Below are 56,158 nucleotides of genomic sequence, written 5' to 3' on the forward strand. Positions count from 1 at the left end.
GGCAGGATGATCGCGACCTTGGAGCCGGTCACCGCGCAGACCAGGCGACCGGAGGCGCTGCCCTGGGTGTTCACGTCGCTGTAGAGCAGCTCCGCGTTGGCGAGGCCGCCCGGACGCAGCGTCACCGGGGTCGCCGGGAAGCCCTGGTGGCGCACCGCGTCGAGCGGGGCGGACTTGCCCTGGTCGTCCGCCGGCTGCACGCCGGGGAAGCCGGCCAGGGTGCAGGTGTGGGCGGAGGTGTTGACCACGTGGATGTCAGCGAAGGCCGGCTCCTGCTCGGAGGCCCGGGCCGCGGGGCCCTGCACGGTGATCCTCAGGTCGGCGACCGTGCAGCGCGCCGCGCCGGTGGAGGTGCCCGAGCCGCCCGTGCCGACGCCCGACGAGCCCGTGGTCCCGGTGGACCCGGTGCCCGTCCCCGGCGCGGCTGTCGTGCCCGTCGAGCCCGAGGCGGCCGGGGCCGGGGAGCCGGCCGCCGAGGAGGAGCTGCCCGCACCCCCGCAGGCGGTCAGCGTGAGACCGGCGATCAGGGCGGCGCCAGCCGTGGCGAACAGACGAGAGGTGATGTGCATGTGATTCCCCCACAGGACAGGGCTGCTGCCCTGCCGTTTCCGCGTCGTCGTAGACCCTGCTCACCAGTTCTGTCCCGCGAAGATCCACGACTTCGTACGCCGACTGTCACGAGCCCGTCACAGGCGTCGGCCACCCCGCGTGTCAGTCGGGCTTCCTAGACTCCTGCGCAGGCACACACCCGCACAGGAGAGTACGGATGCAACGACTGGACGACCGGGAACTTCAGGGGCTGCAAAGCACGGTGCGCAGCACCACGTCGCCAACCGAGCGTCAGGAGGCGGCCCGGCTGCTCGGCACGCTGAGCGAGGAAGAGCAGGAGATCGTGACGGACGGCTTCCTGGCCGACGACTTCCCGCTCTCGGTCGCCTCCGACATCGCCCAGGGGATGTCGGGTTTGGCGAGGCGGTTCAGGGAGCGGCTGGCCGACCGGCTGCGCGGGCCTGCCGCGGCCTCGGGGCCGTTCGAGGAGGACCGGATATGGGCGGCCGAGGCCCTGGCCGCCCTCGGGCCCGAGTACCGCGACGAGGCCGTCGCGCTGCTGCGCGCCGCCATCGCCGACCCGCAGCAGGGCCGGTGGGAGTCCTACCGGGTCGCCCAACTGCGGTGGATGGCCGCCGTGATGCTGGCTGAGATCGACCCGGCGCTTCGCGAGGAGGCCGCCGCCGTCGTCCACGGGAACGACATCGCCAACGAGAGCCGGGAGAACGGCCTCGCCCGCGCGGTGCACCTGCGCGAGATCGGCGGCGCTCCCGCCGAGGAGGGCACGAACATGCTCCTGGAGGCGCTGGAGCACCTCGACGGGGACGACGACTTCCGCTACGACGTGGAGGAGGCGCTCGGCCTGCACGACGCCGACCAGGCCGAAGCCGCCGCGGTGGCGGAGGGGGCCCGCAGGGCGCTGGAGCTGACGCAGGAGCAGGCCGATCTGCGCAGCGCACTGATGGAGCTCGACGCGCTGGGCCTGCCCAACCTGGTGGAGCGGTACGAGTCCGGCCTGGCGGGTGCCTCGCCCGACCAGGCGGAGGCCCTCAGCGGGCGCTACCGCGACTACGTCGCCCGCGCCACCGCGGCCGACGCGAGGGCGGCACTGACGATGTCCGTGGACGAGTCGGCGGCCGTTCTGAGGGCGAGGCTGCCCGAGGGAAGCCGTGACGGCATATTCGTCGCCTGGACCGACGCGGCCGAGCCCCTGCTGGGCGACCCCGCGCTGGCGGCCGAGCGGAAGATCGTCGCCGGGGTCTGGCAGGAGCTGGAGCTCAGTCCCTACTTCGGCTGGCATCGCCCCCACCGCGGCGAGCGGGACGAGGACTACGTAGTGGAGATCGAGGCGTTGCCGGAGATCGGCCGCCGCGCGGTCACGCTGGTCTACCGGCACCACCCGGAGCTCCGCGCGGTACTGCTGCTCTGGGTGTTGCTCGGCCCGTGAACCGGTGTCAGGCCGGGCGGGCGGGTGAGCTCGGCTCCCGGTCCGCGGCGGGGGCCGCGGTGCCGGTGAGGCGCTCGTGGTCGGGCCGGCCGACGGGGCGCGCCTCGTCGGCGAGGAGGTGCGGGATGCCGTCGACGACGGCGTACGCGCGGCGCAGGCGCGGGTTGTAGAGGCTCTCGGTCTGCGGGTCGTAGAGCAGCGGGCCCTTGTCGACGGGGCAGGCGAGCAGCGCCAGCAGTTCCGGGGCGAGCGGCATGGGGTCCTCCGCGGACGGCGCCGTGTCGGGGGTCCCCGGGAGGCCGGTGCCGGAGACCAGCGGGGTGCGGGCATGGACGATGAGGTCGGCGGCGAGCTCGGGGACGTGCTGGAGCAGGCGGTCCAGCGGGCGGAGCACTCGCGGGGTGTCGTGGTAGGCGGCGCCACGTACGGCGACGATGTCCAACCCGTGCCCGCGCAGCAGCCCGAGCAGCGCGGCCCGGGTGAACACCCGTAGATGGCCCACGACTTCGCGCCCCGGGCGCCCGTAGATGCGTTTAAGGCTGACCTCGGTGAAGACCGGCTGCACGCCCGCCAGCAGCAGCCCGCGGTTGAACCAGGCCGCCAGGTTCGGAGTGGAGAGCAGCAGCGAACCGCCGGGGCGCAGGACGCGGGTGAGTTCGTCGAGAGCCGCGTCGGTGTCGACGAGGTGCTCGATGACCTCGCTGAACACCACGACGTCGACGGCCTCGTCCGCAACCGGCAGGCCGCCGTGGTCGAGGGTGGCCCGGACGAGCGTCAGACCGCGCGCCCGGGCGCGTTCCAGGGCCATTCGGGACCAGTCGACGCCGACGACGGTGTGCCCGTGGGCGCGCTGGGCCAGCAGCGCGGTGGCGGCTCCGTCGCCGCAGCCCACGTCGAGGATGCGCAGGCGTCGGCGGGAGACGGCTGCTCGATCCAGCAGTGGTTCCAGCAGCGCGAGCTGGCGCCGGGCCCGGTGCAGGCTGGAGGCCACCACCACGGTGGGGTCCTCGTAGAGGCTGCGCAGTGAGGAGTCGGGAGAGGGGGCGGGCGCGGTCACGGCTGTCCTTCCGCGAGTTCGGAGATCACGGCGGCGAGCAGGTCGGTGAAGGCACCGGCCGCGGCCGCGTCGAGGGCCTCGAAACGGTGGCGGACCATCAGGTGGATGCGTCCGCCGGCACCCAGCGCGGTCACGGACACCCCACGTGGCATGGGGGCGGGTGCGGCCGCCCACAGCTCGGTGATCTCACCCGCACCCACCAGCCGTTCGGGCAGCGCTGCGATCGGCCCGAGGTTGCTGAGCATGGTGGTGTCGGCGAACGCCCGCGCCGCGAACCGCACGCAGGGCGCGAGCAGTCGGCGCACGCCTCGTGGCAGCCACGCCGCTCCGAGGACGACGGCGGCGGGCCCGCCCTGGGCGCCCGCCGGGGCGGCCTTGGCCTCGGCGGTGCGCGCGGCGACGGACCACAGCCGGGAACGCGGCTCCAGAGCGCCGACGGCGACGTCGATCGAGGTGAGTCGGGAGTGGTTTCCCTCCCCGTCGTGACGCGCCTGCGCCACACGGGTGTTGACCGGCATGGTGATCCGCAGCGGCGCGGTCGGCCGCCCGTGGCCGGCGTTCCAGCGGGTGACGGCGAGGCCGAGTGCGGTCAGCAGCAGGTCGTTCAGGGTGACTCCGGCCGCGCGGGCCGCCTTGGCCAGCTCGGCGCTACGAGCGGCGTCGAAGACGAGGGGCACCAACCCGTAGCCGCTGCGCCGCCGCGGCGCGGGCCGCCGGGCGACGCGGACGGGTCGCGGCGGCAGGATCGCTCCACGCCGTGCCGCGCCCGCGTCTGCTGGAGCCCCGGCCGTGGCGGACCCCGGGGCGGGCGCAGCGGCGACCCCTGCGGCGAGCGGGGTGATGGGCGGGGTGACCGGCGGGGTGACCGGCGGGGTGACCGGCGAGGCCGTGTGCTCGGCCGGGGCCCCGTCCGCTGTGTCCGGCGCCGCGCCCACCTCCGCGCCCACCACTGCGCCCACCTCCGCGCCCACCTCCGCGTCCGCGTTGTACGCGGCGCAGATCGCGAGCAGGACGCCGACGAAGCCCATGCCGTCGAAGCCGGCGTGGTGGGCGACAAGCAGCAGCCGGTCGCCGCCGGCCAGGCCGGCGAGCAGGCGCAGCCGGAGCAGCGGGGCGTCGCGCAGGTCGAGTGCCGTGTCGAGGATGGCGCGGCGTTCGGTGTCCAGGTCGAGGTCGGAGCCGACGCGCAGCGTCAGCGGCTCGGTCTCGGGCCAGGGGGCCACCTGCCAGCGGCTGCGGAGCCGCCACGGCGGTGCGGGTCGGCGGTGGGAGCGGGTGGCCGGGTGGGTGGTGAACGCGGCGCGCACCGCGGCGCGGAGGCGGTCCGGGTCCAACCGCCCGGCGACGGCCACTTCGAGGTAGATGAGGTTCGGCTCGCCGCGCCGTTCCATCAGGTCGGCGGTCTCGTCGACGGCGGTGAATCGGGTGGCCTCGGCGGTCATGCCGTCCTCCGCAGGACCAGTTCGGCGCGGCGGCGCGGCAGCGGCGCGGCCGCGAGGCGGGTGAGCAGCGTCAGGTCGGTGCGGTGGCGCAGGAGCCGGACGACGGGGCGGCGGGCTCCGGTGAGCGAGAGGCAGACCAGGCCGCCGACGCGGGTGATCCGGGCCAGTTCGTCCAGGATGCCGACAGCGTCGGGGGCGCGCGGAAAAGCGGCGTCGCAGTAGGCGAGGTCGGCTGCGGCGTCCTTGACCGGCAGCCAGTAGCCGTCGGCCACCACGCGCTCGCCCCCGCCCGAGGGTGGCTGCGCGCCGACCGCGGCCGCCGGTTCGACGACCAGGCATCGGGCACCGGCCGCACGGAAGGCGTCGGCGCGCCACGTGTCCCGGCCGACGGCCACGACCTGACGGCTGGACAGGTCCAGCAGCCGGGCGAGTCGTCGGACCCGGTAACCGGCGTGCAGGCGCCGGTAGGCGGGCGCGCGGACCCCGTGCCGTGCGGCGGTCGCCAGCAGTCGCACGACCGACGCCGGAACCGGAGCCGGAACCAGCACCGCCGCCGGAGCCGGAACCGGTACCGCCGCCGGAGCGGGCTCCGAGGCCGACGCCGGAGCAGACGCCGGGCCCCGGGCCGGCTCCTCCGCGTCCGGGGCGACACTCATGCGCCCTCCGTGACGGCGGGCTGCTCGCCCCCCGTCGGGCTGGGCTCCTGCGCGTCCGGCCCGGTCGAGGTGGCGCGCCGACGCAGTCCGATACCGGCGAACAGGGCCAACAGCACGCCAACGCCCGTGAGGAGCCAGGGCACGTCCCCGCCGAGGAGCCTCAGTCCGGTCGCCTGGCCGCTCGCCTGGTTGACGAGCTGCTGCTCGGTGTCCTGGTTCGTGCGCAGGGTGACGTCGAGGGCGGTGGCGGTGCGGGTCGGCTGCCCGGGCATGCGCAGGGTGATGATCTCGTGGCTGGTCTGCGAGACGGGCGTGCCGGTCTCCTGGTCGACCAGGGTGAGCGTCTGCGGGTTCTGGTACCACTCCTCGGCCTGGACCGTCGGCGCCTTCGACGCCACACCGAGCACCCCGGGCGGCACCGAGACGGTGCCGATCCGCGTCGGCGGGACCGTCTGGACATAGGCGTTGAAGGTGTGGCCGTCGAGCTCGCGCGTGCCCACGAGCTGGGCGGGGAAGGCCTGTCCCGCCTCCGGGTCCCACAGCTGGTACTCGGAGGCGTCCGCGTTGAAGGGGAACTTGAGGTAGGCGTCGGCTCCTCGCCCGGTGTCCGCGCCGCAGCAGGCGACGTACAGGTTGGTGACGCGGTCGAAGGTCCAGCGGTCGACGGTGTAGCTGAGGGCCTGGCGCGCGTCGGTCAGGTTCTGGGTGGTGGGGGTGTCGACGCGGGTGGTGATGGTCCACACCGCCAGGTGTTCGCGCTTGCCGAGGACCGGGTCGCCCTGGATGTGCTGGGTCGCGGTGACCAGGCCGATGCCGGGCGCGCCGGTGGTGGGGTCGAGGTAGTGGCCCTGCCCGGTCGAGACGGTGGTGGAGTCGGGATCCCAGGGTGCGACACGGACGGCGGGCAGCACGGCGAAGTGCAGCACCGGACCGGCGGCGGCGAGCAGGGCGCCGGTGGCGAGCAGGACGGCGGCGCGGACTCGGTGGCTCAACGGGACCCCCAAAGGGCTGCCGGGCGGCTGCCTCGGCTCGGGACGCGGCGGGGCGGTTCGTGAGATGTCTCCGGACCGTAGAGCCTGAACTGACGGATCGTCAATAATTGTGGAGCGGTCGATGATTCCGTCGGCGTTTCCTGTTCGGGAAGACGAATTACCCGCTGGTAGGAAGTTATTGACGCTTTGTCACCAAGACCCTATGGTTTGGCCCGCCCTTCTCCCTCCCTCGTTGAAAGGCACCCTCCGATGGACAGCCCTGGCGTCCTTCGGCCGCCGTCCCGGGAGAGCGCCCCCCGGGCCCTGACGGCCACCCGTGCGCACGTCGCCTTCCTCTCCCTGCGCGACCTGGCCAGCCCTGCCGCCGGCGGGTCGGAGCTCCTGATCGACAAGCTCGCCGCCGGCCTGGCCCGGCGCGGCCACCCCACCACCCTGGTCTGCGGTGGGCCCGTCTCCGCCGAACGCCCCTACCGGGTGCGGCGCAACGGCGGCCCCTACAGCCAGTTCCTCACCGCGCCCCGCGCCGTGCGCCGCCTGGAACGGGTGGACCTGCTCGTCGAGGTCTGCAACGGCCTGCCCTACCTGGCCCCCGCCTGGTCGCCGCGCACCCCCTCGCTCTGCCTGGTCAACCACGTCCACCGCGAGCTGTGGCCGCTGCGCTACCCCTGGCCCATCGCCGCGCTCGGCCGCTACGCGGAGACCGTGCTGCTGCCGCGCGTCCACCGCGGCAACCTGTTCGTCGCCGTCTCGGAGTCCACCGCGCAGGCGCTCACCGACATCGGCGTCTCGCGGGACCGCATCCGCGTCGTCACCAACGGCGTCGAGGACGTGACCGAACCGGCCGCGCTGCTGCCCAAGGCCCCCGAGCCGCTCTTCCTCGCGCTCGGCCGCCTCGCCGAGTACAAGCGCATCGACCTGCTGCTGCGCCTGTGGGACCGGGTCCGCCCGGTCACCGGCGGCACGCTCGTCGTCGCCGGGGACGGACCCGAGCGCGAACGCCTGGAGGCCATGGCCGGGCCCCGGGTGCTCTTCACCGGCCGGATCGACGAGCAGACCAAGCACGAACTGCTGTGCCGCGCCTGGCTGCTGCTGCACCCCTCCCAGGTCGAGGGCTGGGGCCTGGTGGTCACCGAGGCCGCGGTGCGCCGCACACCGACCGTCGGCTTCCGCATCCCCGGGCTCACCGACTCCGTCGCCGACGGCACCACCGGGCTGCTCGCCCCCACGGAGGGCGCCTTCGCCTCAGCCTGGGCCGGACTCGCCCTCGACCCCGCCCGTCGCCGTGCCATGGGCGCCGCGGCCCGCAGCTGCGCGCTCGGCCTGCGCTGGCACACCACCGTCGACCGCTTCGCCGCCGTGGTCGACGAGGCCCTGCACAGGGCCGGGCGCGTCGCCCGCCCCGGCCGCGAGGGGCGCTGACGCCCGCGCGGCCGGCGGTCGCAGCGCGAGCACCAGCAGCGAGACCACCAGCGCGCCGAGTCGCAGGCCCAGCCGCAACGGGTCCGCGGGCAGCGGTTCGTGGAAGATGAGGCCGCCCGCGACCAGCACCAGCGCGTTGCCGGTGATGACCTGCGCCGGCACCAGCGAGGCCGCCCGCGAACGCTGCAGCCCGATCTGCATCACCCCCAGCATCAGCACCGAGAACAGCCCGAGCAGCCACGCGTAGGGCAGCTCCGCCAGCGAGACGAGCGTGCGGCGCCCGTCCCTGGCGGCCACCGCCAGCGCCTTGGCCAGCAGCCCGCCCGCGCCGTTCAGCAGCCCGACGGCCACCCCGTACGCGGTACCGGAACGCGGTCCGCGGGGCAGCATCACCGCGCCCGCGCCCAGGCCCGCGCAGGCGCAGACCGTCAGCACGGCGGCCGGGTGCTCGCCGCGCCCCACCGGGTCCAGGTGCGGGTCGTAGCTGAGCACGAGCAGGACGGTGCTGAGCCCGAGCAGGGCGAGCATCGCCAGGTCGGCGCGGGCCGGCGTCTCCCGGTAGACCAGCGCGGACGTCGCGACCAGCACGGCCGGCCCCACGGCCAGCAGCGGCTGCGCGACGGTGATCGGCAGCAGCCCCTGCGACACGACCTGGAGCACCAACCCGGCCAGCACCAACGCGAACCCGGCCAGCCAGGCCGGTCTGCCGAACAGCGACCGGAACAGCGCGACCGGCGCGGCGAGGCGCAACGTCGGCAGCCGGCCCAACGCCTGCTTCTCGACCAGCAGGCCGACGTTGTAACAGACGGCGGCGAGCACCGCCGCGGCGATCCCGAGGATCACTCGGGCACCTCCGGCGCACCCGCCTGCGAAGCGGTTCCTGACGCACCCTCCCCGGAGGTCCGCGGCTGCGTCGCCGCGTCCGGGGAGCCGGGCTGGTGCGGCACGTGGGAGAGCAGGCCGGGGACCGGTTCCGCGAGGGTGGCCGGGCCGGTGGTCGGCAGGGGCACCGTCGGGGCCTCGGTGCTGCCCGCGGACGACGGGGCGGCTGTCGACGGGGTGGCCGTCGGCGGGAGGGGGGTGGCCGGAGCGCCGCCGGGTGTCGGGCGCGCGCCCCACGGGGCGAGAGCCGCGGCGAGGGCCGTCAGTGCGCAGGCCTGCGCGGCCGGGCCGAAGGCGCCCTGGCCCGGGGTGAGGCCCTGCTCGACGGAGACCGCGGCGATGACGCCCGCCGCCGTCATCGCGGCGACGGCCACGACCGGACCGACGACGCGGGCGAGGTCGGGACGCCACCACCACAGCACGACCAGGACCAGGGCCGCACCCGCCATGGGGCCGCCGACCAGGGCCAGGACCGCCACCGCGACCAGCGGGCCGACCGGCCAGGCCAGGCCCGTTCGCGGGCCCACCGCGTCGAGGTCTCCGCCGACCGCGGGCGCGCCCGCCCGTTCCCGTCGGGCCGCCGCGACCAGCACCACCACAACGAGGAGCAGCAGCAGGGCACCCAGGTCCAGCGCGACCCGGTACCAGGTCTGCGGGGTGTAGTGGAGCGTGACGACGCCGGCGGCGCCCGCCGGGATCAGGTAACCCTGCTGCCAGCCGTCGAGGGTGACGGCCTGCAGGGTCTGGCCGTTCAGCGTCGCGGTCCAGCCGGGCGCGGCGTTCTCGTGGACCTCCAGGTACGCGGCGGGGCCCGTGCCGACAGTCACCGAGCGGTCCTCCTGGCCCCAGCTCCAGGCGCTGACCGCCCGGGCGGCCGAACCCGGCGGCGTCGCGGTGCCGTCCAGCGCCGCGCGCTCGGACGCGCCGACGAGGGTGGCGTCGGTCAGGGCGAGCGCCTGGCCGGCCCCGTCACCGGGGGCGTCGAGGCGGTGGGTGCCCGCGCCGAGCGCGAGGCGGGCGCCGCCGGGCGTGCAGAGGGTGACGACGACGGGCTGCTGCGAGAGCAGCGAGCCCAGCGTGCCGGAGGCGGACGTGGGGTAGGCGTGGCCGTCGATGGACAGGTCCGGGCCCTGGCCGCACGGCACGTCGAACGGGGTCGTCGGGTCTGCGGCCTTCTGCTGGAGGTCACTCAGGGCCGGGAAGGAGGCCTTGGCCAGCCCGAGCGGCAGCGGCACCTCGGTGCCGGTGATCGGCTCGTAGGTGCTGATCCGCTGGACCGTCGGGAAGGTGACGGTGACCTGGTCGGTGCGGAGCGGCGCGAAGGTGACCTTGCCGTCCGCGCCGACGGCCGCGGTGCGGCTGCCGTCGGGGCTGGTCAGCTGGACCGTCAGCGGTGCGGCGGCGAGGCCGCCCATGGTCTGCAGGTCGAGCTCGCTCAGGGTGCGGGCGCCCTTCCAGGAGTAGCTGAGCTGCGGGGTGGTGCCGGGGGCGGCGATCCAGCCGTCGAAGGAGGCGGCCTGGACCAGGTTGGTGGCCTGGTACTGCGGCAGGTCGGCGATGGCGGGACTGGCGACGACGCTGAGGCCGCTGCGCGGGGTGAGGCCCCGGATCAGACCGTCCAGCGCCGGGCCCGGCACCGGCATGGCGCTGAGCGTCGTGTCGAAGGTGTCGGGCGCGTCGAGGGTGAACTGGCGGGCGAGGCCGGTCTCGGCGCTCTGGGGGCCGAGCAGGCCGGTGGCGGCGACGGTGCGGTGGAAGGAGAGCGCGACGCCGCCCGCGCCGTTGGTCGGGGCGTCGTGCGCGGTGGCCAGGTAGCGGGTCACCTGCACGCCCGGGATGGACACCTCGCTGATCCCGGCGCCGAGGCCGCCGGGGACGGCGCCGGTCGCGGCGGCGATGGTGAGGGTGAGGCTGTGCGTCGGACCGGCCGGAACGGCCAGGTCCTGGGCGGTGCCACCGGCGCCGAGCGCGTCGGTCGTGGTGCCGCGGTCGGTGCGCACGGTGAGCCGACTGATGAGCGGGCGCAGTCCGCTGTCGTCCAGCAGTTGCAGGGAGATCGTGGCGGGCAGGTCGACGCTGCCGTCGAAGTCGATGCGCAGCCACTGGCCGACGGGGCTGTTCGGGTCCCCCTCGGTCCAGGCGGTGGCGGGGTCGCCGTCGAAGGCGTTGACGGGGTCGTACTGGGGTGACTGGAGCAGCCAGGAGCCGTAGCTGGAGGCGCTCACCGAGGCGGCACCGACCAGCACGGCGGTGGTCTGATGGCCGGCCATGTCGAAGGGCGGCTGCAGTTGGCGTGGCGCCTTGCCGCCGGAGCCGTCGCCACGGTCGGACGGGTTGGTGCCGTCCGCGGTGTAGGTGTAGGAGACGTTGTCACGGATCAGGCCGAAGGAGGTGTCGGTGCGGCGCAGGCCGTCGGCCACCACCAGCGGGCTGCCCGCGGGCGCGGAGCCGCCCGTCCTGGCGCCCTGACCGGACAGCAGCACCGCGCGGCCGTCTGCGAGGCCGCCGCCGGAGCCGTCCGAGGCGCCGCTGAGTTGGAGCAGGTTCTCCGGGCCGCCGCTCAGGCGCAGCGTTCCGGTGGCGGGCAGCACGCCGAACGGCGTCCCGGGCTGGAGCTTGGAGGAGTCCGCCTCGAAGATCTCCACGGCCCGGTAGCCGTAGTCGAGGGCGGCTACCTGCAGCGGGGTGTCGCCGCGCACGGGGGTCGGCGGGATCACCGGCCCGAAGGAGGCGGCGAGTTGGAATCCGGACTGGAGCAGCGTCTCGCGGTAGGCGGTGGGGTCGGTGTAGTCGAACTGGTTCGGGTCGAGGTCGTGGCGCAGCACGACGTAGCGGATCCCGGCGCGGGCCAGGTAGGCGGCCAGCGAGGGCTGGTCGGTGCCGGTGGCGAAGGCCTGTTCCGCGGCGTCGAGGTAACGCTGCACGCCCGCACCGCCGTTGGGGACGAGGGTGCGTTCCGCCCACGAGGACTGCGCGTAGGGCTGGAAGGCGTCGTCGGTGGTGCTGCCCCAGCTGTAGTCGCCGTGCGAGGTGGCCGGCTCCAGCAGGCTGCGGCCGCCGCCCCCGTTCTCGGCGAGGAAGTCGGCGGTCTGCTTCCAGTAGTCGGGCACGGCCGTGAACGAGCCGTTCTGCAACGTGCGGGCCGTCAGGTACGGCACGGCGCAACCGAGCAGCGCGGCGGTGAGCACGAACGCGGTCGCCGGCACCAGGATCCGCCGCGGCGCGGTGAAGGCCCGGCCCAGCAGGTGGGCCAGGCCAAGAACGAGCGGCAGGGCCAGCAGCGGCTGGAACTTGTAGACGCTGTGGAACGCCTCGCCGGGCCCGTTCAGGAGCGACTGCAGCGCGTTGTGCAGGGGGCCGCCGAGCGTGCCGCCGTAGACGGCCAGCACGGCGACGGCGCCGAAGCCGAGCGTCCAGCGCAGCCAGCGCGCCTCGGGCAGGTCACGGCGGGCGAGGCCGCCGAGCCCGAGCCCGGCGAGGGCGGCGCTGCCCGCGACGGCCCAGCCCGTGGTGGCCAGCACCCAGCCGGCGCTGAGCGCGGGCGTGCCGAAGTCGAGGTAGTCGAGCCAGTTGCCGGTGCCCCGCAGCGCCTCGGTGGCGGCCATGGTGGAGGTGGTGGTGTGCGGGGTCTCGATGTAGGGCAGGAAGTCGAAGCCGTAGCGGCCGAGCAGCAGCAGCGGCAGCCACCACCAGGCGGTCACCAGCAGCACCGCGAGCAGCCACCGGACGAGCAACCTCCGCGTCCGGGCGGTCCACTGACGGGTCAGCAGGTAGAGCAGCGGCGCGGGCAGGACGGCCAGCACGGAGACGGCGTTGACGCCGCCCATGCACAGCACCACCAGTGCGGAGCGTCCGGCGCAGCGGAGCGGCGAGACGCCGCCGCGGGTGCCGTCGACGAGCGGCACGACCACCCACGGTAGCAGCGCCATCGGCAGCACCGCGGCCGAGGTGGAGCCGAGCAGCGCGGTCAGCGTCGGCCACAGGGCGTAGCCGAGGCCGGCGCTCAGCCGCGACGCGGTCGTGCCGACGCCGAGGCGTTCGGCCAGCCGCACCGCGCCCCAGAACGCGGCGGCGACGATCAGCGACATCCACAGCCGCTCGGCGATCCACGGCGGCACGCCGACGAACTCGACGACCCAGTAGAACGGGCCCATCGGGAAGGCGTAGCCGACGGCCTGGTCCTGCAGACCGCCGAAACCGCCCTGGGAGCTCCAGAGGTCGGCGAGTTGGCCGAGGAACCGGCCCGGGGTGAGCACGACGTCGATCTTGGTGTCGAAGACGATCCGACCGGGGGCCTCGAGCAGCAGACCCAGCAGGGCCAGCGCCCACACGCCGAGCAGCCAACGGGTACCCGCTCGCCCCTCGGCGCGCGACCCGACGAACCCGGTGCGCAGGCGCGGCCAACTCGGTCCGCCGCGGCCGGGGTCGGCCCCCTCGCTCCGTTGCGACCCGGAGGCCACCGGGGCCTGGCTGCTCGCTTCAGCGGTACTCACCGCGCGTCCTCCTCGCCGATCTTCGATCTTCGTGTCGCTCTTGCAGTTCTGACGGAGCGTCAATAGCCTCGAACGGCTTGCCGCCCGACCGGCCGAGCCACGGCCTGGTCGGCTCTGTGCACTGTGGGGTGATGCTGTGTTCGCTCGATCGACAGTCACGACGCTCGGCGCGCTGCTCGCTGTGCTGCTCGCCGCCGCCGGGTTCACCGCGGCGGCCGCCACCGGCCAGGTGAAGCCGAACGCCCCGACGCCGGAGCAGCACCACGTGCCGCTCGCGGTCTACGGGCAGGCGTCGTAGAAGCGGGGCGACGGCAGGGCCCGTGGCGGCCCTGCCGCCGCCTCGCGCACGGCCGCGGCGATCGCGTCGGGCCGGTCCACGGGCATGAGGTGCAGGGCGCCTTCCACCTCGACGCGCCTGCCCAACGGGCTCATCGCGGCCTGCGCGCCGTACACCTCCGGCGCGGCCCCGACGCCGCAGAGCACCCGCAGCGGCACCTGTGGGAACCGCGTGGTCGCGCGCAGCTCCGCCAGCTCGGCGAGGAAGTCCCGCACCAGGACCCGCTCCACCATCGCCTCGGTCAGGCAGTGCCCGGCGCCGTAGGCGGAGCGGTAGGCGTCGCCGACATCGGACTGGTCGCCCCGGCGCGCGGACTGGGTGCGCATCCCGAGCCGTCGGACGCCCGGAGCCACCACCTGACTGAGCCCCGCGCAGCGGAAGGCGTGGCCGGCCAGCCGTGCGGCCCGCACCCGCGCCTGCCGGTGGCCGAGCACCGCGCCGGTGACGTTCGGCGCGTGCGCCTCCACGAGCACCACACCCGCGACGCGCCCCGGATAGAGGCGGGCGAAGGCCTCGGCGTAGAGCCCGCCGAGGGAGTGGCCGCAGACGACGACGGGCACGCGGACGCCGACGGCGTCCAGCAGCGCAGCGGTCCAGGCCGCGCGCAGCGCGAGACTGGGCACGCCCGGCGCCGGTTGGCTGCGGCCGAGGCCGGGCCGGTCGGCACGCAGCACCCGCAGGGGACGGGGCCCCTCGGCCGGCTCGTCGGCACGCCCGCCGGCAGGCTCTGCGGCGGGCGACCGGTCCGGTGGGGGCAGCAACTCGGCCGCCACCGGGTCCCAGCCGAGCCAGGAGCCACCGAGACCGGATTCCAGCAGGGCCACCGGACCGTCGGCGCCCGCTCCGCCCTCGTCGACGAGGTGCACGGCCCGTCCCCAGACCATGAGGAACCGCCCCGGAGGGCGGCGCGGCGGGAGCAGCGGCAGTGGCAGCACGGGTTCCTCCCTGGACCGTCCCGGACCGTCGCGCGGGTCTGGGCTCCGACGGGCCATGGCAGCGTCGCAGGGAACCTGACGGACTGTCAATAACAGTGTGCGAGCAGGAATATCGTGATTCCGACGTGGCATTGGGGCGTGTGGGAACGGCCCGGAGACCGTGCGGAGCCGGCTCGGCCCGGCGCTGCGGACGCCCCGTACCCGCCGCTGCCGCTGCCGCTGCCGCAACCTACGGCGGGCAGGGCCTGCCGGACGCCGCGCGCGCCCCCTCGCCGTCCCGGCTCCGGAACTCCCGGCGCAGCGGCGCCGCGGTGGCGAACACGAACAGCCCGAACAGCGTCATCGGCAGCAGCCCGACGGGCTGGAGGTAGTCCAGCGGGTGCCGTACCAGCCGGCCCCAGTTGCCCCACCAGTTGGCCGTCAGGTCCGCCGCCATGATCGCCGCCGCGAGCACCGGCCCGGTCGGACGCCTCCTCAGCACCAGCACCGCGGCCCACAGGTCGAGCCCGAGCAGGGCATGGAAGAGCACCTGACTCGCCAACGGCCAGCTCGCATAGGCCTGGAGACCACCCGCGACCACGTCGTACGCGTGCACGCAGGTCCCCTCCACGAACCCGACCACGTACACCCCGACCACCCATCGCCACCGTCGCACCGGCGCCCCCCGTCGCATACGACCCACCCTACGCGCGCTAGCCTCGGCTCATGATCACTGACGGGGGCGACGCCACGCGGGCCTGGGTGGAGCGGCAACTGGCGGGCGGGGAGCGCCTCGCAGGAGCCGAGCCGCTGCGCGGGGGCTGGACGTCGGAGATGCGCGGGCTGCGTGTCGAGGGCCCGGCGGGGCGGCGGGGCCTGGTGCTGCGGTCGTTCGTGAAGCCCTTCTACGTGCAGCACGCCGAGGGCCTACTCTCCCGGGAGGCTGCGATCCTGCGCCTGCTCGCGGCGACGGACGTTCCGGCCGCCACCCTGGTGGGCGTGGACGCCACCGGATCCCACTGCGACCATCCGTCCCTGCTGATGTCCCAGCTGCCCGGGTCCGTCCGATTGGACGACGAGGGCGCCGAGCGCCGGGCCGACCTGCTGGCCGCTCAGCTCGTGCGGATCCACCGGGTCGAGGTCCCCACGGACGCGAGGCCCCGGGCCTGGCAGGCCTGGACCTCCCCGGAACGGGTGGCGCTGCCGCAGGCCGGCTGGCGGCCGGAGCTGTGGCGGCGGGCCGTCGACGTGATCCGGCAGGATCCGCCCGCCCACCGGTCCTGCTTCCTGCACCGGGACTTCCACCCCGGCAACGTCCTGTTCGAGGACACCTTCGAGGGCGCCGGGGACGACGACGTCCGCGTCAGCGGCGTGGTCGACTGGGTGGAGACCTCCTGGGGGCCGGCCGACCTCGATGTGGCCCACTGCTCGACCGCCCTGTCGCTGCTCCACGGCGTACCCCTCGGGATGACCTTCGCGGACCGCTACCTCGCCTCGGGCGGACGGCTCGACGAGGACGGCCCCGCCCACCTCTACTGGAGGATCGTCGACGCCCTGGCCTTCGCCCCGGACGCGGAGAAGGTCGCCGTCCCGTGGCGTGAGCTCGGCCGCACCGAGCTGACCCCCGACCTGCTCGGCGACCGGCTCGAGCAGTACCTCCACGCCCTGTTCGAGCGCTACGCGTAGCGGGGCGGACCGTCGCCGGATGCCGCACGGCCGGGCGGCGACGTACCCTGCACGCATGCGGACGCGACCGACCCTGAGCTGGACGCCCGGCGACGAGGAGCTGCCGGAGCCGACGAGCAGTGTGGAGCCGGTCGCGGAGGTGCTGCGGGCCGGACGGGTGCTGGTGCTGAGCGGCGCGGGCATCTCCACCGAGTCCGGCATCCCCGACTACCGGGGCGAGGGCGGGACGCTGCGCCGCCACACGCCGATGACCTACCAGGACTTCGTGGGCGGCGAGGACGCCCGGCGGCGCTACTGGGCGCGCAGCCACCTCGGGTGGCGCACGATCGGTGCCGCTCGGCCCAACCGCGGGCACCGGGCGGTGGCCGCGCTCGCGCGTCACGGCTACCTGACCGGGCTGATCACGCAGAACGTCGACGGGCTGCACCAGGCGGCCGGATCCCGGGACGTGGTGGAGCTGCACGGCAGTCTGGCCCGGGTCGTCTGCCTGGGCTGCGGCGCCACCAGCACCCGCGAGGAACTCGACCGGCGGCTGCGCGAGGCCAACCCGGGCTTCACGGCCGGGGCGATCCGGATCAACCCCGACGGCGACGCCGACCTGTCCGACGACCTGGTCCGGACGTTCCGGCCGGTGCCCTGCACCGGCTGCGGCGACGGCACGCTCAAGCCGGACGTCGTGTTCTTCGGCGAGAACGTGCCGCGGGCGCGCGTCGAGGAGTGCTACGCCCGCGTCGACGCCGCTGCCGCGCTGCTGGTGCTCGGCTCGTCGCTGACGGTGCTGTCCGGGCTGCGGTTCGTCCGGCACGCGGCGCGGGCCGGCAAGCCGGTGCTGGTGATCAACCAGGGCGTCACCCGTGGCGACCAGCACGCCGCGCTGCGGGTCGACCTGCCGCTCGGGCAGGCGCTCACCGAGCTCACCGACCGGCTGGGCGTCGACCCCGACCCCGCCCTCGATCTCGACCCCCACGCCGTGCCGACAGGCGGCTGAGCAGCGGCTCGGCGCCGGCCGGGGAGATTTTCCGAGACAGCGGGCACCCACGTCGGCCAGGATGATCGAATGGCAGACGAACCGAACAACCCGCCGACCGCCGACTGGGCGACACCCCGGCCCACGACGCCGCGCAGTCTCGCCGACGACTACGTGACCCGTGTCGCCGCCCTGGATCCCAGCGTCTCCACGTGGCTCGGACTGGACCCGACGAACGACCGCATGCCGGACCTGACCCCGCAGGGGCTCGGCGAGGCCGCCGACCTCGCCCGTGACACGCTGCGCCGACTGGACGGTCTGGACGCCGGCGGCTGGGCGGACGACCCGGGCGAGCAGGTCTGCGCCCGGCTGCTGCGTGAGCGGCTCACGGCCGAACTCCAGTGGTACGACACGGGCGAGGACTTCCGCGCGGTGCGCAACCTGCACACCCCCGCCCAGGGCCTGCGCAGCATCCTCACCACCATGCCGCTGGCCACCGACGAGGACTGGGTGCCCGTCCTCGGGCGGCTGCGTGGACTCCCCGAGGCCCTGGAGGGCTACCGGTCGACCCTGGTCGAGGGCGTCTCGCGCGGTCTGCTCGCCGCACCGCGCCAGGCCGAGGTGCTCACGCAGCAGCTGACGCAGTGGACCGGCGAGGACACGGGCGGCGCGGGCTGGTTCGCCGACTTCGTCCAGCCGGCGCCGCAGACACTGCGGCCGGAGCTGGACACCGCCGCCCGCGCGGCGACCGCGGCCGTGGCCTCGTTCCGCGACTGGCTGCGTGCCGACTACGCGACCGCCGCCAAGGGCACCCCGGACGCTGTGGGCCGGGAGCGCTACCTCGTGGCCGCCCGCCGCTTCACCGGCTCCGACCTGGACCTGGACGAGGCCTACGACTGGGCCTGGGAGGAGTTCCACCGCGTCTGGGCCGAGCTGGAGACCGAGGCGCAGCGAGTGCTGCCCGGCGCCGGGGTCCAGGAGGCGCGTGAACACCTGAACCGACACGGCCACACCGTGCAGGGCGCCGAGCAGATGCGCGGGTGGCTGCAGCAGCTCGTGGAGGAGGCCATCGAGGCCCTCGACGGCAGTCACTTCGACATCCAGGGCCCGCTGCGCGGCGTCGAGACGCGGATCGCTCCGGCCGGCAGCGCCGCCGCGCCCTACTACAGCGCGCCGAGCCTGGACTTCAGCCGTCCGGGACGCACCTGGCTGCCGCTCGCCAACGGCGACGCCCAGGAGCGCTTCCAGACCTGGCGGCTGGTCAGCACCTGGTACCACGAGGGCGTTCCCGGGCACCACCTGCAGCTGGCCTCGTGGACCGCGGCGGCCGACCAGCTGTCGCGCTACCAGGTGACCCTCGGCAAGGTCAGCGCGAACGTCGAGGGCTGGGCCCTGTACGCGGAGCGGCTGATGGACGAGCTGGGCTTCCTCACCGATCCGGGCCGCCGCCTCGGCTACCTGGGCAAGCAGATGATGCGCATCGTGCGGGTGATCATCGACATCGGTATGCACCTGGAGTACGTCATCCCGGCGCACTCCCCCTACCACCCGGGCGAGCGCTGGACCCCCGAGCTGGGCACGGGCTTCCTGGACGCGTACGTGGGCATGCCCGCCGCCGCGCGCGACAGCGAGATCGTCCGCTACCTCGGACTGCCCGGCCAGGCCATCGGCTACAAGCTCGGCGAGCGCGCCTGGCTGGCCGGCCGTGACGCGGCCCGGGCCCGCCTGGGCGCGGACTTCGACCTGAAGGCCTGGCACATGAAGGCCATCCGGCAGGGTTCGCTGGGTCTCGACGACCTGACGGAGAACCTCGCCGCGCTCTGACCCACAACGGCGACCCCGCAACCACGCGCGTGCGCCCGCCCCCGCTCCGAAGCGGGCGCACCGCGCGTGTCGGTCACGCCACCCGGCGACTCGAGGCCCCGGCCGTCCCCCCACGGTCGGGGCCTCGTCGCACCAGGTGGGTGGCCCGGGGGACGATGCTGGCAGCCCGCGCCGGTGGCCCAGTACCGCCGTCCGGTGGTCCCGTCCCCACCGACCAGTGGAACCGGCAGGGGCCAGGTGACGGCACCCGCCACCCACCCGGGTGCACCTCCGACCCGCCCCGGCCGTTCCGCCGTGGCCGAACCACACCGCCCCCGCAAGGCCCCGTCCGGCCCTGTCCGGCCCTGTCCTCGCGTCCCCCGCCCGGGGGACGCGAGGACAGGGCCGCCCCAGGGGGGTGCGCGGGTCACCAGGGCCCGTGGCCAGCGGCAATCCGGCCGAGTGGCAGGAAGCGGCCGGCGGCTCGTTCGGCCTCTCCTCGGAGCGAATCGTTCCGCCGCTGTGGCAGGGTCCTGGCTCGGAACGTCCCGACCGTTCGGACGGTCACGGAAAGCAGCCCGGAGGACACCATGGGTCACATCTCTCGCCTGCCGCGTACGCCTCGGACCACCCGGCCGGACAGCCGGCCGCGCCCTCGCCGGCAGCTCGGCACCCGGCTGGGCACCGTCACCCTCGCCGCCGTCGCGGCGCTGTTCGCGACCGCCGTGCCAGGAGCCGCCGCCGACCCCGCGGCGGACCCCGCGCCCAACGCGCAGGGCCCCTCGGTCCTGGTGATGACGGTCAGCCCCGGCACGGCCACCGACCCCGGTCCCGGCCGCTCGGCCGTACTCACCTGCGGGACCGAGCCCGGCGGTGACCACCCCGCCCCGGTCGAGAGCTGCGCCGCACTCCTGGCCGACGGGCTGGACTTCACCTCGCGCCCGGGCCTTCAGGTGATGTGTCCCGACCTCGTCGCGCCGGTGACGGTCACCGCGACGGGCGTGTGGAACGGCCGCCCCGTCGACTACCAGCACACCTACGCCAACGGCTGCCTGCTGCGCCGGGCGACGGGCGTGCTCTTCGCGTTCTGACGCGGCCTTCGGGCGCGGCCTTCGGGCGCGGCCTTCTGACGCGTTGACGGGCCCCCGCCCACGGGGGGAGAGCGGGGGCCCGCATCCGATCCTTCCCCACCGGACCGGCGGGCCGCCACCACCGCTCGGCGGTTCCGGCACCGTCGACCGTCGGGTCCCGCCGGCCCTCCCGACGCGACGTCACCATGCCTATGCCCGCCGTTCATTGGCCAGCCACGCCGCAGGCGCCCCTCGGTCAGGAGACGTCGCGGCGCGCCGTGGTGGTGACGGCAAGCACCGCGAAGAGGACCGTGTAGGCCGCCAGCACGACGCCGCCTCCCCAACGTGGCAGCAGATCGGTCCTGGTCATGGCGCTCGCTCCGGCACCGAGCGCCTGGCCGGCGTTGAACGGCAGCCAGCGTGCCAGGTTGCCGACGAGCTGCCCGACGATCCCCTCGACCAGGGCGACCCACGCCAGCGAGACCGCGACGGCGCCGACCAGACTGCGGATCAGTGCGCCGACGCCCACCCCGATGGCGGCGAAGGCCGCGTTCCAGGCGACCCCGCCGCCGATCGTGGCCCACATCGTGGCATCCGACCAGTCGAACCGGACGCCCTTGTCGGCCCACCAGGCGGCTGCGACGGCAAGTCCGACGGCGCTGCTGACGACCCCGCACGCCGCCGCCAGGACGGCCGAGAGGGCGAGCTTGGCGCCGATGACGCGGCGGCGCGCGGGAACGCTCAGGAAGGTGTCGGTGACGGTCCTGTGTCGGTACTCGCCCGCCACCACCAGGATGCCGAACACGAGCGTGAACAGCGAGCTCAGCCCCACGTGGGCAAGTGCCCCGCTCTGTGCGGCGGTGTCCAGCGGACCGGTGCGGGACAGGACCAGGCCGCTGATGCCGGCGGTCACCAGTACGGGTGCGGCGCCGAGTACCAGCCAGGGGCTGCGCAGGGTGTGCAGTTTCAGTCCCTCGGTGCGGATCAGGTCGTGCATCTCGTTGCTCCTCGCGCTCAGCCGCGGACGGGCGCCGTCACGGCGCCGCTCGGGTCGGTGTCGGGGGTGGCGGTCAGGCGCAGGAACGCGGCTTCGAGCGTCTCGCCCTGCGCGGCGGTCAGCTCGGCGAGAGGGCCGGCGTGGCGCAGGGTGCCGCCCGCGACGATGACCACGCGGTCCACGGTCTGCGCCACCTCGCTCAGCACATGACTGGACATCAGCACGGTGCGGCCCTCGGCGGCCAGGCCGCGCAGCAGGTCCCGCAGGTCGGCCATTCCGGCCGGGTCGAGGCCGTTGGCGGGCTCGTCCAGGACGAGGACCTGCGGATCGCCGAGGAGCGCCGAGGCCAGGCCCAGGCGCTGCCGCATGCCGAGCGAGTAGCCGCCGACGCGGCGACCTCCGGCGTCGCCCAGGCCGACCTGCTCGAGCACCTCGTCGACTCGGCTCGGCGCGATCCCGCCCGCCTGGGCGAGCACGCGCAGGTGGTCGCGACCGCGGCGGCCGGGGTGGAAGCCGGTCGCCTCCAGGACCGCGCCGACGACCCGGCGCGGTCGGCGCAGACCGGCGTAGGGGCGCCCGTCGATGAGGGCCGTGCCCGAGGTGGGCGTGACCAGGCCGAGCAGCATGCGCAAGGTGGTGGTCTTCCCCGCTCCGTTCGGGCCGAGGAAGCCGGTGACCAGGCCGGGCTCGACGGTGAAGCTCAGCCCGTCGACGGCCGCGACCGGCCCGTAGCGCTTGGTCAGGGCGTCGACGGTGATTCCGGCGCTCATCGCGTCCCCCAGGCGGGTGTCGGCGTCGGCGTCCGTGTGGGTGTCGGCGTCGGTGTCGGTGTCGGTGTCGGTGTCGGCGTCGGTGTCGGTCGGGCGTTCGCGGGCATCGGGTTCTCCTCGGGAGTGGGGCCGGGGCGTCGCCCCGGCCTTCGCTCCCACCCTCGTCGCCCCGGGCGCCGGGAGTCGTCGCCCGACGGCGGCAATCGGTGCTACGCCGTCCGCGGTCGTTACCGGGGCGTCTACCGCGGGCGCGGTATCAGCGGCTGCCGCAGAAGGGTGACGGCATCCCAGGTCGGGCCGCCTATGGTGAAGGAATGAACGCCCTCGGCCACCTGCGTCGCGTCGCGCGCCGGCATCCCGATCCGGCGGATGCCGCGATCGCGCTGGCCGTGTTCGCGGCGACGCTGCTGACCACCTTCACCGGCCACGGCGCGTCCCCGGAGGCGCACCGGGGCCCGGCGGTCGCGGCCGCTGCGGTCGCGTGCGGAGCCCTCGCCGCGCGACGCCACCATCCGCTGGTGGTCCTGTGCGTCAGTGCGGCGGCCGCGGAGGTCTTCCTCGCCGCCACCGACGGGACCGGTGGCGTGCTGATCCTGCTGGCACCGTGGATCGCCCTGTACACCGTCGCCGACCAGGTCGAACGGCGTCTCGGCCTGCTGCTGTGCGGAGGCGCGGTGGCCGCGCTGGCCGTCGTCCACGCCGTGCAGCGGCCCGCGTTGCTCGGTCCGCAGAACCTCGCCTTCATCGCGCTCGGCGGCCTGGCCATCGCGGTCGGCGACCGGAGCCGGACCCGGCGCGCCTACCTCGCGGAGGTCGAGCAGCGCGCGGAGCGGGCCGAACGCGACCGCGAGGAGGACGCACGCCGCCGCGTCGCCGAGGAGCGGCTGCGCATCGCCCGCGATCTGCACGACGCGGTGGGCCACCAACTGGCGCTCATCAGCGTGCAGTCCGACGTCGCCGGGCGGGCGATCGACTCCGACGGCGACGCGGCCCGCGAGGCCCTCGGGCACGTGAAGCAGGCCAGCCGCCGCGCCCTGGGTGAACTGCGCGACACCATCAGTCTGTTGCGGCAGCCGGGCGACCCCGTCGCGCCCACCTCCATCCCCGCTCCCGGCCTCGACGGGCTCGACGACCTGCTGGCCTCGCTGCGCGACTCCGGCCTCGGCGTCGACCTCCACGCCGACGGCACGGTCGTCGCGCTCGCGCCCGCGGCGGACCTGACCGCCTACCGGGTGATCCAGGAGTCGCTGACCAACGTCTACAAGCACTCGCGCCGACGCCGGGCACGGCTGCACCTCGACTACCGCGCCCGGGAGGTGCGGATCACCGTCGACGACCTCGGCGGCAGTCCCGTCACGCCGCGCGACTCCCCACCGACCGAGCCGCTGCCAGGTGCCACCCACGGCATCGTCGGGATGCGCGAGCGCGTCCTCGCCCTCGGTGGCGAGTTCAGCGCCGGACCGCGCCCCGACGGCGCGTTCCGGGTGAGCGCCGTCCTGCCCTACCAGCCCCTCGATCTCACCCCGGAGCGGACCAAGTGACCATCCGCGTCGTCATCGCCGACGACCAGCCCCTGCTGCGCAGCGGCTTCAAGGCGCTGATCTCCTCGGCCCCGGACCTGGAGGTCGTCGGCGAGGCCGGCGACGGCCGCGAAGCGGTCCGGCTGGCCCGGGCCGCACGGGCGGACCTGGTCCTGATGGACATCCGCATGCCCGTCCTGGACGGGCTCGCCGCGACCCGCCTGATCAGCGCCGACGAGGACCTCGCCGGGGTGAGGGTGCTGATCCTGACCACCTTCGAGATCGACGAGTACGTCTTCGAGGCGCTGCGCGCGGGCGCCAGCGGGTTCCTCGGCAAGAGCGCGGACGCGGAGGAACTGATCCAGGCCGTGCGCACGGTCAGCCGGGGCGACTCCCTGCTCTCCCCCGCCGCCACCCGGGCCCTGATCTCACGCTTCCTCACCGACCCGGCCCCGCAGCAGCCGCAGGACGACGACACCCGCCGGGCCCTGGCGACCCTGACCGACCGCGAGCGGCAGCTCACCGCGCTGGTGGCCACCGGCCTGTCCAACGACGAAATCGCCGCACAACTGGTGCTGAGCCCCGCTACGGTCAAGACCCACGTCAACCGCGCGATGACGAAGGTCGCCGCACGTGACCGTGCCCAGCTCGTCGTCTTCGCCCACCGCAGCGGCCTCGCCCGCTGAACCAAGGAGCTTGACCGTGCTTCAGGACGAGTGCCGCGCGATGTGCCATGACGCCGGGCGGTTGACGGCCGTACGCCACGGCGCCTACCGGGAGCTCCCGGACCAGGTGGCCCGGGTGGTCCTGGAGTTCGAGACGGGGTCCTGGGTCCTCGGCGTGGACCCTGACGACGACACGGTCCTCATCGACCGGGAGTCGGGGACGATGTCGAAGGAGTTCCTCGTCGGCGACGCGCCGACCGACTCGCCCTGGGCCGGGGCCCTCGGCAGGTCGGCGCAGTGGATCTGGATCCTGTGCAACCAGCAGGGCTACGCGGACGGGATCCAGTTCGCGTTCGCCGAGGACGGCAAGGAGGTGTGCCGGGTCCAGTTGATCGCCGCCGCCTCGACCTGGCAGATCACCCTCGTGCCCACAGGCTGACGCGCTGACGTCGTCCGGTCGGGTACGACTCAGGTACTGCTCAGCAGGCGGTCGAACGCGTACCAGCAGAGCATCGCGGTGTCGACGGCCGCGATGCCCACGGCTATGAGCGCGGTGGCGACGGCGATGCGGGACCAGGTCCGCGAGCGCCGGGCGCGGTGGCCCGTCCACAGGACGGCGGCGAGGGCCAGGGCGAGGCCGACCAGACCGGCCAGGGCGTGCCAGGCGAGCACAGGACCGTGGGCGCGGGAGAGGTGCAGGCCGGCGACGGCCGTGCACAGGGCCGCACCGAACAGGCCGGCCGCGGGCAGCGCCGCCGGGTGGAGCCAGGACGGGAGCGCGGGGAGCAGTGACCCGGACGGGACCGCGAGTGCCGGCCCTTTCGGTTCCAGGTTGTCGACCATCAGCGCCGCTCCCGTCCCTCGACTCCCTCGTCAGCCCCCGCCTGCCCATGCTCACCCGCAGTCAGCGGGCGGCGCCTGCCCGGCGCGTCCGGATGGGCGCCTCGCCGTCACCCGTTCCGGGGCTCCCCGAAGCGCGCGTGGGCGTGTCGTGTCGACGCCGGTCGGCGCGTCGCTAAGGTCCAGCAGCACCCGGCCGACGGACGTGGTAGGCGGCGCTCAGGCACGCCCACTCCGCCCGGTGGGCCACCCCACGTGGGCGCGAGGAGACCCGTGCACGCTCAACCCACCGCCGCCGTCGACGAGGCCCCTCGCGAGGCCAAGCGCGTCACCGCCGGCGAGACGATCATCAAGTGGATGACCACCACCGACCACAAGGCCATCGGCACCCTCTACACGGTGACCTCGTTCGCCTTCTTCCTGGTCGGCGGCGTGATGGCGCTGCTGATCCGCGGTCAGCTGGTCAAACCGGACAACACCCTGCTCTCCAACGAGCAGTTCAACCAGGCGTTCACGATGCACGGCACGATCATGCTGCTGATGTTCGCGACGCCGCTCTTCGCCGGGTTCGCCAACTGGATCATGCCGCTGCAGATCGGTGCGCCCGACGTCGCCTTCCCCCGGCTCAACGCCTTCGCGTACTGGCTCTACCTCTTCGGCTCGCTCATCGCGGTCGGCGGCTTCCTCACCCCGGACGGCGCGGCCGACTTCGGCTGGTTCGCCTACTCGCCGCTGTCCAACGCGATCCACAGCCCCGGCATCGGCGGCGACATGTGGATCATGGGTCTGACGCTCTCCGGCTTCGGCACCATCCTCGGGTCGGTCAACTTCATCACCACCATCCTGTGCATGCGCTGCCCGGGCATGACCATGTTCCGGATGCCGATCTTCGTCTGGAACGTGCTGCTGACTGCCGTGCTGGTGCTGCTCGCGTTCCCGGTCCTCGCCGCCGCGCTGCTCGCGCTGGAGGCCGACCGCAAGTTCGGCGCCCACGTCTACGACTCCGCGAACGGCGGGGCGATCCTGTGGCAGCACCTCTTCTGGTTCTTCGGCCACCCCGAGGTCTACATCATCGCGCTGCCGTTCTTCGGCATCATCTCCGAGGTCATCCCCGTCTTCTCGCGCAAGCCGATGTTCGGCTACTCCTCGCTGATCGCGGCCACCATCGCGATCGCGGGTCTGTCGATCACCGTGTGGGCGCACCACATGTACGTGACGGGCGCGGTGCTGCTGCCGTTCTTCTCGTTCATGACGTTCCTGATCGCCGTGCCGACCGGCGTCAAGTTCTTCAACTGGATCGGCACCATGTGGCGGGGCTCGCTCAGCTTCGAGACCCCGATGCTGTGGAGCGTCGGCTTCCTGGTCACCTTCCTCTTCGGCGGCCTGACGGGCGTCATCCTGGCCTCGCCGCCGCTGGACTTCCACGTGTCGGACTCGTACTTCGTCGTCGCCCACTTCCACTACGTGGTCTTCGGCACCGTCGTCTTCGCCATGTTCTCCGGGTTCTTCTTCTGGTGGCCCAAGTGGACCGGCAAGATGCTCGACGAGCGTCTGGGCAAGATCCAGTTCTGGATGCTCTTCGTCGGCTTCCACACGACCTTCCTGGTCCAGCACTGGCTGGGCGCGGAGGGCATGCCACGCCGCTACGCCACCTACCTGCCGGGTGACGGCTTCACCACGCTGAACGTCATCTCCTCGGCGGGCTCGTTCCTGCTGGGCCTGTCCATCCTGCCGTTCCTCTACAACGTCTGGAAGACCGGCAAGTCCGGCGTCGTCGTCACCGAGGACGACCCGTGGGGTTACGGGCGCTCGCTGGAGTGGGCGACCTCCTGCCCGCCGCCGCGGCACAACTTCCTGACCCTGCCGCGGATCCGCTCCGAATCCCCCGCCTTCGAGCTGCACCACCCCGCGATCGCCGCCCGCGACTACCTGGAGAACGCCGGCGAGGTCCCGCCCCACCTCACCGCCGCTCTCGAGCGCGACGCACGCCGCGAGAAGTAGCACCGCGACCGCGACCTGTGGCGCTCGGGCCGGGCGGCGAGCCGTCGGCCGCCCGGCCATCCATCGACTGCACCTCCGACTCCCCATCCGCAGCACGGCCGGGCCACCGGTCGACCACCTCGGGAGGCCTCGCCCGTGGCCGCCGACGACGACCCTCACACTCTCTCACCCGGCACCGACACCGACGCGGACCCGGACGCCGCCGAGGGCCTGCGGATGCTGGAGGGCTACCTCTACTGGCAGGCGGAGACCGCCCGCGCCCAGCGGGACGCCGAACGCTTCGCCGACCTGCTCCCCTGGCTGACCAGCGGCCAGCGCGAGGACGTGATCCGTCTCTACCGGCAGGAACGGCTCGACTCCTCCCGCGCCTTCGTCGACCGCGTCGCGCACCGGGCGCGCCAGCTGCAGCGCGAGTACGGTGACCGGTACCGGCACCTGAAGCTGCGTCTGGTCGCCGCCGCGTTCACCGCGGCGGCGGGCCTGGTGGCCGCGGAGGCTTACCTCCACCCGATCGGGTGACGAACCCGCCGCCGCACCGTCGCTGGGAGCAAAGTCAGCGCTGAGCTGCTGTTTTCACTCATCCGAGCGATGGTGCGCGCGCTTGCGGGGCGTCACCATTGTTCTATGGACGCCTCAATGTTCGGGGGCGGTGGTGAAGGCGGAGAGGCGTCCATGGGTGAGCCGTTCGGCTCCAGCCTGGGTGACGCCTTCCTGGCCGACCCGCTGACCCCCTCCGCTTCCCGCCAGGCCCACTGCGGTGTGGACCCGCTGCGGACCCTGCCCTTCACCGCCTCCGCTCTCCTGGCCGCGCTCGCCGCCGAGTCCGATGACGCTCTGCTGATCCGTGGTGCCCACGAGCAGGCCGAGCAGATCCTCGCGCTCGTCCGCTTCGAGGAGATGCTCTCCGCGCAACTGCTCCGCCGCATCGCCGTGTTCGACCGCAGTGGCGGGGCGAGCGCGGTGCGCTCGCGCTCGACCAAGGGGTTCCTGCGCACCCACGCGCAGTTGGCCGAGGGCCACGCCAACCGGCTGGTCTCCCTGGCCCGGTGGCTGGACCGGCTGCCTGCCGTGTCCGGCGCCCTCGCGGTCGGGGCGCTCTCGGCCGACCAGGTCGAGGTCATCTCCCGCGAGATCTCTCCGGTGGAGGACGCCGACGCACGCCACGCGGCCGAGGAGCTGCTGGTCGAGCAGGCCCCCAGGCTTCATCTGACCCACCTTCGCCAGGCCGCGCGGCAGATCCACGCCCACCTCGTCGCCGAGGAGGAGCCGCCGGTCGACGCCCTCCCGCCCGCGTTCCAGTCCTGGGTCAGGCTCTCGCCGACCGGCACCAGCGACAACCCGTTCTGGGTCCTGTCCGGCGAGCTGTCCCCACTCGCGGGCGAGAAGCTCCGCGTCGCCCTGGAGGCGGCCGCCGGCGTGCCGGCCGAGGGAGATCCGCGCAGTTCCGCGGAGCGCCTGGGTGACGCCCTCGAGTCCGTGACGGACCTCGCCCTGCGCGCGGACCGGCTTCCCACCACGGGAGCCCAGCGCCCGCATCTCACCCTCATCGCCGATCTGGAGGCGCTGCGTCCCGGCTGCCGGGTGCACCCCGCGTCGGGGTCGGCGGCAGAGAGCAAGGAGAGCGAGGAGCTGTCCGGCCTGCTGCGCCCCAGGGCGGCCTGCACCACCGCCCGGGGCCACCAGCTCCCGGCCTGGCAGGCCCGCAAGGAGTCGTGCGACTGCCGGCTGCGGGTGATCCTCACCCGTCGCCAGGGCGAACCGCTCTCCGTCGGTCGCGCCACCCGTACGGTCCCGGCCGCCCTGCGCGACGCGGTCGTCGCCCGCGACCGCCACTGCGTCTGGCCGGGCTGCGACCGACCACCCACCTGGTGCGAGGCGCACCACATGATCCACTGGGCCGACGGCGGCAGGACCAGCCTCGACAACCTGGCCCTGCTGTGCGGGGAGCACCACACCGACCTGCACCGGACCGGATGGGCACTCGCCCTGCGCGACGGCAGACCCGTCGCGGTCCCGCCGCCCGGCGGCACGCCACTGCCGAACAGCCGATTCCCGCAGTGGTGAGCGGACATGACGCCTGCGCGCGGAGAATCGATCAGCTTCCCTGTGCCTGTCGGTGGGCGCGGCTACGATCGCTTGTGGTTGGCGGGCGGCCGCCCCATGGAGGGAGACACCATGAGCAGGGCCACGACCAAGGGGTCGGCCGGGTCGGCCGGGTCGGCATCGTCAGCACCGTCGGCCGCCGGCGGCGACGCCCACGACGTCATCCGCGTGCACGGCGCGCGGGAGAACAACCTCAAGGACGTCGACATCGAGATCCCCAAGCGGCAGCTGACGGTGTTCACCGGCGTCTCCGGGTCGGGCAAGAGCTCGCTGGTGTTCGACACCATCGCCGCCGAGTCGCAGCGGCTGATCAACGAGACGTACAGCACGTTCGTGCAGGGCTTCATGCCGTCGCTGGCCCGGCCCGAGGTCGACGTGCTGGAGGGCCTGACCACGGCCATCATCGTCGACCAGCAGCGGATGGGCGCGGACCCGCGCTCCACCGTCGGCACGGCCACCGACGCCAACGCCCTGCTGCGCATCCTGTTCAGCCGGCTCGGCACCCCGCACATCGGCTCGCCCAAGGCCTTCTCCTTCAACGTGCCCTCCATCAGCGGCGCGGGTGCGGTCACGCTGGAGCGCGGCGGCAAGACGGTCAAGGAGCGGCGCAGCTTCAGCATCCAGGGCGGCATGTGCCCGCGCTGCGAGGGCCGCGGCTCGGTCTCCGACATCGACCTGGCGGAGGTGTTCGACGAGTCGAAGTCCCTCAACGAGGGCGCCATCAAGGTCCCCGGATACTCGGTCGACGCCCACTGGACGACGAAGATCTTCATCGAGTCCGGCTTCCTGGACCCGGACAAGCCGATCCGCAAGTACACCAAGAAGGAGCTGGCGGACTTCCTCTACAAGGAGCCGACCAAGGTCAAGATCAGCGGGATCAACCTCACCTACGAGGGCCTGATCCCCAAGATCCAGAAGTCGATGCTCTCCAAGGACCGCGACGCGCTCCAGCCGCACATCCGCGCCTTCGTCGACCGGGCCGTCGCCTTCGCCACCTGCCCCGACTGCGACGGCACCCGGCTGGCCGAGCCGGCCCGCTCGTCCAAGATCAAGGGCATCCACCTCGGCGAGGCCTGCGCGATGCAGATCAGCGACCTCGCCGAGTGGGTCCGCGCCCTCGACGAGCCCTCCGTCGCGCCGCTGCTGACGTCGCTCCAGCAGAACCTCGACTCGTTCGTCGAGATCGGTCTGGGCTACCTCTCGCTGGACCGTCCCTCCGGCACGCTCTCGGGCGGCGAGGCCCAGCGCGTGAAGATGATCCGCCACCTCGGCTCGGCCCTCACCGACGTCACCTACGTGTTCGACGAGCCGACGATCGGCCTGCACCCGCACGACATCCAGCGCATGAACGGCCTGCTGCTGCGCCTGCGCGACAAGGGCAACACGGTGCTGGTCGTCGAGCACAAGCCGGAGGCGATCGCGATCGCCGACCACGTCGTGGACCTCGGGCCCGGCGCGGGCTCCGCCGGCGGCTCGGTCTGCTTCGAGGGCACCGTCGCGGGGCTGCGCACCAGCGGCACGGTCACCGGGCGCCACCTGGACGACCGCGCCCGCCTCAAGGACGAGGTCCGCAAGCCCACCGGCGCGCTCCCCATCCGCGGCGCCTCGGCGAACAACCTGCGGGACGTCGACGTCGACATCCCGCTCGGCGTGCTCGTCGTGGTGACGGGCGTGGCCGGTTCGGGCAAGAGCTCGCTGCTGCACGGCTCGCTGCCCAAGCAGTCCGAGACCGCCGAGGCGGGCGTGGTCTCCATCGACCAGACCGCGATCCGCGGCTCACGCCGCAGCAACCCGGCCACCTACTCCGGCCTGCTGGAGCCCATCCGCAAGGCGTTCGCCAAGGCGAACGGCGTCAAGCCGGCCCTGTTCAGCGCCAACTCCGAGGGCGCCTGCCCCGGCTGCAACGGCGCGGGCGTCGTCTACACCGAACTGACGGTGATGGCCACGGTCGCCAGCACCTGCGAGGAGTGCGACGGCAAGCGCTTCGACGCCTCGGTCCTGGAGTACAAGCTCGGCGGACGGGACATCAGCGAGGTGCTGGCGATGCCCGTCGCCGAGGCGCTGGCCTTCTTCGCCGACGGTGAGGCCCGGATCCCGGCCGCCCACACCATCCTCGGCCGCCTCGCCGACGTCGGCCTCGGCTACCTGACGCTGGGCCAGCCGCTGACGACCCTGTCGGGCGGCGAGCGCCAACGGCTCAAGCTGGCCACGCAGATGGCCGAGAAGGGCGGCGTCTACGTCCTGGACGAGCCGACGACGGGCCTGCACCTGGCCGATGTCGAGCAGCTGCTCGGCCTGCTCGACCGGATCGTCGACGCGGGCAAGTCGGTGATCGTCATCGAGCACCACCAGGCGGTGATGGCCCACGCCGACTGGATCATCGACCTGGGCCCCGGCGCGGGCCACGACGGCGGCCGCGTCGTCTTCGAGGGCACCCCCGCCGACCTCGTCACCGCCCGCGCCACCCTCACCGGCCAGCACCTGGCCGACTACATCGGCTGATCGATGCCCGGGCAGGAGGCCCGGGAGCTGCTGGGCCACCGGCTGGACCGAGCGGCCCAGGAGACCTGCTTCGAGGACGAGCGGGGTCGCCTGCGCGCGGTCGTCACCAACGGCGGGCGCGCGATGGTGACCTTGCTGCGCCGGGAGGGCGACCCCGGCGAGCACCTGGTGGATCCGCAGGCCAACCGGCGCTCCCCCGGCTGCCGTCTGCCGTCTGCCGTCTGCCGTCTGCCGTCTGCCGTCTGCCGAACAGTCAGGTCGACAGCTACGCGGACCGGGCGCTGGGCCACCACGCCGACCACGTCGCCGGCCGGACGAGGTCGCCGTCGAGAAGGACCGCCGACCCGACCCGGACGGCGCTCAGGTCAGGGCGCACGGCTCAGCTCAGCGCGCGCAGGGCGGCCGCGGCTCGGTCGACGTAGCGGGCGAAGTCCGGGGCCGGGTCGGCGGCGGAGATCCAGGCGCCGAAGGCGACGTGGAAGCAGGCGACCGCGCAGTGCGCGGCCAGAGCCGCGTCGGGGTCGGGGACGGCGCGTGCGCGCAGGGCGTCGGCGGTGGCGTCGACGAGCGAGGCGAGCTTGAGGAGCTCGCGCTCGTGGAGCGCAGGGTGGGCGGCGACGATGCGGGAGCGGCGGACGGCGTGCTCGCGCCGGTCCGCGAGCAGGCCACCGGCGGCGGCCATGCCGGCGAGGGCGGCGTCGAGCGGCGGGAGGGACGCGGGCGCGGCGAGGATCGCCTCCGTGGCCAGATGGGCCATCGTGCCGGAGCCGTCGAAGAGGACCTCGCGCTTGTCGGCGAAGTGCCGGAAGAAGGTCCGTTCCGTGACGCCCGCGTGCGCGGCGATGTCACCGGCCGTGGTCGCGTCGAAGCCTCGCTCGGCGAAGAGCTCCATGGCGGCGGCGATCATCCGCCCCCGTGCGTCCGGCTTCCAGCGAGTCATGACAGCAGAGTCTACTGATGACAGTCACTGACATAGAGTGCTACCGTTACTGATGTCAGTCACTGACATCCGCAGGACTGTCCTTGCCCCCGAAGAAGGGACGCCGTCATGCGCGTCTTCATCACCGGCGCCTCCGGCTGGATCGGCTCCGCTGTCACCGACGAACTGCTGGCAACGGGCCACGAGGTCGTCGGCCTCGCCCGCTCCGACGAGTCCGCTGCGGCGCTGACCGCCAAGGGTGCGGCCGTCCACCGGGGCAGCCTCGACGACCCGGACTCCCTCGCGTCGGCCGCCAAGGCCGCCGATGCCGTGATCCACCTCGCGTTCAAGCACGACTTCACCGACTACGCCGGCGCCGGCCGCACCGAGCACACCGCGGTCCAGCGGATGCTGGACACCCTCGAGGGCAGCGGTCGCCCGCTCCTGCTCGCCTCCGGACTGGTCTCCGGGGCCGTCGGCAAGCTGCTGACGGAGGAGGACGCCTCGCCGTTCCACGGCGTCGACTCGATGCGCGGCGGCAGCGAGAACCTCGCCCTGTCCTACGCGGAACGCGGGGTGCGCCCGGTCGCACTGCGCTTCTCCCCCACCGTCCACGGCATGGGCGACCACGGCTTCACCGCGCAGCTGACGCGCATCGCGCGCGAGCACGGTGCCGCCGCCTACATCGGCGAGGGAACGACCCGCTGGGCCGCCGTGCACCGCACCGACGCCGCTCGCCTGGTGCGCCTCGCCCTGGAGCAGGCACCCGCGGGCTCGCGCGTGCACGCGGCGGCCGAGAGCGGCATCCCCTCCCGCGACATCGCCGGCGCGATCGGCGCGCAGCTCGGCGTGCCGACGGTCTCCGTCGCCCCGGAGGACGCGGAGGCGCACTTCGGCTGGATCGGGCACTTCTTCGGCATGGACGCGATCGCGTCCAGCACCCGCACCCGGGAGCTGCTGGGCTGGACGCCGACCGGTCCGACGCTGCTGGAGGACATCGCCGCCGGGGCGTACACACTCCCTCAGTGACGGGAGAGCCGGTGCCGCTCGGGTAACGGCCCCGGCCGGATCACCCGGTGGCGCCCGTCCCGGCGAGCGCGGAGGGCTCCTCGGGGGTGACCGACGGGGCCCGCTCGGCGACGACCGCCGCCGAGCCCTCGGCCTGCTCGCCTCCGGGACGGGGCGGCCACCGCCCCGCGTGGCCCCCACCCCGGCGGTGACGACCAGCGCCACCCCGAGGGCCGGGCCGACGCCCGGCACCTGGTGCAGCACGATCGCGCCCACCAGCAGGGCGATCGCGGGTTCCAGGCTCATCAGGGTGCCGAAGGACGAGGCCGTGAGCCGTCGCAGCGCAAGGAACTCCAGCGCGAAGGGGACGAGCGGGCTGAGCACCGCCAGCCCCAGCATGATCATCACCGGCTGCCAGGCGAGCCGTCCGCCGAGGGTGGGCGCGGCAAGCAGCATCGCGACGACCGCGGCGACGGGCATCGAGACGGCGAGGCCGTTCAGGCCGGTCACGCGGTCGCCGACATGCTGGGTGAGCAGGATGTAGACGGCCCAGCAGGCGGCCGAGGCAAGCGCGAAGGCGAGGCCGAGCGGGTCGACGCCGCCGTGCCACGGCTCGGTCAGCAGCACCACGCCGGCGGCCGCGGCGACGGTCCAGCGGCGGCGTCCGCTGCCGGGGCCGAACAGCGAGACGGCGAGCGGCCCGAGGAACTCCAGCGCGCTCGCGGTGCCGAGCGGGATGCGGGAGACCGCGAGGGCGAAGAACGTCATCAGCAGACCCGTCACCACACCCAGCCAGACGCAGGCGACCAGGTCGGGACGGGCGAAGTCACGACGGCGGGGGCGGACCACGACCAGCAGCACCAGCCCGGCCCAGGCGAGCCGGAGTCCGACCGTGCCGAGGACGCCGAGGCGGGCGAACATCGGAACGGTCAGCGCGGCGCCCAACTGGACGGTGCTCATCGACGCCACACCCATCAACGTCCCGGCGCGCGCCGCCCGGCGGGAGACGGAACCGGCCGAGTGCGTACTGCTGCTGGTCATGGTCCGAGTAGATCGCGCGACAACCGTTCGCGTCCACGTGCGGATCTTGGACAGTTCGTTCGTGAAAGCCGAACGGTTGGACCATGGCGGCATGACAATGGCGGCATGGAGACGCGACGGTTGCAGGTGCTGGTCGAGCTCGCCCGGCTGGGCTCGATGCGGGCGGTGGCCGAGGCACTGAACACGACCACCTCCACCGTCTCCCAGCAGATCTCCGCACTCGCACGGGAGACGGGCGCGGCGCTGGTCGAGCCGCAGGGGCGGCGGGTACGGCTGACGCCGGCCGGGCGGCGCCTGGTGGAGCACGCGACGGTGATCCTCGCGGCGGTGGAGGCGGCGCAGCGCGACCTCGCGCCGGGGGCGGAGCCGAGCGGCACGCTGCGGGTGGCCGGCTTCGCCACGGCGATCCGGGCCCATCTGCTGCCGATCGTGACGCGGCTCGCGGTCGAGCATCCGGGCCTGCACCTGCTGGTGCGCGAGCACGAGCCGGCTGAGGCGCTGGAGCTGCTGGCGGCGGACGAAGTGGATCTGGCGCTGACCTACGACTACACGCTGGCGCCGGCTGAGCCGGACCCGTCCGTCCTGGTCACCGAGCCGCTCTGGACGGCTCTGTGGGGCCTGGGCGTCCCGGCCACCGCGCACGAGGTCGCGGGGGGCGACGTGGAGGGAATGACGACGGTGGAGGTCTTCGCGCGGTTCCGGGCCTGCGACTGGATCGGCAACTCCCGTAACACGGCCGACGAGACGGTGATCCGCACGCTGGCCTCGCTGGCGGGGTTCAGTCCCCGACTGACCCACCGGTCGGACAGCCTGGACCTGGTCGAGGACATGATCACGGCAGGCCTCGGCGTGGGCCTGCTGCCGTTGGACCGACCGACCCTTCCCAGCGTCCGCGTGCTGCCCCTGGCCGCCCCCGAGGTGCGGATGCGGGTGCACGCCGTGACCCGGCGCGGGCGCGCGAGCTGGCCGCCGCTGGCGCTGGTCACGGAGCTGCTGCGGCAGCGGGCGGGCCTGTCGCGGCCCTTCGCGCAACGGATCGATCCCACACTCTGAAAGTATTCATTCATGCTCTTGACAGCTGCCTGATGATATACAGCAAGATGTGAGCCACCCCACACCCTGAACGGCAAGGTGGCCCCATGGAGCAACGCGCCCTCGAGTTCGTCCCCGAGACCGAGAGATACGGCAGCCCACGCTCGCTGTTCACCGTCTGGTTCGCGGCGAACATGCAGATCACCACCATCGTCACCGGCGCGCTCGGCGTGGTCCTCGGCCTTCCCCTGCCCTGGGCCGTGCTCGCCCTGGTCGTCGGCAACCTGTTCGGCGGCGTCTTCATGGCGCTGCACTCGGCCCAGGGGCCGAAGCTCGGCATACCCCAGATGATCCAGAGCCGCGCCCAGTTCGGCGTGCTCGGCGCGGTGCTGCCGCTGCTCCTGGTGATCCTCATGTACATCGGCTTCTTCGCCAGCAGCTCCGTCCTGGGCGGCGCGGCCCTGGCGGCCTGGACGGGCCTGCCGCACAGCGCGTGCGTCGTCGCCGTGGCGGCCGTCTGCGTGGTGCTGGCCCTGTACGGCTACCGCCTGATCCACCAGGTGGAGCGGTGGATCAGCCTCTTCAGCGGCCTCGGCTTCGTCTACCTGACCTACCGTCTGCTCTCCGCCCCGCACCCGGCGGGCCTGTGGCACGCCGGTTCGCTCGACCTCGGGACGTTCCTGCTCGTCGTCTCGATCGCGGCGACCTGGCAGATCACCTACGCGCCCTACGTCGCCGACTACTCCCGCTACCTGCCGACCTCGACCCGCTCCTCCGCCGCGTTCTGGTGGACGTACGCCGGCTCGGTCGGGGCCAGCGTCTGGATGATGGCCTTCGGTTGTGTGGCCGCCTCGCTCGCACCCAAGGCGTTCGGCGGCGACCCGGTCGCCTACGTGGTGGGCCTGGCGCCCGGCTCCGTCTCCGATGTGTTCTTCCTCATGGTCGTCCTCGGCGTGCTCGCGGTGAACGTGCTCAACCTGTACGGGACGTTCATGTCGACGACGACCACGCTCGGCGCGGTGCTGCGCCTGCGCGTCGGCCAGGGCCTGCGGGCCGCGTTCATCCTCGGCGCGGCAGCCGTCGGCGCCGGGATCGCACTGCTCGCGCAGGCCGACTTCCTGGCCACCTTCGAGAACTTCATCCTGCTGCTGACGTACTTCCTGGTGCCGTGGACGGCGGTGAACCTCGTCGACTTCTACCTGATCCGGCGTGAGCGCTACGACATCCCGGCCCTGTTCGACCCGAACGGCCGCTACGGCCGGGTCAACTGGCGCACCATGACGGCGTACCTCGTCGGAGTGGCGGTCGAGGTCCCCTTCGTCAGCACCAGCTACTACACCGGCCCGATGGTGGCCCACCTCGGCGGGGCGGACATCTCCTGGATCCTCGGGCTGATCGTCTCGGCCGCCCTCTACTACGGGCTGATGCGCGGCGAGCCGGTCCTGGAGGCGGAGCCGGCGCCGACCCCGGCGGTCGCCCAGGAGCCCCGGCCCACCGTCTGAGGCAGGATCTGTCGCCGCTTCGGAGAGCTGAGCCTCGGGCGAGGCTCGGGCGAGGGCCGGCGGAGGGTTCGGGGAAGGATCGGGGGGTGGACGGCTTTCGGCCGCCCGATAGGGTGGCCCGATGGCCGAAACCGCTCGATCCTCCCGGACCCGTCTCTACCGCGACGGGAAGCTCGACCTCGAGGGCTTCCCCGTGGCGGAGATATCCGATCACCTCGCCGAACCCGGCACCCTGGTCTGGCTCGACCTCTGCGCGCCCACGCCGCAGGACTTCGAGACCATCACCGAGGAGTTCGGCCTGCACGAGCTGGCGGTCGAGGACGCCCGCCACGAGCACCAGCGCCCCAAGCTGGACCGCTACCGGGACCACAGCTTCCTCAGCATGTACGCCGTCTGCGCCCACCAGGGCGGCGAGGAGCTGAGCGTCAGCGAGCTGTCGGTGTTCGTGACCGCCAAGGCGCTCATCACCATCCGGTTCGACGACCGCTTCGACATGGACGAGGTCGTCTCCCGCTGGGACGACTCCTCCGCGCTGGCCGAGTACGGCGTCGGCTACCTCCTGCACGGCCTGCTCGACCAGGTCGTCGACGGGCACTTCCGCGCCGTCCAGGAGATGGACGACCGGATCGAGGAGATCGAGGAGGGCCTCTTCGACGGGACCGCCGGCAGCACCGAGGACATCCAGCGGGCGGCCTTCGCCCTGCGCAAGAACCTGGTCCGGCTGCGACGGATCGTGCTGCCCATGCGGGAGATGGTCAACACCCTGATGCGCCGTGACCTGCGCATCGTGGCCGACCCGATGATGCCGTACTACCAGGACGTCTACGACCACGTGCTCCGGGCGACGGAGTGGACGGAGTCGCTGCGCGACATGGTCGGCTCGATCATGGAGACGAACCTGACCATCCAGGGCAACCGGATGAACATGATCATGAAGAAGGTGACGAGCTGGGCCTCGATCGTCGCCGTCCCGACCGCCGTCACCGGCTTCTACGGCCAGAACGTCCCCTACCCCGGCTTCGGCACCGAGTGGGGCTTCCTGGTCTCCACGGGCGTGACGATCGGGATCTCGGTGGCCCTCTACCTGGGCTTCAAGCGCCGCGACTGGATCTGACGCCCGCTTCGCCTCCCGAGCCGACGGCGGACAGGCGCGAAGGATCCGGCATGCTGTCCCGCCATGGGGATCAACGTGGAACTGCAGCGGGTCCAACCCGGGACGGTGGGCGTCGCGGCGTCCGGACGGGCGTGGCCGCGACCCGAGATGCGGGAGGGCGAGAGCTTCCGGGCGACGCTCTCGCTGGACAAGGCGTGGGGTGTGCTGCGATGGCTGCTGCACGCCGCGGCCTGCCCGGTCGACCCCGTGCTCGGCACACCGCTGCCCGAGGCCAAGGACGAGGGCGGGACAAGGGACGAGGCCAAGGACGAGGACGACGGCCTCGACCCGGACCTCGCCCCGCCGGGCCTGCTGACCCCGGAGGAGGTCGCCCGCGCCGCGGCGTTCCTGGCCGCACTCTCCTTCGACACCTTGGCGGACTTCACCGACGAGGACGCGATGGACCTCGACGACGTCTACCCGCAGGGCCTCGACCGCGCGGGCGTGGAGGGTCTGCGCGGCTACTACACCGACCTGCAGGCCTTCTACGCGGCAGCCGCACTCGCCGGACAGGCGGTCCTGCGGGAGCTCGGCTGAGCGGCGTCCTACGAGCCCAGGAGCGCGAGGTCCTCGTCCGAGAGGCGCAGGGCCCCCGCGGCGACGTTCTGGGTGAGGTGGTACGGGTCGCCGGTGCCGGGGATGGCCAGGACGTGAGGGCCCTGGTGGAGCGTCCAGGCCAACCGGATCTGGGCGACGGCGACGCCGTGGGCGCGCGCGACGGACCGAACGGGGTCGCTGTCCTCGGCCGTCGGGCCGGGCTCGCGGGCCGGGCCGGCGATCGCGAAGAAGGGCACGAAGGCGATGTCCAGCTCACCGCAGCGGCGCAGCAGCTCCTGCTGCTCGCCGGAGGTGCCGAGCCCGTAGGGGTTCTGGACGCAGACGACCGGGGCGATCTCGAGGGCCTGTGCGAGCTGCGCGGAGGTGACGTTGGAGACGCCCAGGTGCCGGATCAGTCCCGCGTCGCGCAGCTCGGCCAGGGCGCCGAAGTGCTCGCTGATCGAGCCGGCGCGCTCGCTCGGCGGGACGCGCAGGTTCACCACGTCGAGGTGGTCACGGCCGAGTTGGCGCAGGTTCTCCTCCACCTGGCCGCGCAGCTGCGCGGGCGAGGCCCAGGACCAGGCACCGGAGGGGTCGCGTCCGGGCCAGACCTTGGTCGCGATGACGAGGTCCTCGGGGTACGGCGCCAGAGCGCTGTTGATCAGCTCGTTGGCGGAACGGGTCGCCGAGAAGTAGAACGCGGCGGTGTCGATGTGGTTCACGCCGAGCTCGACCGCCCGCCGCAGCACGGCGATCGACTGCGCGCGGTCGCGCGGCACGCCGCCGTCGAAGGGCGCCGTGCCGGTCAACCGCATGGCGCCGAAGCCGACGCGGCGGACCGTCAGGTCGCCGAGCGTCCAGGTGCCGGCGGCGGCGGCTGCGGCTGCGGAGATCGTCGCTGGGGTCACGGTTGAGGCCTCCTCCTGGTGGGTGCCCGGTTCCGGGCACGAAAAAAGCCTCCCCGGTGGATGTTCGTCCGCGCCGGGAAGGCTCACGTCTCCTGGAGTTGTAGCACGCCCGTGGGACCGTCCGCCAGCACCGTGGGATGATCAACGGGTCGACCGGACCCGGCGGTCGCCCGCTCCGAGGAGAACGCCAGCGTGAACACCGCCCAGCTGCTCGTCACCGGCTGCTACGACAAGGAGATGGACGGGCGCGGCACCGGCCTGACCTCCTACCGGCGCGACCCTGGCGACGGATCGCTGACGCCCCTCGACACCCTCGCACTGCCCTCCCCCTCGTACGTCGTCCGGCATCCGACCCAACCGCTCCTCTACACCGCCAACGAGGCCGGCGAGGTGGGCTCGGTCAGCGTCGTCGCGGTCGCCGCGGACGGGTCGCTGCGCGAGGTGGAGCGCCTGTCGAGCCAGGGCGGGTGGCCGTGCCATCTCGCGGTCGGGGAGGGCGGGCGGCGGCTCGCGGTGGCCAACTACCGGACCGGGACCGCGCTCTTCCTCGATCTGGACGAGGCCGGGCGCCCGGTCGGTGGCGCGCGGCTGTGGGCCGGTGACGCGGGCGCGCTCGGGCCCCGGGCGGACCGGCAGGACGGCCCGCACGCGCACATGGTGGTCCCCGGGCCGGACGGGCTGTGGACCGTCGTGGACCTCGGGACGGACCAGCTGCGCTCCGGCAGGGCCGATGCGGACGGACCCGAGGCCGTCACCGCGCTGCCCGCCGGGACGGGGCCGCGCCAGCTGGTGCGCGCCGCGGACGGAATGGCCTACGTCGTGGGCGAGTTGGACTCGCGGCTGCACGTGCTGCGGGAGGCGGAGCCGGGCCGCTTCCGCTGGCTCGGCGCCGTGCCGGCGACCGGGGAGCCGGAGAGGACGGCGGGCAACCTCCCCGCGCACCTGACCGTCAGCGCCGACGGCAGCCTGCTGCTGCTCTCCAACCGGGTCACGGACACGGTCGCGCTCTTCCGCACCCGGCCCGACGGCCTGCCGCGGCCGGTGGGGGAGGTACCGTCCGGCGGCGCCTGGCCGCGCCACATGGAGCTGGTCGGCGACCACCTCCACGTCTGCGACGAGCGGACGGACACCCTCGCCGTGTTCACACTCGACGTGGCGAACGCCACGCTGACCCTGCGGCACCGGTACGCGACCGGCTCCCCGACCTGCGCGCTCGCGATCGGCTGACCGGGCCCCGACCGGGGAATGCCCGCGGGCGCCGACGCGTTGACGTGCCCATGTGGCCCGGGTTCCCTGCCGGGCCCTGCACGAGAAAGGGGATGCCCCGTGAAGGTGCGCAACTCACTGCGCTCGCTGAAGCAGCAGCCCGGTTCCCAGGTGGTGCGGCGTCGCGGCCGCGTCTACGTGATCAACCGGCGTGACCCGCGGATGAAGGCCCGCCAGGGCTGACGTGTCCGGCCCGGCGCGGTCCCGCGCCGCTCAGGCCCGCAGGCGTTCAAGCGCCTGCGGGCGGGTGGCGAGGAAGTCCGCGAAGCACTGCGGGTCGTGGCCCGTCAGGGCCAGGACCGCGTCCGAGACGACGTCCATCTCGCCCGTCGCCACGGCCTCGTAGGAGGTGACCCAACCGGTGACCTCCCACTCCGGGGCGCCGTACACGGCGCGGGAGGCGTAGGCCTCGGCGAGCGTCTCGGGCCGGTAGGTGACGGTACGCCCGGCGGCACGGCCGATCTCGGCCGCGATCTCGGCGAAGGTCAGCGCCTGCGGCCCGGTCAGGTCGTACGTGGCGCCGACGTGGGCCGCGTCGCGGTCCAGCAGGACGGCGGCCGCCGCGTCGGCGACGTCGTCGTGCGTGACGGCGGCGACGCGCCCGTCGGCCGCGGGGCCGCGCAGCACGCCGTCGTCCCCGGTCATGGCCACGAGGTCGGCCTGGTAGCTGCTGTCGCGCAGGAAGGTGAACGCCGCGCCGGTCGTGCGGATGTGTTGCTCGGTGTACCAGTGGTCACGGGCGTAGCTGAACGTGGCGTGCGGAGCCGCACCGAGGTAGGACAGGTAGACGATCCGGCCCACACCCGCGGCCAGTGCCGCGTCGACGGCGGTGGTGTGGATCTGCACGCGCCCCGGCCCCTCGTGAGCGGAGCAGAGGAAGAGCGTCGTGGCACCGGTCAGTGCCTCCCGCATGGCCGCCGCGTCGTCGTAGGACGCCCGCGCGGTCTGGGCGACGGGCAGGGCGGCGAGCTTCGCCGCGTCACGGCCGAGGGCGCGGACCGTCGCGCCCGCCTCGGTCAGGCGCCGGGACAGCCGTCCGCCGACCCGTCCGGTCGCACCGGTGACGGCGATGACCTCGTCCATGCGCGTTCCCTCCAGCTCTGCCCTGTCCTGCCCTGTCCTGTCCTGCGCCCGGCTCTCGGATCACACCCGCCGGCCGCACACGCCACTCTGCCGGGATCGCGTCCCGCGCGCACCCCGGCCCTCTGGACGGGCGGCGCGGTCCGGTCAGTACGCTGACGGCATGGCGACCGTCCGCACGCTCGACGTCCACCCGGACCTCCCGATCGACTACGCCGAGGCCGGCTCGGGCCGAGCCGTGCTGGTGCTGCACGGAGGTGCCGGACCGGCCCCCTTCGCCCCGCTGGTCGAGCACCTCGCGCGCGGTGCGCACGTGATCGCGCCCGTGCATCCCGGCTTCAACGGCACGCCTCGCCCGCCGTGGCTGACGGGCGTCGACGACTACGCCCTGGCCTACCTGCACCTGCTGCAGGATCTCGGGCTGCGCGAGGTCACGGTGGTCGGCTCCTCGCTGGGCGGCTGGATCGCCTCGGAGCTGGCGGTGCGCGACACCGGCGGGACCGTCTCCTCGCTGGTCCTGCTCGACGCCGCCGGGATCGAGGTGCCGGGCGAGCCGATGGTCGACGTGGAGACACTGGCCCCGCGCGCCCTGGCCGAGCACTCCTGGCACGACCCGCGCCGCGGCCTGGTCGACCCGGCCACCCTGCCGCCCGAGCAACTCGCCGTGCGGCACGCCAACCAGGAGACGGTGCGGCTCCTGAAGGCCGGACGGGGGCTCTACGACCCGAAGCTGAGGCGCCGTCTGGGGCGGGTCCGGGTGCCCACCCTGGTGGTCTGGGGCGAGAGCGACCGCCTGGTCACCCCGGCCTACGGCAGGGCCTACGCCGCCGCATTCCCGGACGCGCGCTTCGAACTGGTCAAGGCGGCCGGTCACATGCCCATGCTGGAGCAGCCGGAGGTCACCCTCCGCCTCATCGACGAGCACCTGCGCCGAACGGCGCGCTGAGCCGAACGACGCGCTGAGCCGGACGGCCGGAACCGCCGGAATGGCCCTGCGCCGCGTCAGTGCGCGGACAGCACCAGCCGACGGGAGAAGTTGCGGTAGCCCTGCCGGGTGAAGGCCGCGGCCATCGGCGTGTTGGTCAGGTCGGTGTCCGCCCGGATCCGCGGCGCGGCGGTCTCGACGGCGAGGAACCGGGTGATCTCGGCGAGGATGTCGTCCGCGTAACCGTGGCCACGGTGCGGGGGCAGCACGCCCAGGTAGCCGACCACCGCGCTGTCCGGATTGCGCGAGGGCAGGCCGAAGCCGACCGTCTCACCGTCGACGCTCCTGGCGATGCGCCACCAGGAGCGCTCCCCGGGCATCATGTCGCGGTAGAAGGCGACATCCCGGCGCGCCTGCGCGTCGGCGCCGATCCGGTCGGCGTCCTTGCGGGAGTCGGTGTCGAGGGTGCCCTCCAGCACGCGGCGGAAGAGGTCGACGAAGACCTCGTCGTCCGGCTCGGCGTGGAAGGACAGGCGCTGCGACGGCTGCGGGAGCCCGTCCGAGGGCGCCCACTCGTAGCGCAGCCGCTCCAACGTGACCGTCAGGCCCGCCCGCCGGGAGGCCTCCCGGCGCCAGGCCACGGCGGCGGTGACCTCGGGGCGCTCGTTCCAGTCGCCGGGCAGGAAGAAGTGGTATGCGGGCGGCTCCTCGACACCGGCCTGCGCGAAGGCCGCGTGGGCGGCGCCCAGCAGCTCGGCCGCGAGGGCGATGCGCTCCTGGGCGGGCTCGACGACGGGGTGGACGAAGACGCCGTCCAACGCCCGCGGCAGGTCGTCGTCCGGGCCGGCCCACCAGACCGCGACGGCCAGCGGGGCACCGTCGGACTCACGCTCGGCGATCCAGGTCCGCTCGGGCCGGTACTGGCGTGTGGCGAGCCTGGCCCGGTAGCCGTCGGCCGTCATCGTGCAGGCGGGGTCGTCGGCGACGAGCGGGAGGACGCGGTCGAGGTCGGCCGGGGTGGTCGGGCGAAAGCGCAAGGGTGCTCCGAGTCGGTCTCAGGGTAGGGCGGCCGCGCCAGCCTAGGTCTCCCTCGCCCACGCGGCAACGGAGTTACCCCGGGCGCGGCCCGTCCCGTCGCCTCCTGTCCCGCCCCCTCGCGCCACCTCAGACGAAGTCGAGCTGCGGGAAGTCCTGTCCGAGGACCTGGTGCGGATCCGCGCCCAGAACACGGTGCAGCAGCGTCGCGTAGACCGAGCGGAAGTCGGTGGTGAACCTCAGGTCGCCCTCGTCGAGGTCGGTCAGGCTCGGCTGGGCGCCCTGGAAGCCGCCCTTGACCGACGTGCCCGCGACGAGGAGCGGTGCCGCGGTTCCGTGGTCGGTCCCCTGGTTGGCGTTGGCCTGGACGCGGCGGCCGAACTCGGAGTAGGCGGCGAGGACGACGGGGTTGGCGCTGTGGGCGACCTTGCCGAGGAACCCGGTGACGGCCTGGTCGAACTGGCCGAGGAGCTGCTCCTGGGTGGCCTTCTCGCCCGCGTGGGTGTCGAAGCCGCCGAGGCTGACGGCGTAGACCCGGGTCGGCACCCGGGCCGCGACGCAGGCGGCGACGACGTCGAGTTGCTGGGCGAGCGAGCCCTCACCGGCTGCGCCGCTCGCGCCGCTCGCACTCGTGCGGGCGAGCCCGTCGAGGACCGGGCCGAAGGTGTGGGCGACGGTCAGCAGGTCCCGGTCGGCGGTGGCCGCCGCCGCGAGCGTGGCGGGGTCGTCGGCGCCGGGCGCGCCGAGCGCGGTGAACGAGGTCAGGGTCGGGCCGGTCGGAAGGCGGAACGCGCCGAGCGGCAGTGCGGAGCCGGAGGTGGTCGCGCCCGCGAGCAGCGGCGGCAGGGTGCCACCGAGGGAGACGGCGCGCAGCGGGTCCCTGCCCTGGGCGTCGAGCCAGCGGCCGAGCCAGCCGGTGGAGGCGGGGGCGGCGGGCGAGGCGGTCTGCCAGATGTCCATGGACTGGAAGTGGCTGTGGCTGGGCTGCGGGTAGCCGACGCCGCGCACGACCGCCAACTGCTCGGCGCCCCACAGCCCGTGCAGGCCCTTCAGCGCCGGGTTGAGGCCGAGGCCCTCGCCGAGGTCGAGGACCTGGTCGGGGCTGTAGGCGAGGTCGGGGCGGGCGCTGCGGTAGGCGGGGTCGCCGGCCGGGACGACGGTGTTCAGACCGTCGTTGCCGCCGTAAAGGGTGACCAGCACCAGCACCGGCGTGCCGCCGGCGAGCGGGCGGGTCGCCGCGCCTCGGGCCAGGTCCTGCCAGCCGATCACGGCTCCGCCCGCGGCGAGCGCGCTCGCGCCGACCACCCCGGAGGCGATCAGGAACTTGCGCCGGGTCCACAGGTCCATCGCTGCTCGGTCCTCTCTGTCCGCTTCGGGCTCTCGTGGGTGGGTGGTACGTCGGCCGTCAGTTGACGGCGTACTCGGGTGCGGCCAGCGCCAGGGCCACGAGGGTGGCCGGCCGGCCCGCGGCCTCCTGGAGTGCGGCGCGGGTCCGGTCGCTCCAGCCGTCCAGGCCGAGCAACCGCGCCGTCGCGTCGACGCGGGAGGCGGCGGGGGCGGAGCTCACCGCGCCCAGGTCGCCCTTGGTCACGGCCCAGCGGGCGAAGTCCAGCCGCGCCTGTGCGGCGGCGGCCGTCAGCCAGGCGTCGCCGCTCGGCCAGCCGCCGACGTTGGGCGGCTCGAACGGCACCTGCCCGAGGCGGCGCAGGGTGCCGAGCAGGATCGCCTGGTCGGCGTCGTCCGGGGTGATGCCGAGGGCCCGCAGGGCGCCGACGACGTACTCGACGGGCTGCTTGGCGAGCGCGCCGACGACGGTGGGCCCGCGAAAGACGGGGTCGAGCAGCAGGGCGTGCAGCAGCGCGGTGAGGTCGCGTCCGGCGCCGTAGGCGGTCCGGAGGCGGGCCATCACCTCGGCGGGGACGGGGCCGGGCGCGGCCCAGCGGTTCCACATCCGGGTCACCACCCAGGCGTGCGAGGCGGGTTGGCCGACCAGCAGGTCGACGAGGGAGACGGAGTCGAAGTCGGCGGTCTGCCCGAGGATCGTCTTGGGTGTGTCGTCGTGCGCGGCGGGGACGAAGAGAAGCCGCCCACCGGCCCGGTCGAGCCGCCAGCCGGTGAGCGCCCGCGCGGCGGCGCGGACGTCGGACTCGGTGTAGTGGCCGACGCCGAGGGTGAACAGCTCCATCAGCTCGCGGGCCAGGTTCTCGTTCGGGGCACGCTTGGTGCTGCCGATCTCGTCGAGCCAGACGGCGAGCGCCGGATCGCCGACCATGGCGTGCGCGAGCGTGGCGAAGTCCCCGCCGCCGAGGGCGCGCAGCGTCTGGTTCTGGGCGAGCATCAACGGGGCGCTGCGAACCTTCTGGATCGAGGTGGCCCAGTGGCCGTGCCAGAACCAGGTGCGCTTCTCCACCAGCGGGGCGTTGGCCCGCACCATCCGGGTCAGCCACCAACCGGCCAGCTGCGCCGCCTGCTGCGCCCGCTCCCGGTTCGCCTGCTTGCGGGCTGTCACGTCCCGGCCCGGCGGGGCGATCACGGGGAACACCGGCGGCGGTGTCGCCGCGACCCCGGCGTCCGCCGCGCCCTGCGGTGCGCCGAGAAGCGAGGCGACGGTCGCCTCGTAACCGGCCTTCTCCGCGGCGTCGAGCTCCTCGCCCCGCCCCCCGAACCCGGCCCGCCGCAACAGATGCGCGACCTGCGCCCGTGCCGACACCGTCGCCACCACCGTGCACCTCCCCGTGTGCTGGGCACCTCCGTCGGCGACGGTAGGGAGGGACTTTGTGGATTCCTTGTGGTGGATTCCTCGTGGCGACGCGCGCGGGGCTAGATCGCCACGGGCTCGTGGGCGCGTGCCTCGCAGGTGGGGCAGACGCTGTCGTTGCTGCGGGGGGTCGGAGGCCACGAGGCGACGGCCGCGGGGAGTGGACGCAACCCACTGGTGCTCTTCTCGCACAGGGTCCAGTGCGGGCTGTCCGCGGCGTGGAACACGCGCCAGCGGACCGGACCGTCGGCGGCTGGGGTCAGGCCCTGTTCGACCCAGGTGGCGACTCGCATAGCTCAACCATCGATGTGAGGCCGCGCGAGCGCATCCCGAGCCCGACCGGCCGCCGGTCCCCGGTGGATCACCGACGGGCCCGGACGGAGCGTCCCGGTTGCGGACGGGGGGTTCGGGACGGAATGTCGACTCAAGCCTGCCGCGACGTCCGCACGCGGGGGTGGGGTGGCGGCCGGTGCGGAGGGGGCGGTGAGGATGCGCGGTCGGCGGGCCGACAGGACGGCCGGTGGGGGCGGGCTGCCGCCGGTCCTGGTGGCCGTGGCGTCGCGGCTGCGGCCACAGGTGCTGTCGTTGCTGGAGCAGGCGGCCGTGTCGGTGGTGACGGCCGAGACGGGCGAGGAGGCGGTCCGGGCCGTCTACGAGCGACGTCCCGGACTGCTCCTGATCGGGACCGAGCTGGACGGCCTGAGCCCGTGGCACGTGGTGCCGCTGGTCCGCGAGATGGCGGGCATCCCGGTCACGGTCCTCGACGAGGTCTACTCCCCCGCCAACGCGCAGCGGGCCTTCGGCCTCGGCGCGGGGAACTACCTGGCCTGGCCGCTGCCCCCGGAGGTGATCGAGGGCCGGCTGCACCATCTGCTCGGGGAGCAGGCCCGCAGTGGCCCGCCCGACGGGAGTGCCGTCACGGACGACGGCTGGCTGCGCGTCGACCCGGCCCGCCGCGAGGCCTCCGCGGGCGGGCATCCGCTGGAGCTGACCGCCCTGGAGTTCGACCTGCTGATGCAGCTCGCCCGGCATCCCGGCCAGGTGCTCACCTACGAGCGGTTGCTGGAGACCGCCTGGCGGCTGGCCGGCGAGGCAGGTGGCCCGGCGCGGGTCAAGGCCGCGGCGGGACGGCTGCGGCGCCGGATCGAGTCCGCCACCGGCACCGCCCCCGCCCCGATCACCACCGTGCGGGGGCTGGGCCTGCGCTACACCAGGCCGGAGACCTGAGAGCCGTCCGACTGCCCCATGGCGCGTCCGGTGTCCGGTTCGGGACCAAGGTCCCGACGTCGAGGGCCCGTCAAGGGACCTCGGACCCGGGTCCTTCGGCCCTGACAGGGCCTCACCTGTCGATGTCCCCCTCCTGTGCGGCCGCTGTCGCGTTCCTGTCGCCCTTCCGCGTGAGCCTGGATCGCGTCCCGGCCACCACCCCTGCCGCCGGGCGCAGCGGGAGGAGGAGTGCGATGACCGTGGAGACGATCGAGGGACCCGGGGCCGCCGGGGCGGCCGTCCGACCGACGGGACGTCAGGTCCTGGTGCTCGTTCCCGCGCACAACGAGGAGGACGTGATCGGGCGGGCCCTGTCCGCCCTGCACGCGCAGGAGCTCGACGGGCACCCGGACACGGCGGTCCGGCTCGTCGTCGTGGCCGACAACTGCACCGACGGGACCGTCCCGCTCGCGCAGGGCGCCGGGGCCGAGACGTTCACGACGCACGGGAACCGGGCGAAGAAGGGCGGCGCGCTGAACCAGGCACTGGGCGCCCTGCTGCCCGGCCTTGCGGACCATGACGCGGTGCTCGTCACCGACGCCGACTGCGCCCTGGACCCCGGCTTCCTCGGCTCGGCCCTGGACCATCTCGACCGCGGCTACAGCGGCATCGGCGGCATCTTCCGCGGCGACCCCGGCGGCGGCTTCGTCGGCCACCTGCAACGCAACGAGTACGCCCGCTACGCCCGGGACGTGGAGCGCCTGGGCGGCCGCTGCCTGGTCCTGACCGGGACGGCCGCGCTGTTCCGGGCCGGGACGCTGCGCGAGATCTCCGCAGCCCGCCTGGACGGCCGACTCCCGGCCGGGGACGGCGCGGGCGGCGTGTACGACACCACGGTGCTGACCGAGGACAACGAGCTCACCTTCGCCGTCCTGCACCTGGGCGGGCGGATCGTCTCACCACCCAGCTGCACGCTGAGCACCGAGGTCATGCCGAGCTGGCGCGCCCTGTGGCGGCAGCGACTGCGCTGGAAGCGCGGCGCGGTGGAGAACTGCGCGCAGTACGGCCTGACCCGGATCACCTGGCGCTACTGGGGTCCGACAGCTGCTGACCATGCTCGGCGTCGTCGCCTCCGTGCTGTACCTGGGCACCCTCGTCTGGGCCCTGTCGGTGGACGGCGCCGTGCACGTCAAGGTCTTCTGGCTGGCCGTCACCGGCGTGTTCGTCGTCGAGCGGGTGGTGACGCTGCGCAAGCGCGGGTGGCGCTACATGCTGCCGGCGGCCCTGATGTACGAGCTGGTCGTCGACTACTTCCTGCAGGCCTGCCACGGCAAGGCCTACCTCGACGCGCTGCTGCGGCGGCGCAAGTCCTGGTGACCAACCGAGCCCGGCCGACCTGAACCCGTCAGACCCGATGCCGACAGACCCGAACCGGACAGACCCGAACCGGACCAGGAGAGAGGACTCCCATGTACACCAACCCCACCCCCGCGCTCGGCGCGGGCGCCGCGACCGGTGGCACGCTCGCCATGACCGGCGCCGCGTCGCCGTTGTGGATCTTCCTGGCGGCGTTCGCGATGATCGCGGTCGCCACCGCGATCCTGCGGATCGTGCCGAGGCGCCGCCGCCAGGACTGAGCCCTCATCTCCGCGGGGCCTGAACGGCGGCCCGCTCAGTGCTCGCGGAAGCCGCCGAGGAAGCGACGGAAGAGGCCGCCCTCGCGCGGCAGTGGGGCGGACGGCGGTGGAGCGGTGGGCCGCTCGGTGGCGATCGGCTGGTCGTAGTCGGCGCGGGCGATCGCGTCGACGGTCCCGTCCAGGTCGAAGTCCTCCGAGCCCGCGATCGCCGGGACGAAGCCGACGAGCATGCCGTCCCGCATGACCTGCGCTTCGAGGCTGATCGTGTCGTCGGTGTCCCAGACGGCCTCGCGGCCGTCGGGCAGGACGACGCGCACACCGATCTGGTAGACGCCCTCCCGGGCCACGTGGGCGTTCACGCCGCGCTCCCGCAGGGCGTCCACGACATGGAGCGCTCGGTTCTCTTCCATGCGCCCACCATAACGACCCAAATCGGTCCCGCTCGTCAGAAATTGCTGAGAATCTACATCCCCCGGAGTAGCCGGGCCGCGCGCGGACGCATCCACCGTCCGACGCGGCGGGGCGGCTCCACGACGGACGATCGGGGCATGGAGACAGCCATCGCCCTGGACCGGGCAACCAAACGCTTCGGCGCGCTGACCGCCGTCGACGGGCTCAGCCTGGAGATCGCCCGCGGCGCGACCGTCGCCCTGCTCGGCGCCAACGGAGCCGGGAAGACCACGACGGTGGCCATGCTGATGGGCCTGCTGACGCCCGACGCCGGGACGGTGCGGGTGGCCGGCCGGTCGCCGCGCCAGGCCGTGGTCGAGGGCCGGATCGCCGCGATGCTGCAGGACAGCGGCCTGATGCCCGGCGTCACCGCGGCCGAACTGGTCGGGCTCGCGCGCCGGATGTACCCCGCGCCGCTGCGGGTGGAGGAGGCCCTCGAGCTGGCGGGGCTGCGGGAACTGGCCCGGCGTCGGGTCGAGCGGATGTCCGGCGGGCAGGCACAGCGCCTGAAGTTCGCGCTGGTCGCCGTCGCGGGCGCGGACACCATGCTGCTGGACGAACCGACGCGCGCACTGGACGTGCAGGGGCGGCGGGAGTTCTGGGCGGCCATGCGCAACTGCGCGGCAGCGGGCCGCACCATCGTCTTCGCCACCCACTACCTCGACGAGGTCGAGGAGAACGCCGAGCGCGTCCTCGTGCTGGCCCGTGGCCGGATCGCCGCCGACGGCCCGCCGGCGCGCATCCGCGAGGCGGGCGGCCGCGCGATCGTGCGCTTCCGCGTCCCGGCGGGGCGGACGCTGCCGCCGCTGCCCGGCGACGTCGAACGCGAACAGGACTGGGTGACGGTGCGCTCCGCCACTCCCGACGAGGTCGTCCGCCGCCTCGTCGCCTCCGGCGCGGGCTGGTCCGACCTGAGGATCTCCCCGCCCAGCCTGGACGAGTCCTTCCTGGCGCTGACCGGCTCCCTCACCACCCCGGCCCCGAACTCGACCGCGGGCCCGGCCTCGACCGCAACCGCCGGCGGCGACCACGGAACCGCACCCTCCGACCTCGGCTCGACGGCCGAGACCCAGGCGGCCGGGTCCGCCGGGTCTGCCGTTCGGGCGGACGCGGCAAGCGCGGGCGGCCCGGCGGGCGCAGCCGATCGAACGGGCCCGCGCCACCCTCGCGTCGGCGCTCCCGACGCCGTCCCCGACGCCGTCCCCGCACCCGTCCCTGTCCCCGCACCCGCACCCGCACCCGCACCCGCTGCCGAGGAGGCGCAGGTCCGATGACGCTCCACCTCTTCCGCCTCGAATGCCTGCGGATGCTGCGCGACCCGCGCTACCTCGCCCTCGCCGTGGTCGCGCCCATCGGCTTCTACCTGCTCTTCGCCACCATCTTCGGCGGCGGCCCGACGCAGCCCGGTGAACTGAAGGGCACCGTCGAGATCATGGTGGCGATGGCGGCCTACGGCGCCATCTGGGGCGCTCTGTCCGCCACCGGGCCGCGGCTCGCGCACGAGCGCAGCAGCGGGTGGCTGGAGCAACTGCGCGCGATGCCGGTGACGGGACGTCACCTGCTGACCGCCAAGCTCGCCGCCGGACTCGCGGTCGCGCTGCCCGCGCTGGTACTGGTCTGCGTCACGGCCGTGGTCGCCAAGGGCGTGCGGCTGGAGGCGTGGCAGTGGGCGGCGCTGGTGCCCGCGATGTGGCTCGGGACGCTGCCGTTCGCGCTGCTCGGTGTGGTCGTCGGGCTGCTGGTGGGGCCCGAGGCGGCGTTCCCGCTGAGCTACGGCCTGTACATGGCCGCCTCAGCGCTCGGCGGGCTCTGGGTGCCGCCGGCCCGGCTGTCCTCCGCGCTGCAGGAGGTGGCGCACACCCTGCCCACCTACCGGCTGGCGGACCTGGGCTGGCGCATCGCCGCCGGGCACGCGCCGACCTGGGCGGACCTCGGGGTCCTGGCCGCGTGGAGCGCGGGGCTCGCGGGGCTGACCGTGCTGGTCCAGCAGCGTGGTCCCAGCCGTGGTCGCGGCCGTGGTCGCGGCCGAAGTCAGGAGCGCCGGGCCCGCCCGGCCGAAGACGGCGCCGCCTCTGCCCTGTCCGCCGGATGACCACCTACGCTGCCAGCGTGTCCCACGCCTGGAACCGGCTGCTGCGAGCCGACCCGTCCACCGCGCCGAGCGCGGTGGACGTGCTGGTGGTCGGCCCGGTCGCGCTCTTCGCCTGCTTCGGCGTCTGGGCCGAGCAGCACTACGCGCTGCATCCGCACCCGTGGTCGCCCGGAGGCTACCTGTTCGTCCTGGCCGCCGCCGTGCCGCTGCTGTGGCGCAGGCGGCGGCCGCTCCTGGCGGCCGCGCTGTGCCTGGCCGCGGTCACGGGCTACCACGCGGCCGGATACCCCGGGCTCGCCCCCGCCGTCCTGGCCTTTCTCGCCTGCGCGGCCCTCGGTCTGTACTGCGAACGACGCGGCCTGCTGTACGGCCTGCTGGCGGCGGGCGTGGTCTGGCTGCTGCCGACACTGCCGCCGAACGCGCTGGAGTGGTACGCGCTCGACGTGTCGATGCCCGCGCTCGCGTACGGCGCGACCGCCGTCGTCGCCCACTCGGCGCGCCGCAGGCGGCTCGAACACGACGCCCGACTGCGCGAGGAGGCCGCCGCCGGCGAGGAGCGGCTGGGGCGCCGTCTGGCCGAGGAGCGCCTGCGGATCGCCCGCGAACTGCACGACGTGCTCGCCCACACCATCTCGGTGGTCGCGGTGCAGAGCAACGTCGCCCTGGACGCGCTGGCCGCCGCGCCGCCCGAGACGGACGAGGCCCGCTCCGCGATGCTGCTGGTCCGGGGCGCCGCCCGGCAGGCCATGCCCGAACTGCGCGCCGCCCTCGACCTGCTGCGCGGTCAGGCCGCTCCGGCGGACGGCCGCCCGCAGCCGGGTCTCGGCCAACTGGGCGAGCTCGCGGAGCAGTTCCGCGAGAGCGGCCTCGCCGTCTCGCTGGAGGTGCCGGCCGAGGCCCTCGCGCTGAGCCCGCTGGTGCAGCTGACGGCCTACCGGATCACGCAGGAGGCGCTCACCAACACCCTGCGCCATACGGACACCGACCACGCCGGGGTCGTCCTGGGCCGCGAGGGCGACGCGCTGGTGCTGCGGATCGCGGACGAGGGGCGCGGCCGGGGGGCGGCCCCCGGTGGGGGCTTCGGCCTGCTGGGGATGAAGGAGCGCGCCGAGGCCCTCGGCGGGCAGCTGGAGGCCGGTCCGCAGGCGGCCGGCGGCTGGTTGGTCCGCGCCGAACTACCGTGGGAGACATCGTGATCCGCCCCGTGATCCGCGTCCTGATCGCCGACGACCAAGCCGTGGTCCGGGCCGGCTTCCGTGCCCTGCTGGACCGCGCCGAGGACATCGAGGTGGTCGGCGAGGCGGCGGACGGCGTCGACGCCGTCGCCCAGGCCGCCCGGTTGCGGCCGGACGTGGTGCTGATGGACGTGCGGATGCCCCGGCTGGACGGCATCGCGGCGACGGAGCGCATCGTGGCCGACCCGGCGTTGGCGGACACCCGGGTCGTGGTGGTGACCACGTTCGAGCTGGACGAGTACATCCACCGGGCGCTGCGCGCCGGTGCCAGCGGCTTCCTGCTCAAGGACCTCGACCCGGACGAGCTGCGCCGGGCCGTCCGGGTGGTGGCGGCGGGCGAGGCGCTGCTCGCGCCGAGTGTGACGCGCCGTCTGATCGGCGCCTTCACCCGGCGCGGGACGAGCCTTCCGCCGGAGCGCGTGGCAGCGGGGGCCACCCTGACCGAGCGCGAGCGCGAGGTGGTCTCCCTGGTCGGACGGGGGCTGACCAACGAGGAGATCGCCACGGAGCTGGTCATCTCCCCCGCCACGGCCAAGACGCACGTCTCCCATGCGATGACCAAGCTGGGCGCGCGCGACCGCGCCCAGCTCGTCGTCTTCGCCTACGAGACGGGTCTGGTGTGAGCCCGGCGTGAGCCGGCTCAGCCCTGGGGTTCCAGCGCCCGCACGGCCGGCCCGGCGTCCTCGGCCACCCCGGCCCGCCCGGACGCTTCGGTCGCGTCGGCCGCGTCGGCCGCGCGACGGTAGTGATCGGCGTGGCCCTCGATGTGGAGCTGCGGGATCAGGCGGTCCAGCCAGGCGGGGATCCACCAGTTGGCCCGCCCGAGCAGGTGCATCACGGCGGGGACCAGCAGCAGGCGCACGAGGGTGGCGTCGATCAGGATGGCCGAGCCCATGCCCACGCCGATCAGCTTGATGGGCAGGTCCGGCGCGGGGACGAAGGCGGCGAACACCGCCACCATGATCGCCGCCGCGGCCGTGATCACCCGGGCCGTGGAGGCGAGCCCGGAGACGATCGACTCGGCGTTGTCCGTCGAGGTCAGCCAGGCCTCGCGCATCCGGCTGACCAGGAACACCTCGTAGTCCATGGAGAGGCCGAAGAGCACTGCGAAGGTCAGCACCGGCACGAACGCGGGCAACGGGGTGGGCGTGTCGATGCCGATGAGCCGGCCCATCGGTCCACCCTGCAGGACCAGCGCGACGACCCCGTAGGAGGCCGCCACCGACAGCAGGTTCATCGCGGCGGCCTTGAGCGCGACCACGACGCTGCGGAACGCCGCCAGGAGCAGCACCATCGACATCGCGACCACGCCGCCGATCAGCAGCGGGATGCGCCCCGCGATGTTGTCGCTGCTGTCGATCGCCGTCGCGGTCGCGCCGCCGACGTGGACGTGCAGGCCGCGGGCGTACGCGGGGATCACCCGGTCGCGCAGCCGGCGGACCAGGTCCTCGGTCGCGGTGGCCTGCGGGCCGGTCGAGGGGACGGCGGTGAACAGGACCGTCCGGCCGTCCGCGCTGGGCTGGAGCGGGCTGACGGAGACCACGCCGTCGGTGGCGCGCACGGCGGCGGCCAGCTCCCGCAGCGCCGGGACGGCGGCCCCCGCGCCGCCGGGCGGCTCGGCTATCAGCACCAACGGGCCGTTGCTGCCCGCGCCGAAGGCGGTGGTGACGGTGTCGTAGGCGATCCGGTTGGACCGGCCGGCCGGGTCGTTGCCCGCGTCGGGGAAGCCGAAGCGCACGTCGAGGAAGGGCGCGGCAAGGGCGAGCAGCACGGCGGTACCGCCGATCGCCGCCAGGACCCGGTGCCGCTGCACGAAGCGGCTCCAGCGGTGCCAGCGGCCGCCCTCGCGGGCCGGGGCCGCCGCGGGCGCGGGGCCGGCGCCCCGCCGTCCGAGGCGCGGCAGGCGGAGCCGGTCCAGGTGCGGCGCGAGGTAGCCGAGCAGGGCGGGGAAGAGCGTGCCCGCCGCCGCGAGCACCACGAGCACGGAGACGATGGCCGCGAAGGCGGCCCCGCGCATGAAGGTCAGGCCCATGGTGAACAGGCCCAGCATGCTCGTCACGACGGTGAGGCCGGCGACGAGGACGGCGCGCCCGGCGGTGTCCAGGGCGGCGACGGTGGCCGCCTGCGGGGCCAGGCCCTCGGCGAGCCATTCGCGGTAACGCGTGATCAGGAGCAGCACGTAGTCGATGCCGACGCCGATGCCGAGCATCGCGGCCAGCGAGGTCGACCAGTCCGGGACGGGCATCAGCGCGGCGAGGGCGGGCAGTAGCAGGGCGCTGACGGCGAGTCCGCCCAGGGCGGTGAGCAGGGGCAGCCCGGCGGCGACCACGGACCCGAAGGTGATCATCAGGATGACGGCGGCCGCGGCCATGCCGATGCCCTCCGAGCCGATGGCGCCCTGTTCGGCCTGCTGGACGGACTTGCCGCCGAGGTGGACCTGCAGTCCACCGCCTGGGTTCCGAGCCAGGTCCAGCAGTCGGTCGGTGTCCGCATTGGGCATGTCCGGCGCGTTGTCGACGTCGAGGTGCAGCACACCGAGAGCGGTGCTCGCGTTGGCGGACACCGCTCCGCGCGGGCCGTAGGGGTCGTCGACGGAGCGGACGTGCGGCACGGCGGCCATGCGCCGCAGCAGGTCCGCCACCTCCGCGCGGGCCGCGTCCGTGGTCACGGGGCCGTTGGCGCGTACGACGACGCTGATGGTGTCCCCGGCCTGGCCCGGGTAGTCGCGGGCCAGGAGCTGCTGGGCCTGCTGGGAGTCGGAGCCGGGAGCGGAGTAGTCGGCGGTGTACTTCGCGCCGAAGGCGGCGGAGGCGGCGAAGGCGATGCCGATCGCGAGCAGCCACAGCAGCACGGTCAGTCCGCGGCGACGGAAGCTCCAGCCCCCGAGCCGGCCGAGCGGCCCCGGCCGGAAGGGCGCCGAGGGACCGCGGGGTGTCCCGCGCTCGGCTGTCTGGGCTGGCTGGGGCATGGCTCCTCCGGATCCGGAAAGGACGACGGTTACGCTTCATAAGAAGAGTTACGAGGCGTAACTTAGCTGAAGGAGGAGCATAAGCTTCGACGAAGCGGTGCAGATCACATGAACAGGCGGCACCGGCGGCACGGGCGGAAGGGGTGCGATCGTGGGCACGACCGATGTCGAGGCCGGGCAGCCCCGGCCCAACCGTCGTGAGCGCATGCGGGCGACCACGGTCGAGGAGATCAAGACCACGGCGCTGCAGCTGATCCAGCAGCACGGCACCTCTGGACTGCGCTTCTCCGACAT

General features: G+C 73.9%; 50 protein-coding genes and 1 pseudogene (2 of these 51 running past the window's edge). 30 read left to right on the forward strand and 21 right to left on the reverse strand.

The window, feature by feature from the left end:
- Positions 1–569, reverse strand: the 5' portion of a protein-coding gene (locus tag BMY61_RS44130; RefSeq protein WP_052438922.1) for a DUF4232 domain-containing protein. Its footprint begins 112 nt before the window's first position; the window shows 569 of its 681 coding nt (coding positions 1–569); the start codon lies at positions 567–569; its stop codon lies beyond the left edge, outside the window.
- A gap of 197 nt (positions 570–766) precedes the next feature.
- Between BMY61_RS44130 and BMY61_RS14215 the strand changes: the two genes are divergently transcribed.
- Positions 767–1,996, forward strand: a complete 1,230-nt coding sequence (locus BMY61_RS14215; protein ID WP_042451057.1) for a hypothetical protein — start codon at positions 767–769, stop codon at positions 1,994–1,996.
- A gap of 7 nt (positions 1,997–2,003) precedes the next feature.
- Here BMY61_RS14215 and BMY61_RS48775 read toward each other — a convergent pair whose 3' ends face one another.
- From BMY61_RS48775 to pgfA, 4 genes are read right to left on the reverse strand one after another with little or no spacing between them, the layout of a single operon-like run.
- Complete coding sequence (locus tag BMY61_RS48775) at positions 2,004–3,053, reverse strand: methyltransferase domain-containing protein (RefSeq protein ID WP_063773298.1); 1,050 nt, start codon at positions 3,051–3,053, stop codon at positions 2,004–2,006.
- Positions 3,050–4,495, reverse strand: a complete 1,446-nt coding sequence (locus BMY61_RS14225; protein WP_042451058.1) for a condensation domain-containing protein — start codon at positions 4,493–4,495, stop codon at positions 3,050–3,052. Before BMY61_RS14225 ends, BMY61_RS48775 begins: the two co-directional genes overlap by 4 nt.
- Positions 4,492–5,151, reverse strand: coding sequence for a methyltransferase domain-containing protein (locus BMY61_RS46130; protein WP_052438923.1), 660 nt, complete (start codon positions 5,149–5,151; stop codon positions 4,492–4,494). The genes BMY61_RS14225 and BMY61_RS46130 overlap by 4 nt, the downstream gene beginning before the upstream one ends.
- Complete coding sequence (gene pgfA / locus BMY61_RS14235) at positions 5,148–6,143, reverse strand: cell envelope lipid trafficking protein PgfA (RefSeq protein WP_052438924.1); 996 nt, start codon at positions 6,141–6,143, stop codon at positions 5,148–5,150. Before pgfA ends, BMY61_RS46130 begins: the two co-directional genes overlap by 4 nt.
- 249 nt (positions 6,144–6,392) lie before the next feature.
- On the opposite strand from pgfA, the gene BMY61_RS14240 reads away from it, so the two are divergent.
- Positions 6,393–7,562: a glycosyltransferase family 4 protein gene (locus BMY61_RS14240; RefSeq protein WP_042451059.1), complete on the forward strand. Its 1,170-nt coding sequence runs from the start codon at positions 6,393–6,395 to the stop codon at positions 7,560–7,562.
- Between the two features lie 839 nt (positions 7,563–8,401).
- Here the strand turns inward: BMY61_RS14240 and BMY61_RS14250 are convergent.
- On the reverse strand, positions 8,402–12,937 hold the full coding sequence (locus tag BMY61_RS14250) for an alpha-(1->3)-arabinofuranosyltransferase domain-containing protein (RefSeq protein WP_161791285.1): 4,536 nt from the start codon (positions 12,935–12,937) through the stop codon (positions 8,402–8,404).
- A gap of 136 nt (positions 12,938–13,073) precedes the next feature.
- Here BMY61_RS14250 and BMY61_RS46135 point away from each other — a divergent pair, with 136 nt between their 5' ends.
- Positions 13,074–13,235, forward strand: coding sequence for a hypothetical protein (locus BMY61_RS46135; RefSeq protein WP_161791286.1), 162 nt, complete (start codon positions 13,074–13,076; stop codon positions 13,233–13,235).
- Here the strand turns inward: BMY61_RS46135 and BMY61_RS14255 are convergent.
- Together BMY61_RS14255 and BMY61_RS14260 are read right to left on the reverse strand one after the other, a co-directional pair.
- On the reverse strand, positions 13,217–14,209 hold the full coding sequence (locus BMY61_RS14255; protein WP_052438926.1) for an alpha/beta fold hydrolase: 993 nt from the start codon (positions 14,207–14,209) through the stop codon (positions 13,217–13,219). The two genes, BMY61_RS46135 and BMY61_RS14255, sit on opposite strands and share 19 nt — an antisense overlap.
- A gap of 229 nt (positions 14,210–14,438) precedes the next feature.
- Positions 14,439–14,804, reverse strand: coding sequence for a hypothetical protein (locus BMY61_RS14260; RefSeq protein WP_236656112.1), 366 nt, complete (start codon positions 14,802–14,804; stop codon positions 14,439–14,441).
- A 110-nt stretch (positions 14,805–14,914) separates the two neighbouring features.
- On the opposite strand from BMY61_RS14260, the gene BMY61_RS14265 reads away from it, so the two are divergent.
- The 4 genes from BMY61_RS14265 to BMY61_RS46140 all read left to right on the forward strand — a co-directional run bounded on the left by BMY61_RS14265 (position 14,915) and on the right by BMY61_RS46140 (position 19,735).
- Positions 14,915–15,874: a phosphotransferase family protein gene (locus BMY61_RS14265; protein ID WP_042451064.1), complete on the forward strand. Its 960-nt coding sequence runs from the start codon at positions 14,915–14,917 to the stop codon at positions 15,872–15,874.
- A 55-nt stretch (positions 15,875–15,929) separates the two neighbouring features.
- On the forward strand, positions 15,930–16,862 hold the full coding sequence (locus tag BMY61_RS14270) for an NAD-dependent protein deacetylase (RefSeq protein ID WP_042451066.1): 933 nt from the start codon (positions 15,930–15,932) through the stop codon (positions 16,860–16,862).
- 69 nt (positions 16,863–16,931) lie between these two features.
- Positions 16,932–18,665: a DUF885 domain-containing protein gene (locus BMY61_RS14275; protein WP_042451069.1), complete on the forward strand. Its 1,734-nt coding sequence runs from the start codon at positions 16,932–16,934 to the stop codon at positions 18,663–18,665.
- Positions 18,666–19,234: 569 nt separating this feature from the next.
- Positions 19,235–19,735 carry an SSI family serine proteinase inhibitor gene (locus tag BMY61_RS46140; protein ID WP_052438927.1) on the forward strand — a complete coding sequence of 167 codons (501 nt, stop codon included), beginning with the start codon at positions 19,235–19,237 and terminating at the stop codon, positions 19,733–19,735.
- A gap of 235 nt (positions 19,736–19,970) precedes the next feature.
- On the opposite strand, the gene BMY61_RS14285 is transcribed toward BMY61_RS46140, so the two are convergent.
- Positions 19,971–20,711 carry an ABC transporter permease subunit gene (locus tag BMY61_RS14285; RefSeq protein WP_042451071.1) on the reverse strand — a complete coding sequence of 247 codons (741 nt, stop codon included), beginning with the start codon at positions 20,709–20,711 and terminating at the stop codon, positions 19,971–19,973.
- A 17-nt stretch (positions 20,712–20,728) separates the two neighbouring features.
- Positions 20,729–21,640 carry an ABC transporter ATP-binding protein gene (locus BMY61_RS14290; protein WP_425314684.1) on the reverse strand — a complete coding sequence of 304 codons (912 nt, stop codon included), beginning with the start codon at positions 21,638–21,640 and terminating at the stop codon, positions 20,729–20,731.
- Positions 21,641–21,795: 155 nt separating this feature from the next.
- Between BMY61_RS14290 and BMY61_RS14300 the strand changes: the two genes are divergently transcribed.
- From BMY61_RS14300 to BMY61_RS14310, 3 genes are read left to right on the forward strand one after another with little or no spacing between them, the layout of a single operon-like run.
- On the forward strand, positions 21,796–23,022 hold the full coding sequence (locus BMY61_RS14300; RefSeq protein WP_052438928.1) for a sensor histidine kinase: 1,227 nt from the start codon (positions 21,796–21,798) through the stop codon (positions 23,020–23,022).
- On the forward strand, positions 23,019–23,687 hold the full coding sequence (locus tag BMY61_RS14305; protein ID WP_042451075.1) for a response regulator transcription factor: 669 nt from the start codon (positions 23,019–23,021) through the stop codon (positions 23,685–23,687). Before BMY61_RS14300 ends, BMY61_RS14305 begins: the two co-directional genes overlap by 4 nt.
- Before the next feature lie 16 nt (positions 23,688–23,703).
- Positions 23,704–24,105 carry a DUF6334 family protein gene (locus tag BMY61_RS14310; protein WP_042451077.1) on the forward strand — a complete coding sequence of 134 codons (402 nt, stop codon included), beginning with the start codon at positions 23,704–23,706 and terminating at the stop codon, positions 24,103–24,105.
- A gap of 29 nt (positions 24,106–24,134) precedes the next feature.
- On the opposite strand, the gene BMY61_RS14315 is transcribed toward BMY61_RS14310, so the two are convergent.
- Positions 24,135–24,509: a hypothetical protein gene (locus BMY61_RS14315; protein WP_042451079.1), complete on the reverse strand. Its 375-nt coding sequence runs from the start codon at positions 24,507–24,509 to the stop codon at positions 24,135–24,137.
- Between the two features lie 270 nt (positions 24,510–24,779).
- On the opposite strand from BMY61_RS14315, the gene ctaD reads away from it, so the two are divergent.
- The 4 genes from ctaD (at position 24,780) to BMY61_RS14335 (ending at position 31,112) form a co-directional block, all read left to right on the forward strand.
- Positions 24,780–26,507, forward strand: coding sequence for an aa3-type cytochrome oxidase subunit I (gene ctaD / locus BMY61_RS14320; protein WP_236656113.1), 1,728 nt, complete (start codon positions 24,780–24,782; stop codon positions 26,505–26,507).
- A gap of 135 nt (positions 26,508–26,642) precedes the next feature.
- A complete protein-coding gene (locus BMY61_RS14325; RefSeq protein ID WP_052438929.1) occupies positions 26,643–27,026 on the forward strand; it encodes a hypothetical protein in 384 nt (127 codons plus the stop codon).
- Positions 27,027–27,179: 153 nt separating this feature from the next.
- On the forward strand, positions 27,180–28,571 hold the full coding sequence (locus BMY61_RS14330) for an HNH endonuclease signature motif containing protein (RefSeq protein WP_052438930.1): 1,392 nt from the start codon (positions 27,180–27,182) through the stop codon (positions 28,569–28,571).
- A 111-nt stretch (positions 28,572–28,682) separates the two neighbouring features.
- Positions 28,683–31,112 carry an ATP-binding cassette domain-containing protein gene (locus tag BMY61_RS14335; protein WP_082015204.1) on the forward strand — a complete coding sequence of 810 codons (2,430 nt, stop codon included), beginning with the start codon at positions 28,683–28,685 and terminating at the stop codon, positions 31,110–31,112.
- Between the two features lie 379 nt (positions 31,113–31,491).
- On the opposite strand, the gene BMY61_RS14340 is transcribed toward BMY61_RS14335, so the two are convergent.
- A complete protein-coding gene (locus BMY61_RS14340) occupies positions 31,492–32,052 on the reverse strand; it encodes a TetR/AcrR family transcriptional regulator (RefSeq protein WP_042451082.1) in 561 nt (186 codons plus the stop codon).
- Between the two features lie 108 nt (positions 32,053–32,160).
- On the opposite strand from BMY61_RS14340, the gene BMY61_RS14345 reads away from it, so the two are divergent.
- Positions 32,161–33,060, forward strand: coding sequence for an SDR family oxidoreductase (locus BMY61_RS14345; RefSeq protein WP_042451090.1), 900 nt, complete (start codon positions 32,161–32,163; stop codon positions 33,058–33,060).
- 195 nt (positions 33,061–33,255) lie between these two features.
- Here the strand turns inward: BMY61_RS14345 and BMY61_RS48605 are convergent.
- A pseudogene (locus BMY61_RS48605) lies at positions 33,256–34,173 on the reverse strand (EamA family transporter); the annotation flags it as partial.
- Between the two features lie 12 nt (positions 34,174–34,185).
- Here BMY61_RS48605 and BMY61_RS14355 point away from each other — a divergent pair.
- The 4 genes from BMY61_RS14355 to BMY61_RS14370 all read left to right on the forward strand — a co-directional run bounded on the left by BMY61_RS14355 (position 34,186) and on the right by BMY61_RS14370 (position 38,304).
- Complete coding sequence (locus BMY61_RS14355; RefSeq protein WP_042451094.1) at positions 34,186–35,133, forward strand: LysR family transcriptional regulator; 948 nt, start codon at positions 34,186–34,188, stop codon at positions 35,131–35,133.
- 86 nt (positions 35,134–35,219) lie between these two features.
- Positions 35,220–36,614: a purine-cytosine permease family protein gene (locus BMY61_RS14360; RefSeq protein WP_042451096.1), complete on the forward strand. Its 1,395-nt coding sequence runs from the start codon at positions 35,220–35,222 to the stop codon at positions 36,612–36,614.
- Between the two features lie 121 nt (positions 36,615–36,735).
- Positions 36,736–37,728 carry a magnesium transporter CorA family protein gene (locus tag BMY61_RS14365; RefSeq protein ID WP_042451098.1) on the forward strand — a complete coding sequence of 331 codons (993 nt, stop codon included), beginning with the start codon at positions 36,736–36,738 and terminating at the stop codon, positions 37,726–37,728.
- Between the two features lie 63 nt (positions 37,729–37,791).
- Positions 37,792–38,304, forward strand: a complete 513-nt coding sequence (locus BMY61_RS14370) for a DUF1877 family protein (RefSeq protein ID WP_042451101.1) — start codon at positions 37,792–37,794, stop codon at positions 38,302–38,304.
- 8 nt (positions 38,305–38,312) lie between these two features.
- Here the strand turns inward: BMY61_RS14370 and BMY61_RS14375 are convergent, their stop codons facing one another.
- Positions 38,313–39,212 (reverse strand): aldo/keto reductase, encoded by a 900-nt coding sequence (locus BMY61_RS14375; RefSeq protein ID WP_042451103.1) that lies wholly within the window; start codon positions 39,210–39,212, stop codon positions 38,313–38,315.
- Between the two features lie 192 nt (positions 39,213–39,404).
- On the opposite strand from BMY61_RS14375, the gene BMY61_RS14380 reads away from it, so the two are divergent.
- Positions 39,405–40,439 (forward strand): lactonase family protein, encoded by a 1,035-nt coding sequence (locus tag BMY61_RS14380; protein ID WP_052438931.1) that lies wholly within the window; start codon positions 39,405–39,407, stop codon positions 40,437–40,439.
- 99 nt (positions 40,440–40,538) lie between these two features.
- Complete coding sequence (gene ykgO, locus BMY61_RS14385; RefSeq protein WP_042451105.1) at positions 40,539–40,661, forward strand: type B 50S ribosomal protein L36; 123 nt, start codon at positions 40,539–40,541, stop codon at positions 40,659–40,661.
- A gap of 30 nt (positions 40,662–40,691) precedes the next feature.
- Here the strand turns inward: ykgO and BMY61_RS14390 are convergent, their stop codons facing one another.
- Positions 40,692–41,561 (reverse strand): NmrA family NAD(P)-binding protein, encoded by an 870-nt coding sequence (locus BMY61_RS14390; protein WP_042451107.1) that lies wholly within the window; start codon positions 41,559–41,561, stop codon positions 40,692–40,694.
- Between the two features lie 160 nt (positions 41,562–41,721).
- On the opposite strand from BMY61_RS14390, the gene BMY61_RS14395 reads away from it, so the two are divergent.
- Positions 41,722–42,504, forward strand: a complete 783-nt coding sequence (locus BMY61_RS14395; RefSeq protein ID WP_082015205.1) for an alpha/beta fold hydrolase — start codon at positions 41,722–41,724, stop codon at positions 42,502–42,504.
- 56 nt (positions 42,505–42,560) lie between these two features.
- Here BMY61_RS14395 and BMY61_RS14400 read toward each other — a convergent pair whose 3' ends face one another.
- The 4 genes from BMY61_RS14400 to BMY61_RS47095 all read right to left on the reverse strand — a co-directional run bounded on the left by BMY61_RS14400 (position 42,561) and on the right by BMY61_RS47095 (position 46,569).
- The gene (locus BMY61_RS14400; protein WP_042451109.1) at positions 42,561–43,520 is read right to left on the reverse strand and encodes a GNAT family N-acetyltransferase; all 960 of its coding nucleotides are present in this window, start codon (positions 43,518–43,520) and stop codon (positions 42,561–42,563) included.
- A gap of 127 nt (positions 43,521–43,647) precedes the next feature.
- On the reverse strand, positions 43,648–44,865 hold the full coding sequence (locus tag BMY61_RS14405) for a DUF1501 domain-containing protein (protein WP_042451112.1): 1,218 nt from the start codon (positions 44,863–44,865) through the stop codon (positions 43,648–43,650).
- Between the two features lie 58 nt (positions 44,866–44,923).
- Entirely contained in the window at positions 44,924–46,237 is a 1,314-nt protein-coding gene (locus BMY61_RS47090) for a DUF1800 domain-containing protein (protein ID WP_236656116.1), read from the reverse strand.
- A gap of 101 nt (positions 46,238–46,338) precedes the next feature.
- Entirely contained in the window at positions 46,339–46,569 is a 231-nt protein-coding gene (locus tag BMY61_RS47095; protein ID WP_042451114.1) for a hypothetical protein, read from the reverse strand.
- A gap of 196 nt (positions 46,570–46,765) precedes the next feature.
- Here BMY61_RS47095 and BMY61_RS47100 point away from each other — a divergent pair, with 196 nt between their 5' ends.
- The 3 genes from BMY61_RS47100 (at position 46,766) to BMY61_RS46155 (ending at position 49,119) form a co-directional block, all read left to right on the forward strand.
- Positions 46,766–47,503 (forward strand): response regulator transcription factor, encoded by a 738-nt coding sequence (locus BMY61_RS47100; protein ID WP_052438932.1) that lies wholly within the window; start codon positions 46,766–46,768, stop codon positions 47,501–47,503.
- 233 nt (positions 47,504–47,736) lie between these two features.
- Entirely contained in the window at positions 47,737–48,882 is a 1,146-nt protein-coding gene (locus tag BMY61_RS14425; RefSeq protein WP_201777596.1) for a glycosyltransferase family 2 protein, read from the forward strand.
- Between the two features lie 69 nt (positions 48,883–48,951).
- Positions 48,952–49,119, forward strand: coding sequence for a hypothetical protein (locus tag BMY61_RS46155; protein ID WP_169791867.1), 168 nt, complete (start codon positions 48,952–48,954; stop codon positions 49,117–49,119).
- A 35-nt stretch (positions 49,120–49,154) separates the two neighbouring features.
- Here the strand turns inward: BMY61_RS46155 and BMY61_RS14430 are convergent, their stop codons facing one another.
- The gene (locus tag BMY61_RS14430) at positions 49,155–49,529 is read right to left on the reverse strand and encodes a hypothetical protein (RefSeq protein ID WP_042451116.1); all 375 of its coding nucleotides are present in this window, start codon (positions 49,527–49,529) and stop codon (positions 49,155–49,157) included.
- Between the two features lie 138 nt (positions 49,530–49,667).
- Between BMY61_RS14430 and BMY61_RS14435 the strand changes: the two genes are divergently transcribed.
- The 4 genes from BMY61_RS14435 to BMY61_RS14450 are packed head-to-tail and all read left to right on the forward strand — an operon-like array spanning position 49,668 to position 53,519.
- The gene (locus tag BMY61_RS14435; RefSeq protein ID WP_063773299.1) at positions 49,668–50,843 is read left to right on the forward strand and encodes an ABC transporter ATP-binding protein; all 1,176 of its coding nucleotides are present in this window, start codon (positions 49,668–49,670) and stop codon (positions 50,841–50,843) included.
- Positions 50,840–51,661 (forward strand): ABC transporter permease, encoded by an 822-nt coding sequence (locus BMY61_RS14440; RefSeq protein WP_052438933.1) that lies wholly within the window; start codon positions 50,840–50,842, stop codon positions 51,659–51,661. The genes BMY61_RS14435 and BMY61_RS14440 overlap by 4 nt, the downstream gene beginning before the upstream one ends.
- Positions 51,662–51,678: 17 nt before the next feature.
- Positions 51,679–52,857, forward strand: coding sequence for a sensor histidine kinase (locus BMY61_RS14445; RefSeq protein WP_161791287.1), 1,179 nt, complete (start codon positions 51,679–51,681; stop codon positions 52,855–52,857).
- 8 nt (positions 52,858–52,865) lie between these two features.
- Positions 52,866–53,519, forward strand: a complete 654-nt coding sequence (locus BMY61_RS14450) for a response regulator (RefSeq protein ID WP_042451283.1) — start codon at positions 52,866–52,868, stop codon at positions 53,517–53,519.
- A gap of 17 nt (positions 53,520–53,536) precedes the next feature.
- Here the strand turns inward: BMY61_RS14450 and BMY61_RS14455 are convergent, their stop codons facing one another.
- Positions 53,537–55,864 (reverse strand): MMPL family transporter, encoded by a 2,328-nt coding sequence (locus BMY61_RS14455; protein ID WP_082015206.1) that lies wholly within the window; start codon positions 55,862–55,864, stop codon positions 53,537–53,539.
- A 151-nt stretch (positions 55,865–56,015) separates the two neighbouring features.
- On the opposite strand from BMY61_RS14455, the gene BMY61_RS14460 reads away from it, so the two are divergent.
- A protein-coding gene (locus BMY61_RS14460; RefSeq protein ID WP_052438936.1) for a TetR/AcrR family transcriptional regulator crosses the window boundary here: on the forward strand, positions 56,016–56,158 show its 5' end (the start). 583 nt of this gene lie beyond the right edge of the window; only the first 143 of its 726 coding nucleotides appear in the window; its start codon is at positions 56,016–56,018; its stop codon lies off the right edge, out of view.

Origin of the sequence: Streptacidiphilus jiangxiensis (assembly GCF_900109465.1) — a bacterium.
Lineage (GTDB): Bacteria > Actinomycetota > Actinomycetes > Streptomycetales > Streptomycetaceae > Streptacidiphilus > Streptacidiphilus jiangxiensis.

What these genes read in the sequence shown, in the direction of transcription:
- BMY61_RS14215 (WP_042451057.1), top strand. Translation starts at nt 767, where the DNA reads ATGCAACGACTGGACGACCGGGAACTTCAGGGGCTGCAAAGCACGGTG.
- BMY61_RS14345 (WP_042451090.1), top strand. Translation starts at nt 32,161, where the DNA reads ATGCGCGTCTTCATCACCGGCGCCTCCGGCTGGATCGGCTCCGCTGTC.
- BMY61_RS14270 (WP_042451066.1), top strand. Translation starts at nt 15,930, where the DNA reads ATGCGGACGCGACCGACCCTGAGCTGGACGCCCGGCGACGAGGAGCTG.
- BMY61_RS14335 (WP_082015204.1), top strand. Translation starts at nt 28,683, where the DNA reads ATGAGCAGGGCCACGACCAAGGGGTCGGCCGGGTCGGCCGGGTCGGCA.
- BMY61_RS14365 (WP_042451098.1), top strand. Translation starts at nt 36,736, where the DNA reads ATGGCCGAAACCGCTCGATCCTCCCGGACCCGTCTCTACCGCGACGGG.
- BMY61_RS46130 (WP_052438923.1), bottom strand. Translation starts at nt 5,151, where the DNA reads ATGAGTGTCGCCCCGGACGCGGAGGAGCCGGCCCGGGGCCCGGCGTCT.
- BMY61_RS47095 (WP_042451114.1), bottom strand. Translation starts at nt 46,569, where the DNA reads ATGCGAGTCGCCACCTGGGTCGAACAGGGCCTGACCCCAGCCGCCGAC.
- BMY61_RS14435 (WP_063773299.1), top strand. Translation starts at nt 49,668, where the DNA reads ATGGAGACAGCCATCGCCCTGGACCGGGCAACCAAACGCTTCGGCGCG.
- BMY61_RS14330 (WP_052438930.1), top strand. Translation starts at nt 27,180, where the DNA reads ATGGGTGAGCCGTTCGGCTCCAGCCTGGGTGACGCCTTCCTGGCCGAC.
- BMY61_RS14300 (WP_052438928.1), top strand. Translation starts at nt 21,796, where the DNA reads ATGAACGCCCTCGGCCACCTGCGTCGCGTCGCGCGCCGGCATCCCGAT.
- BMY61_RS14355 (WP_042451094.1), top strand. Translation starts at nt 34,186, where the DNA reads ATGGAGACGCGACGGTTGCAGGTGCTGGTCGAGCTCGCCCGGCTGGGC.
- BMY61_RS14360 (WP_042451096.1), top strand. Translation starts at nt 35,220, where the DNA reads ATGGAGCAACGCGCCCTCGAGTTCGTCCCCGAGACCGAGAGATACGGC.
- BMY61_RS14425 (WP_201777596.1), top strand. Translation starts at nt 47,737, where the DNA reads ATGACCGTGGAGACGATCGAGGGACCCGGGGCCGCCGGGGCGGCCGTC.
- BMY61_RS46140 (WP_052438927.1), top strand. Translation starts at nt 19,235, where the DNA reads ATGGGTCACATCTCTCGCCTGCCGCGTACGCCTCGGACCACCCGGCCG.
- BMY61_RS14390 (WP_042451107.1), bottom strand. Translation starts at nt 41,561, where the DNA reads ATGGACGAGGTCATCGCCGTCACCGGTGCGACCGGACGGGTCGGCGGA.
- BMY61_RS14395 (WP_082015205.1), top strand. Translation starts at nt 41,722, where the DNA reads ATGGCGACCGTCCGCACGCTCGACGTCCACCCGGACCTCCCGATCGAC.
- BMY61_RS14240 (WP_042451059.1), top strand. Translation starts at nt 6,393, where the DNA reads ATGGACAGCCCTGGCGTCCTTCGGCCGCCGTCCCGGGAGAGCGCCCCC.
- BMY61_RS14440 (WP_052438933.1), top strand. Translation starts at nt 50,840, where the DNA reads ATGACGCTCCACCTCTTCCGCCTCGAATGCCTGCGGATGCTGCGCGAC.
- BMY61_RS47100 (WP_052438932.1), top strand. Translation starts at nt 46,766, where the DNA reads ATGCGCGGTCGGCGGGCCGACAGGACGGCCGGTGGGGGCGGGCTGCCG.
- BMY61_RS14455 (WP_082015206.1), bottom strand. Translation starts at nt 55,864, where the DNA reads ATGCCCCAGCCAGCCCAGACAGCCGAGCGCGGGACACCCCGCGGTCCC.
- BMY61_RS14430 (WP_042451116.1), bottom strand. Translation starts at nt 49,529, where the DNA reads ATGGAAGAGAACCGAGCGCTCCATGTCGTGGACGCCCTGCGGGAGCGC.
- BMY61_RS14340 (WP_042451082.1), bottom strand. Translation starts at nt 32,052, where the DNA reads ATGACTCGCTGGAAGCCGGACGCACGGGGGCGGATGATCGCCGCCGCC.
- BMY61_RS14265 (WP_042451064.1), top strand. Translation starts at nt 14,915, where the DNA reads ATGATCACTGACGGGGGCGACGCCACGCGGGCCTGGGTGGAGCGGCAA.
- BMY61_RS46155 (WP_169791867.1), top strand. Translation starts at nt 48,952, where the DNA reads ATGTACACCAACCCCACCCCCGCGCTCGGCGCGGGCGCCGCGACCGGT.
- BMY61_RS14370 (WP_042451101.1), top strand. Translation starts at nt 37,792, where the DNA reads ATGGGGATCAACGTGGAACTGCAGCGGGTCCAACCCGGGACGGTGGGC.
- BMY61_RS14225 (WP_042451058.1), bottom strand. Translation starts at nt 4,495, where the DNA reads ATGACCGCCGAGGCCACCCGATTCACCGCCGTCGACGAGACCGCCGAC.
- BMY61_RS14315 (WP_042451079.1), bottom strand. Translation starts at nt 24,509, where the DNA reads ATGGTCGACAACCTGGAACCGAAAGGGCCGGCACTCGCGGTCCCGTCC.
- BMY61_RS14405 (WP_042451112.1), bottom strand. Translation starts at nt 44,865, where the DNA reads ATGGACCTGTGGACCCGGCGCAAGTTCCTGATCGCCTCCGGGGTGGTC.
- BMY61_RS14275 (WP_042451069.1), top strand. Translation starts at nt 16,932, where the DNA reads ATGGCAGACGAACCGAACAACCCGCCGACCGCCGACTGGGCGACACCC.
- BMY61_RS14285 (WP_042451071.1), bottom strand. Translation starts at nt 20,711, where the DNA reads ATGCACGACCTGATCCGCACCGAGGGACTGAAACTGCACACCCTGCGC.